Annotated in this window: 56 protein-coding genes, 2 pseudogenes and 1 riboswitch; of the genes and pseudogenes, 7 read left to right on the top strand and 51 right to left on the bottom strand. The window is 38.0% G+C overall.

What is annotated here, in order from left to right; genetic code table 11:
• Positions 1 to 16 precede the first annotated feature (16 nt).
• From ACYQ73_RS22475 to ACYQ73_RS22415, 13 genes are all read right to left on the bottom strand, one after another.
• Complete coding sequence (locus ACYQ73_RS22475; protein WP_460014483.1) at positions 17 to 202, bottom strand: 2-hydroxymuconate tautomerase; 186 nt, start codon at positions 200 to 202, stop codon at positions 17 to 19.
• A gap of 12 nt (positions 203 to 214) precedes the next feature.
• Entirely contained in the window at positions 215 to 985 is a 771-nt protein-coding gene (locus tag ACYQ73_RS22470) for a 2-keto-4-pentenoate hydratase (RefSeq protein ID WP_460014482.1), read from the bottom strand.
• Positions 982 to 1,998 carry a 4-hydroxy-2-oxovalerate aldolase gene (gene dmpG, locus ACYQ73_RS22465; RefSeq protein ID WP_460014481.1) on the bottom strand — a complete coding sequence of 339 codons (1,017 nt, stop codon included), beginning with the start codon at positions 1,996 to 1,998 and terminating at the stop codon, positions 982 to 984. Before dmpG ends, ACYQ73_RS22470 begins: the two co-directional genes overlap by 4 nt.
• Complete coding sequence (locus tag ACYQ73_RS22460) at positions 1,998 to 2,882, bottom strand: acetaldehyde dehydrogenase (acetylating) (protein ID WP_460014480.1); 885 nt, start codon at positions 2,880 to 2,882, stop codon at positions 1,998 to 2,000. The genes dmpG and ACYQ73_RS22460 overlap by 1 nt, the downstream gene beginning before the upstream one ends.
• A 15-nt stretch (positions 2,883 to 2,897) precedes the next feature.
• On the bottom strand, positions 2,898 to 3,677 hold the full coding sequence (locus ACYQ73_RS22455; RefSeq protein WP_460014479.1) for a 2-keto-4-pentenoate hydratase: 780 nt from the start codon (positions 3,675 to 3,677) through the stop codon (positions 2,898 to 2,900).
• Positions 3,678 to 3,691: 14 nt separating this feature from the next.
• Entirely contained in the window at positions 3,692 to 5,161 is a 1,470-nt protein-coding gene (locus ACYQ73_RS22450; RefSeq protein WP_460014499.1) for an aldehyde dehydrogenase, read from the bottom strand.
• Positions 5,162 to 5,237: 76 nt separating this feature from the next.
• Positions 5,238 to 5,699, bottom strand: coding sequence for a RidA family protein (locus ACYQ73_RS22445; protein ID WP_460014478.1), 462 nt, complete (start codon positions 5,697 to 5,699; stop codon positions 5,238 to 5,240).
• On the bottom strand, positions 5,674 to 6,705 hold the full coding sequence (locus ACYQ73_RS22440; protein ID WP_460014477.1) for an amidohydrolase family protein: 1,032 nt from the start codon (positions 6,703 to 6,705) through the stop codon (positions 5,674 to 5,676). Before ACYQ73_RS22440 ends, ACYQ73_RS22445 begins: the two co-directional genes overlap by 26 nt.
• Positions 6,690 to 7,250, bottom strand: coding sequence for a 3-hydroxyanthranilate 3,4-dioxygenase (locus ACYQ73_RS22435; protein WP_460014476.1), 561 nt, complete (start codon positions 7,248 to 7,250; stop codon positions 6,690 to 6,692). Before ACYQ73_RS22435 ends, ACYQ73_RS22440 begins: the two co-directional genes overlap by 16 nt.
• A 26-nt stretch (positions 7,251 to 7,276) precedes the next feature.
• Positions 7,277 to 8,032: an IclR family transcriptional regulator gene (locus tag ACYQ73_RS22430; RefSeq protein ID WP_460014475.1), complete on the bottom strand. Its 756-nt coding sequence runs from the start codon at positions 8,030 to 8,032 to the stop codon at positions 7,277 to 7,279.
• 22 nt (positions 8,033 to 8,054) lie between these two features.
• The gene (locus ACYQ73_RS22425; protein ID WP_460014474.1) at positions 8,055 to 9,533 is read right to left on the bottom strand and encodes a 4-hydroxyphenylacetate 3-hydroxylase family protein; all 1,479 of its coding nucleotides are present in this window, start codon (positions 9,531 to 9,533) and stop codon (positions 8,055 to 8,057) included.
• Between the two features lie 27 nt (positions 9,534 to 9,560).
• Positions 9,561 to 10,031, bottom strand: a complete 471-nt coding sequence (locus tag ACYQ73_RS22420; protein WP_400727429.1) for a flavin reductase family protein — start codon at positions 10,029 to 10,031, stop codon at positions 9,561 to 9,563.
• 482 nt (positions 10,032 to 10,513) lie between these two features.
• A complete protein-coding gene (locus tag ACYQ73_RS22415; RefSeq protein WP_460014473.1) occupies positions 10,514 to 11,254 on the bottom strand; it encodes a tetratricopeptide repeat protein in 741 nt (246 codons plus the stop codon).
• A gap of 427 nt (positions 11,255 to 11,681) precedes the next feature.
• On the opposite strand from ACYQ73_RS22415, the gene ACYQ73_RS22410 reads away from it, so the two are divergent.
• The 3 genes from ACYQ73_RS22410 (at position 11,682) to nspC (ending at position 14,533) form a co-directional block, all read left to right on the top strand.
• Positions 11,682 to 11,888 (top strand): hypothetical protein, encoded by a 207-nt coding sequence (locus ACYQ73_RS22410; protein ID WP_460014472.1) that lies wholly within the window; start codon positions 11,682 to 11,684, stop codon positions 11,886 to 11,888.
• A 279-nt stretch (positions 11,889 to 12,167) separates the two neighbouring features.
• Positions 12,168 to 13,397, top strand: coding sequence for a saccharopine dehydrogenase family protein (locus tag ACYQ73_RS22405; protein WP_460014471.1), 1,230 nt, complete (start codon positions 12,168 to 12,170; stop codon positions 13,395 to 13,397).
• Positions 13,394 to 14,533, top strand: a complete 1,140-nt coding sequence (gene nspC / locus ACYQ73_RS22400) for a carboxynorspermidine decarboxylase (protein WP_460014470.1) — start codon at positions 13,394 to 13,396, stop codon at positions 14,531 to 14,533. The genes ACYQ73_RS22405 and nspC overlap by 4 nt, the downstream gene beginning before the upstream one ends.
• A 43-nt stretch (positions 14,534 to 14,576) precedes the next feature.
• On the opposite strand, the gene ACYQ73_RS22395 is transcribed toward nspC, so the two are convergent.
• The 4 genes from ACYQ73_RS22395 to ACYQ73_RS22380 all read right to left on the bottom strand — a co-directional run bounded on the left by ACYQ73_RS22395 (position 14,577) and on the right by ACYQ73_RS22380 (position 17,913).
• Positions 14,577 to 15,461, bottom strand: coding sequence for an amidase (locus ACYQ73_RS22395; RefSeq protein ID WP_460014469.1), 885 nt, complete (start codon positions 15,459 to 15,461; stop codon positions 14,577 to 14,579).
• Positions 15,462 to 15,504: 43 nt separating this feature from the next.
• Positions 15,505 to 15,593: riboswitch (cyclic di-GMP riboswitch) on the bottom strand.
• A 211-nt stretch (positions 15,594 to 15,804) separates the two neighbouring features.
• Positions 15,805 to 16,011, bottom strand: coding sequence for a DUF6366 family protein (locus tag ACYQ73_RS22390; RefSeq protein ID WP_460014468.1), 207 nt, complete (start codon positions 16,009 to 16,011; stop codon positions 15,805 to 15,807).
• 272 nt (positions 16,012 to 16,283) lie between these two features.
• Positions 16,284 to 16,772 (bottom strand): chemotaxis protein CheW, encoded by a 489-nt coding sequence (locus ACYQ73_RS22385; protein ID WP_053594601.1) that lies wholly within the window; start codon positions 16,770 to 16,772, stop codon positions 16,284 to 16,286.
• Between the two features lie 25 nt (positions 16,773 to 16,797).
• On the bottom strand, positions 16,798 to 17,913 hold the full coding sequence (locus ACYQ73_RS22380) for a M20/M25/M40 family metallo-hydrolase (protein WP_460014467.1): 1,116 nt from the start codon (positions 17,911 to 17,913) through the stop codon (positions 16,798 to 16,800).
• A 259-nt stretch (positions 17,914 to 18,172) separates the two neighbouring features.
• On the opposite strand from ACYQ73_RS22380, the gene ACYQ73_RS22375 reads away from it, so the two are divergent.
• Entirely contained in the window at positions 18,173 to 18,478 is a 306-nt protein-coding gene (locus ACYQ73_RS22375) for a hypothetical protein (protein ID WP_460014466.1), read from the top strand.
• 113 nt (positions 18,479 to 18,591) lie between these two features.
• On the opposite strand, the gene ACYQ73_RS22370 is transcribed toward ACYQ73_RS22375, so the two are convergent.
• The 3 genes from ACYQ73_RS22370 to mce form a co-directional block, all read right to left on the bottom strand.
• On the bottom strand, positions 18,592 to 19,557 hold the full coding sequence (locus ACYQ73_RS22370; protein WP_460014465.1) for a hypothetical protein: 966 nt from the start codon (positions 19,555 to 19,557) through the stop codon (positions 18,592 to 18,594).
• Between the two features lie 265 nt (positions 19,558 to 19,822).
• Positions 19,823 to 21,370, bottom strand: a complete 1,548-nt coding sequence (locus ACYQ73_RS22365; RefSeq protein WP_460014464.1) for an acyl-CoA carboxylase subunit beta — start codon at positions 21,368 to 21,370, stop codon at positions 19,823 to 19,825.
• Between the two features lie 5 nt (positions 21,371 to 21,375).
• Positions 21,376 to 21,789, bottom strand: coding sequence for a methylmalonyl-CoA epimerase (mce, locus tag ACYQ73_RS22360; RefSeq protein WP_132356629.1), 414 nt, complete (start codon positions 21,787 to 21,789; stop codon positions 21,376 to 21,378).
• Between the two features lie 125 nt (positions 21,790 to 21,914).
• On the opposite strand from mce, the gene prli42 reads away from it, so the two are divergent.
• Complete coding sequence (gene prli42 / locus ACYQ73_RS22355; protein WP_460014463.1) at positions 21,915 to 22,010, top strand: stressosome-associated protein Prli42; 96 nt, start codon at positions 21,915 to 21,917, stop codon at positions 22,008 to 22,010.
• A gap of 20 nt (positions 22,011 to 22,030) precedes the next feature.
• Here prli42 and ACYQ73_RS22350 read toward each other — a convergent pair whose 3' ends face one another.
• The 10 genes from ACYQ73_RS22350 to ACYQ73_RS22305 all read right to left on the bottom strand — a co-directional run bounded on the left by ACYQ73_RS22350 (position 22,031) and on the right by ACYQ73_RS22305 (position 35,414).
• On the bottom strand, positions 22,031 to 23,008 hold the full coding sequence (locus ACYQ73_RS22350; RefSeq protein WP_460014462.1) for an aromatic acid exporter family protein: 978 nt from the start codon (positions 23,006 to 23,008) through the stop codon (positions 22,031 to 22,033).
• Positions 23,009 to 23,502: 494 nt separating this feature from the next.
• Entirely contained in the window at positions 23,503 to 23,943 is a 441-nt protein-coding gene (locus tag ACYQ73_RS22345) for a BrxA/BrxB family bacilliredoxin (protein WP_053483738.1), read from the bottom strand.
• A 188-nt stretch (positions 23,944 to 24,131) separates the two neighbouring features.
• Entirely contained in the window at positions 24,132 to 25,229 is a 1,098-nt protein-coding gene (meaB, locus tag ACYQ73_RS22340) for a methylmalonyl Co-A mutase-associated GTPase MeaB (RefSeq protein WP_460014461.1), read from the bottom strand.
• Positions 25,229 to 27,382, bottom strand: a complete 2,154-nt coding sequence (gene scpA, locus ACYQ73_RS22335; protein ID WP_460014460.1) for a methylmalonyl-CoA mutase — start codon at positions 27,380 to 27,382, stop codon at positions 25,229 to 25,231. The genes meaB and scpA overlap by 1 nt, the downstream gene beginning before the upstream one ends.
• Positions 27,379 to 29,070, bottom strand: a complete 1,692-nt coding sequence (locus tag ACYQ73_RS22330) for a methylmalonyl-CoA mutase family protein (RefSeq protein WP_460014459.1) — start codon at positions 29,068 to 29,070, stop codon at positions 27,379 to 27,381. Before ACYQ73_RS22330 ends, scpA begins: the two co-directional genes overlap by 4 nt.
• Positions 29,071 to 29,202: 132 nt before the next feature.
• Positions 29,203 to 30,546 (bottom strand): dihydrolipoamide acetyltransferase family protein, encoded by a 1,344-nt coding sequence (locus ACYQ73_RS22325; protein WP_460014458.1) that lies wholly within the window; start codon positions 30,544 to 30,546, stop codon positions 29,203 to 29,205.
• Between the two features lie 143 nt (positions 30,547 to 30,689).
• Positions 30,690 to 31,673, bottom strand: coding sequence for an alpha-ketoacid dehydrogenase subunit beta (locus ACYQ73_RS22320; protein WP_460014457.1), 984 nt, complete (start codon positions 31,671 to 31,673; stop codon positions 30,690 to 30,692).
• Positions 31,673 to 32,689: a thiamine pyrophosphate-dependent dehydrogenase E1 component subunit alpha gene (locus ACYQ73_RS22315; protein ID WP_460014456.1), complete on the bottom strand. Its 1,017-nt coding sequence runs from the start codon at positions 32,687 to 32,689 to the stop codon at positions 31,673 to 31,675. The genes ACYQ73_RS22320 and ACYQ73_RS22315 overlap by 1 nt, the downstream gene beginning before the upstream one ends.
• 46 nt (positions 32,690 to 32,735) lie before the next feature.
• Positions 32,736 to 34,163: a dihydrolipoyl dehydrogenase gene (lpdA, locus tag ACYQ73_RS22310; protein ID WP_460014455.1), complete on the bottom strand. Its 1,428-nt coding sequence runs from the start codon at positions 34,161 to 34,163 to the stop codon at positions 32,736 to 32,738.
• Positions 34,164 to 34,319: 156 nt separating this feature from the next.
• Positions 34,320 to 35,414: a Leu/Phe/Val dehydrogenase gene (locus ACYQ73_RS22305; protein WP_460014454.1), complete on the bottom strand. Its 1,095-nt coding sequence runs from the start codon at positions 35,412 to 35,414 to the stop codon at positions 34,320 to 34,322.
• Positions 35,415 to 35,911: 497 nt separating this feature from the next.
• Between ACYQ73_RS22305 and ACYQ73_RS22300 the strand changes: the two genes are divergently transcribed.
• Entirely contained in the window at positions 35,912 to 36,148 is a 237-nt protein-coding gene (locus ACYQ73_RS22300) for a DUF2627 domain-containing protein (RefSeq protein ID WP_132356638.1), read from the top strand.
• A gap of 68 nt (positions 36,149 to 36,216) precedes the next feature.
• On the opposite strand, the gene ACYQ73_RS22295 is transcribed toward ACYQ73_RS22300, so the two are convergent.
• The 10 genes and pseudogenes from ACYQ73_RS22295 to ACYQ73_RS22250 all read right to left on the bottom strand — a co-directional run bounded on the left by ACYQ73_RS22295 (position 36,217) and on the right by ACYQ73_RS22250 (position 43,286).
• Complete coding sequence (locus tag ACYQ73_RS22295) at positions 36,217 to 36,942, bottom strand: glycerophosphodiester phosphodiesterase (RefSeq protein ID WP_460014453.1); 726 nt, start codon at positions 36,940 to 36,942, stop codon at positions 36,217 to 36,219.
• Positions 36,935 to 38,506 carry a DUF342 domain-containing protein gene (locus ACYQ73_RS22290; protein WP_460014452.1) on the bottom strand — a complete coding sequence of 524 codons (1,572 nt, stop codon included), beginning with the start codon at positions 38,504 to 38,506 and terminating at the stop codon, positions 36,935 to 36,937. Before ACYQ73_RS22290 ends, ACYQ73_RS22295 begins: the two co-directional genes overlap by 8 nt.
• A gap of 384 nt (positions 38,507 to 38,890) precedes the next feature.
• Complete coding sequence (locus ACYQ73_RS22285; RefSeq protein WP_460014451.1) at positions 38,891 to 39,085, bottom strand: hypothetical protein; 195 nt, start codon at positions 39,083 to 39,085, stop codon at positions 38,891 to 38,893.
• Positions 39,086 to 39,326: 241 nt separating this feature from the next.
• Entirely contained in the window at positions 39,327 to 39,710 is a 384-nt protein-coding gene (locus ACYQ73_RS22280; RefSeq protein ID WP_460014450.1) for a PH domain-containing protein, read from the bottom strand.
• A gap of 355 nt (positions 39,711 to 40,065) precedes the next feature.
• Positions 40,066 to 40,149, bottom strand: a pseudogene (locus tag ACYQ73_RS22275) (sporulation initiation factor Spo0A C-terminal domain-containing protein); the annotation flags it as partial.
• A 109-nt stretch (positions 40,150 to 40,258) separates the two neighbouring features.
• Positions 40,259 to 40,549, bottom strand: a pseudogene (locus tag ACYQ73_RS22270) (DnaA N-terminal domain-containing protein); the annotation flags it as partial.
• Between the two features lie 396 nt (positions 40,550 to 40,945).
• Positions 40,946 to 41,170, bottom strand: coding sequence for a hypothetical protein (locus ACYQ73_RS22265; RefSeq protein WP_460014449.1), 225 nt, complete (start codon positions 41,168 to 41,170; stop codon positions 40,946 to 40,948).
• Between the two features lie 35 nt (positions 41,171 to 41,205).
• Positions 41,206 to 41,562 (bottom strand): hypothetical protein, encoded by a 357-nt coding sequence (locus tag ACYQ73_RS22260; RefSeq protein WP_460014448.1) that lies wholly within the window; start codon positions 41,560 to 41,562, stop codon positions 41,206 to 41,208.
• Positions 41,563 to 41,966: 404 nt separating this feature from the next.
• Positions 41,967 to 42,818 (bottom strand): phosphotransferase enzyme family protein, encoded by an 852-nt coding sequence (locus ACYQ73_RS22255; RefSeq protein ID WP_460014447.1) that lies wholly within the window; start codon positions 42,816 to 42,818, stop codon positions 41,967 to 41,969.
• A gap of 213 nt (positions 42,819 to 43,031) precedes the next feature.
• Positions 43,032 to 43,286, bottom strand: a complete 255-nt coding sequence (locus tag ACYQ73_RS22250; RefSeq protein ID WP_460014446.1) for a hypothetical protein — start codon at positions 43,284 to 43,286, stop codon at positions 43,032 to 43,034.
• Positions 43,287 to 43,802: 516 nt separating this feature from the next.
• Here ACYQ73_RS22250 and ACYQ73_RS22245 point away from each other — a divergent pair.
• Positions 43,803 to 44,498 (top strand): VC0807 family protein, encoded by a 696-nt coding sequence (locus tag ACYQ73_RS22245; RefSeq protein WP_460014445.1) that lies wholly within the window; start codon positions 43,803 to 43,805, stop codon positions 44,496 to 44,498.
• 892 nt (positions 44,499 to 45,390) lie between these two features.
• Here the strand turns inward: ACYQ73_RS22245 and ACYQ73_RS22240 are convergent.
• From ACYQ73_RS22240 to xseA, 11 genes are all read right to left on the bottom strand, one after another.
• Complete coding sequence (locus ACYQ73_RS22240; RefSeq protein ID WP_460014444.1) at positions 45,391 to 45,558, bottom strand: hypothetical protein; 168 nt, start codon at positions 45,556 to 45,558, stop codon at positions 45,391 to 45,393.
• Between the two features lie 279 nt (positions 45,559 to 45,837).
• A complete protein-coding gene (locus tag ACYQ73_RS22235) occupies positions 45,838 to 46,020 on the bottom strand; it encodes a hypothetical protein (RefSeq protein WP_460014443.1) in 183 nt (60 codons plus the stop codon).
• A gap of 1,368 nt (positions 46,021 to 47,388) precedes the next feature.
• Positions 47,389 to 48,180 (bottom strand): sporulation transcription factor Spo0A, encoded by a 792-nt coding sequence (spo0A, locus tag ACYQ73_RS22230; RefSeq protein ID WP_053483724.1) that lies wholly within the window; start codon positions 48,178 to 48,180, stop codon positions 47,389 to 47,391.
• Between the two features lie 340 nt (positions 48,181 to 48,520).
• Positions 48,521 to 49,468: a SpoIVB peptidase S55 domain-containing protein gene (locus ACYQ73_RS22225; RefSeq protein WP_460014442.1), complete on the bottom strand. Its 948-nt coding sequence runs from the start codon at positions 49,466 to 49,468 to the stop codon at positions 48,521 to 48,523.
• A gap of 121 nt (positions 49,469 to 49,589) precedes the next feature.
• The gene (gene recN, locus ACYQ73_RS22220) at positions 49,590 to 51,281 is read right to left on the bottom strand and encodes a DNA repair protein RecN (RefSeq protein ID WP_460014441.1); all 1,692 of its coding nucleotides are present in this window, start codon (positions 51,279 to 51,281) and stop codon (positions 49,590 to 49,592) included.
• Between the two features lie 35 nt (positions 51,282 to 51,316).
• The gene (gene ahrC / locus ACYQ73_RS22215) at positions 51,317 to 51,766 is read right to left on the bottom strand and encodes a transcriptional regulator AhrC/ArgR (protein ID WP_079561797.1); all 450 of its coding nucleotides are present in this window, start codon (positions 51,764 to 51,766) and stop codon (positions 51,317 to 51,319) included.
• A 100-nt stretch (positions 51,767 to 51,866) separates the two neighbouring features.
• A complete protein-coding gene (locus tag ACYQ73_RS22210) occupies positions 51,867 to 52,685 on the bottom strand; it encodes a TlyA family RNA methyltransferase (protein WP_460014440.1) in 819 nt (272 codons plus the stop codon).
• Complete coding sequence (gene dxs / locus ACYQ73_RS22205) at positions 52,685 to 54,586, bottom strand: 1-deoxy-D-xylulose-5-phosphate synthase (RefSeq protein WP_460014439.1); 1,902 nt, start codon at positions 54,584 to 54,586, stop codon at positions 52,685 to 52,687. Before dxs ends, ACYQ73_RS22210 begins: the two co-directional genes overlap by 1 nt.
• Before the next feature lie 164 nt (positions 54,587 to 54,750).
• Entirely contained in the window at positions 54,751 to 55,632 is an 882-nt protein-coding gene (locus tag ACYQ73_RS22200; RefSeq protein WP_460014438.1) for a polyprenyl synthetase family protein, read from the bottom strand.
• Positions 55,633 to 55,635: 3 nt separating this feature from the next.
• Complete coding sequence (gene xseB / locus ACYQ73_RS22195; protein WP_053483717.1) at positions 55,636 to 55,869, bottom strand: exodeoxyribonuclease VII small subunit; 234 nt, start codon at positions 55,867 to 55,869, stop codon at positions 55,636 to 55,638.
• A gap of 2 nt (positions 55,870 to 55,871) precedes the next feature.
• Positions 55,872 to 57,224: an exodeoxyribonuclease VII large subunit gene (gene xseA / locus ACYQ73_RS22190; protein WP_460014437.1), complete on the bottom strand. Its 1,353-nt coding sequence runs from the start codon at positions 57,222 to 57,224 to the stop codon at positions 55,872 to 55,874.
• Between the last annotated feature and the right edge of the window lie 447 nt (positions 57,225 to 57,671).

Here is a 57,671-nt window from a genome sequence, read left to right as displayed (position 1 = left end):
TATTATGTTGCATTTGTTATTGCTCCGCCTTGGTCTTTCCACCTGTTCCCCAATGAATGGGTGGTACTTCTATTAAAATAACGCGTACACTATCCTTTGGAACTTGTGCCGTTTGAACAATGGTAGCTGTTACTTCCTGAATAATTTTTTTCTTTTGCTCCACAGACCGTCCTTCTAACAACTGAATTTGAACAATTGGCATACTTAGCCCTCGCTACTTCACAACTAATGTTAGTTTGCCGAATGTCCCATAGTCTGCTTCTATTTCATCACCGGCTTTGACTGGAATTGCATCTGTTATGCCACCTGTTAAAACTAGTTGACCAGGTAAAATACCTCTACCTTCTTTTGCTAACATCGTTAATAATTCGATGACCGAATAAATTGGATGACCTAGCACCGCTGCTCCTGTACCATGTAATTTTTCTTCTCCATTTTGTTTCAAAATGACTTCTATAGAAGCCCAATCACATGCATAAGGTGAAAACGCTTGCGCACTCAACCAAATTTTCGATGAAGAAGCATTATCAGCTATTACATCAGGTAATGTAAATGAAAAGTTCTTAAAGCGACTATCAATTACTTCAAGTGCTAGAAATACGTTTTCAATCGCATCCCATACTTCTAAAGGTGTTAAATCCGCACCTCGTAGCTCTTTTTTAAAAACAAAGGCTACCTCTGCTTCAACACGTGGATGTATATATTCAGAAGCTGTCATTTCATTTGTCCTAAGATTCATTTGTGAAGTTAAGCGCCCATAAATGGGAGAGTTCACCCCCACTTGTTGCTGTTTAGCAATGCTCGTTAGGCCCATTTTCCAACCGATAAACCGATTGTCAGCTGTCATCGTTTTTTCCATACTAATTTTTTGAATTTCATATGCTTCTTCTACTGTAAGATTTGGTTTTGATTCGGTAATCTTTTCAATTGCCTCTGTTGTTGCTTGTGCTTCCGCTACTCGCTCAGCATATTCAAATAAAGTCACTTTGCACTCCCCACTTTCTGTTGTGCGATCTTCTGTGCTACTTCAATGATTGTATCTTCTTGTCCACCTACAACATTTAATTTGCCTAACTCTACTAAAATATCTCTAGCATCGACGCCCACTTTTTCAGCGGCTATATTTGCGTGAAGTAAAAAGCTCGAATATACGCCAGCATAGCCCATTACTAAACTACCTGCCGTAATATCTTGAGGATGTGGCAAAATATTGGCACGAACATATTCAGCCAAATCGAGCATTTTGTATAAATCTATGCCTATTTCAATACCCATGCGATTTAATACAGCGACCAGTACCTCAGTTTGTGTATTGCCTGCACCTGCACCTAAACAACAGATACTTCCATCGATACGCGTAGCACCTTCTTGAATCGCAACAAGTGTATTGGCAACAGCTAGCGACAAATTATTATGCGCATGAAAACCAATCTCAATGTTTAAATTAGCACGCAATAAACGAATACGATCCTGTACATCAGACGGTAGCATAGCTCCCGCTGAGTCCGTGACATACACAGCATCAGCTCCATATGATTCCATTAACAATGCCTGCTCTAATACTTTTTCAGGTGATGCAGAATGTGACATCATTAAAAAACCAAACGCCTCCATACCTAGTGCTTTCGCTGTTTCAATATGTTGTTTTGATACATCCGCCTCTGTTACATGTGTTGCGACACGAACAACTCGAGCGCCTGCTTCATAAGCCTCTTTCAATTGCTTTATCGTGCCAATTCCAGGGATCAGTAAAACAGTTATTTTAGAATCCCCAGCCACTTCTACTGCCGCTCTAATTAACTGAATATCGTGCTCTTTAGAAAACCCATATTGAAGTGACGAGCCTCCTAAACCATCTCCATGCGTGACTTCAATATACGGTACACCTGCATCACTTAATTGCTTCGTTACATATCGCACTTGCTCAGAAGAAAATTGATGGGCAACTACATGGCTACCATCACGAAGTGCAACTTCTGTTAAATAGATCTTACTCATCACACTTCCACCTCCCTCAAGTGCATTGTTTTTGCAATTTCTTCAGCCACTTTCAACCCAGCGGCCGTCATAATATCTAAATTTCCAGCGTAGATCGGTAAATAATCTCCCAATCCTTCTACTTCAATAAATACTGTAACTCTCTTTCCATCTACAATTGGATCTAATTTCAAACGATAGCCTGGTACATATTCATTTACTTTTGCGACCATATTGTTTACGGATTCTATAATTTCTTCAGCATTAGCTTCATCTTCAAGTAGACATAATACCGTATCACGCATGAGTAAAGGTGGCTCTGCTGGGTTTAAAATAATAATTGCCTTCCCTTTTTTTGCTCCGCCAATCAGCTCGATTGCATTTGATGTTGTTTCTGTAAATTCATCGATATTAGCTCGTGTTCCTGGACCTGCACTTTTTGAAGCAATCGTTGCAACGATTTCAGCGTAAGCAACACTTTGTACACGGCTAATGGCATTGACGATTGGTATCGTCGCCTGGCCCCCACACGTAATCATGTTCACTACAGGCTTTTCAATATGCTCTGTCAAATTCACTGTTGGTACAACAAATGGACCTACAGCCGCTGGGGTCAAATCTATTAATCTTTTGTTTAAACCTTTTAAAGCTTCCACATGTGCAATATGTGCTTTTGCTGATGTTGCATCAAATAAAATATCAGCTAAATGTGGTTGTTCTAGAAATCCTTCAATACCATTGGAAATCGTTTGAAAACCCGCCTCTTGTGCAAGTCTTAAACCATCTGATTCAGGATCAATACCAATAAGTACTGACATTTCTATGTACGGAGATCGTTGAATTTTCATCATTAAATCCGTACCAATATTACCTGATCCAATAATGCCCACTTTAATTTTTGTCATGGTAGCTTCCTCCCTTTACACAAACTCTAGCTCGACTGTACCTAATAGTTCACCAAAGTCTGCTGTAAACTTATCACCCTGTTCAGCATCCAATGCTGCTGATAAAGCACCTGATAATATAACTTCTCCTGCTTCAACACCAATGTTGAAATCTGCTAGACGGTTCACAAGCCATGCGACACAGCTTGCCGGATTACCTAAAACATCTTCTCCCTTACCTTCATTCATAAACTCTCCATTTTTATAAAGCTGCATTTCGATTGCTGGTAAGTCAACATTGAAGACCTCACGTTTCACTTGACCTAGTACATATTTTGCAGAGGAAGCATTATCTGCGATTGTATCTAGCAATTTTATTTGCCAATTGGCGATGCGACTATCCACGATTTCAAGACTAGCTACAATATAATCTGTTGCTTCTAGTACCTCCTCAACAGTCACATTAGGTCCTTTTAAAGGAGACTTGAGTACAAATGCAATCTCACCTTCCACTTTTGGCTTTAAATAAGCAGTTCGTTCAGTTTTTCCTTCTGTAATTTCCATATTCGATAAAAGATGCCCATAATCCGGTTCATCAACGTTTAATAGATTTTGCATTGCTAATGATGTCAAACCAATTTTTTTACCTGTAATTTTATGGCCGTTCAGTAACTTCTCATTTATGATTTCAAGTTGAATGGAGTAAGCATCTTTCAATGAAATATCTTCAGCTGATTGAGTAATTGGCGCAATTCCAATGCGTGTTCTTTCTGCTTCTAATAATTTGCTAGACCATTCAATTAGATTCACTACCATGCTATCACCCCATGTTATAATTTAATTGTTACGTTTGAGACCTCACAGTAGAATTCAAAACTATGTGCGCCACCTTCACGTCCTATTCCGCTGTGCTTCATACCACCAAATGGTGTTCGAAGATCTCTTAAATACCATGTATTTACCCAAACGATTCCTGACTCAATTTGACCTGCAACACGATGTGCACGTCTTAAATCATTTGTCCAAATAGTTGCACCTAAGCCGTAATTTGTATCATTTGCACGTGCAATCACTTCGTCTTCTGTATCAAAAGGCAATACTGTCACAACCGGGCCAAAAATTTCTTCGCGTACACAACGATTGTGGTCTGTTAAACCTGTAATAATTGTCGGCTCAATATAATAGCCTTTATCTCTATTAGCCGGGCGACCACCACCTGTAAGAATATTGCCGCCCTCTTCTCTCGCAATTTGAATGTAACCCATTACTTTTTCATAATGTTCTTTCCCTACAACAGAGCCAATATCTGTCGTTGCATCAAATGGATCCCCTATCTTTAATTCTTTTGTGCGCGCTACAAACTTCTCTACAAATTCTTCATAAATATCACGTTCAACATATATACGAGAACCACAGAGACACACTTGCCCTTGGTTCATAAAGCTCGATTTTAGCGTTGTCGCAAGAACTTCATCTAGGTCCGAATCTTTAAAAATAATATTTGGATTTTTGCCACCTAATTCAAATGAGACTTTTTTCAATGTAGGAGCGGCGGCCCTCATAATAGTAGTACCTGTTTTGGTTTCCCCCGTAAATGTAATAGCATCTACATCAGGGTGTTCCGATAGAAATGCACCTGCTGAATTCCCACCAAAACCGTGAACTAAATTGACAACACCATCTGGTACCCCCGCTTCTTGACACAATTCAACCAAGCGAGTAGCTGTCATTGGTGTAAGCTCAGCCGGTTTCATGACAGCGGTACTACCTGCCGCTAGACAAGGGGCTAATTTCCAAGTTAAAAGTAGTAATGGTAAATTCCAAGGATTTATCATGGCCACAACACCTACTGGTCGTGTCACTGAATAATGTAGTGCCATATTGTCTTGGTTGTAAGATTCATTCCCAAGTGAAGTAACATAATCCGCAAAGAAGTGGAAATTATGTGCCGCACGTTTAATGTCCATTTCTAAAGCTAAATGATACGGCTTGCCTGTATCGGTTGCCTCTAAAGCAGCGAGTTCTTCAACATTTTCTAAAATGAGGTCGCCAATACGTCGTAAAAGTTGAGAACGCTCTTTGACAGTGAATTTTCCCCATGTGCCTTTCAAAGCAGCTTTTGCAGACTGTACTGCTGCATCGACATCTTCTCTAGTCGCTTCTGCTACCCATCCAATGACTTCTTCTGTCGCAGGATTTATATTTTCAAATACTTTTCCATCTGTAGCCTCAATGAACTCACCGTTTATGAAATTACGGCAATTGATACTTTTCGTTTTAATCGTTGCATGTTGCACCACTTTTCTCACTCCCTCAATTATGAAGCGACTTTAAGAAAAAAAGTCTCTTACCTTATTTCTCGAAGTCGCTTTTTGATTATTCAGAAAATTCAACAACCATTTCTATTTCAATTGCTGTATTATTAGGGAGTTGGGCCATTCCAACTGCCGAACGAGCATGCTTACCTCGTTCTCCAAAAACATCCACTAGTAAATCTGATGCACCATTCATAACTTTTGGTTGTTGTATAAAATCAGGCGTAGAATTGACCATCCCTAAAATTTTCACAATACGCTTCACTTTCGATAAATCGCCTAATTCAGATTTCAAGACAGATAACAGGTTAATCATTGATTGGCGACAAGCAGCATAGCCATCCTCTACTGTTAAATCTTCACCTAATTTGCCATGATACTGATCGACACCTTGTCCCGATGTAAAAATTAAATTTCCTGTTCGTACGCAACTAACATAATTTCCAACCGCTTCCCTAGGCTCAGCAAGCTCTATTCCAAGCTCTTGCAATCGTTCTTCAGGCGTTTTTACTTGATTTACCATTTAGAACCTTGCTCCTTTCTACCTTTAAAAATGTCATAGCATTTTCACCTAGAATTGCTTTTCGTACTTCTTCTGATAAGTCCAAGGTTTCATCTATAATTTTCCCAGGGTTAATTTCTCTAAGTAAAAACGGATAGTCAGATCCCATAATAATTTTCCCATGGCCAAAACGTTCAATTAAATAATGTAGATTTTGTGATTCATATACTAATGAATCAAAGTAAAAGTTTTTCGTATAGTGGCTTGGAGGATACTTTGTACGTCTAAGGTTTGGCCAAACGTCCCACCCTTGGTCTAAACGTGGAAGAATGTAAGGGAATGATCCGCCGCCATGTGCAAAACAAACCTTTAAATTCGGATACTTTTCCATTACGCCACTCCACACTAAGCTCGCTGCCGCTAAAGCTGTCTCACTTGGCATGCCGATTGTATATAAAAAGTTATGTCTTGGTGTTCTATCTTGAGCTAAGGTTTCCCAAGGGTGAATAAATAGTGGTATTTCATATTGTTCTGCTGCTTCAAAAAATGGCAGTAAATACTCGCTGTCTAAATTTTCTCCATTTATATTGGTACCAATCTCAATTCCAGCTAGACCCATTTCCTTGCACCGTATTAACTCAACGATTGCTGCTTTTGCATCTTGCAACGGTACAGTTCCTAGGCCGATAAAACGATTGGGATGTTCTTTAACAACCTCTGCAATAAAATCATTTTGGAATTGTGCAAGCTCTACCGCTTGTTCAATAGGTGCCCAATAAGAAAATGTTACAGGTACAGGTGAAATAACCTGCATATCTACACCCTCATTATCCATATCCTCTATGCGCTTTTTCGCATCCCAGACTTGATCGGTCACTTCCCTAAACACTTTACCACTTACCATAATATCCGCTCCACAAGAACATTTTTGCTCTAGGACGGGCCACTTTTCATCATCATACTTAATAGCAAAATTCGGTAAATCTCTTGGATAAATATGTGTATGGAAATCTATTCGCATTGCCATTCACTCACCGTATCAGGCATTACATGTCCACAACTATCACATTGGCGTAATTCCTTAGAAGAGTTGAAGTGATCAATACCTTCTGCAATTTGTTTACCAATGTTTGTTACTTGAATGCGTACACGATACAATTCATGGTCGCATTCACTGCATAGCCATACTAAATCTTCTAACTCGCCCTCTTTGCGCTTTCTCTCCACGACAATTCCATATGTGTCTGCTATACGGTGCGGTGAATGAGGAACGTTCGACGGTAGCATGAACATTTCGCCTTCCTTCACTTCAATTACTTCACGTTTATTTTCATCATTAATAACCTCTACAAAACAAGAACCCTTAATTTGATAGAATAGTTCATCTGATGGGTCAACATGGAATTCACGACGAGCATTTGGACCACCAAGTAACATAATTAAAAACTCAGAGTCTTCCCATAGTACTTTATTATTCACTGGCGGTTTCAGTAAGTTCTTGTTCTCCTCAATGATTTTTAAAAGGTTTTGAGAACGAGCTTGTAATTTACTCACTTGCGTTGAATTTGACATATTTGAATTCCTCCTGTTTTTTAGATTTAATAATTAATTGTCATATAGCCTATTTGTCTCGAAATCATTTCTGCTGAACGGATTACTTCACGAACAATCGCATGTTTTTCCTTACCGTTCATATAACTTTTTTCACCTACTAAGTTAAGAGCCGCCACAACCTCACCATTATAGGTTTTAATAGGTGCTGCAATTCCATAAGTATTCGATTCATTTTCTAAATCGCTAATGGCATAGCCGTTTTTGTATACCACTTCAAGCTCCTTTTTCAAGTCTTCCACAGAAGTGATGGTATTGGCTGTTTGTTTAAACATTCCTTTTTCCATCATCGGTATCATAAATGCCGGATTATACGTTAATAAAACTTTTCCGATGCTTGTTGAATAAGCAGGATAGCGAGTCATCCCGACAAATGTTGGTACTACATCGGCATGTGGAGACATGGCCTTGTATACAAATCGAACTTCCCCATTATCAAACATCCCAATATGAGAAGTACCTTTAAAACGCGCAACCAAATTACTTATAATGGGTCCTGCTTCAAAATTAATATCTTGGGAATACATAACTTTGTTACTCCACTCAAGAATTTTCCAACCCAATCGGTAACGCTTATCACTGCCTTGCAAGAGAATACTTTCTTTACACATTGTTTTTAAGAAATGATGGACTGAACTCGGAGGTAAATTTAGCTTATCTGCAATTTCTTTATTACTCAAAGATGGTTCGTCATCCGAAAATAAATCGATAATGCGTGTGATTTTTTTAACCGATGAAATCAAGTCCTTCACCTCCAAGTTCAATTTAAAGTGTTTGTTTCTCTCTTACGTCTTCTTTCTTAGCAAGAATTGAATCAACTAAATCAAATGAGTACCCTTTCTTAAATTTATTGTAGTAAATAGCACGTTTCCGAATAGGATCCCCTGTATAATAGCGTTCATATTGAAGTGCTCTCATACCAAACCCTTCACCACATAGATCCCAAGCTAGCTTAAAGATTTTCATTCTTAGTTCTGCATCTACACCTTCTCGACCACCATAATGGCGATCGATGCTTGGACGGAGTTCTGAATTTAGGAAATCCGCTTCAGTTGGCATCATTAGTAAACCGCCTGCACCAATTGTTTGCATTACTTCAATTGCTCTTGGATACATTTCTGGCATCATGCCGCGAATTGTTTCTAAGGCATCTGGGTTTAATCGAGCTTCACCGTGCTCTGTAATTGTAAATTCATGCTCTGCTGTTCGAAGCAATGCACGAATGACTTCTACAGATTGCACTAATTCACCGAGGTCACGTTGCACATTTAAAAACTGATCTACACCAATCGAATCAGCAACCTTGCAAGCCACCTCTACAGCAAATGCAAGTTTGATGTATCCTCTAACACCTGACTGATGTGCTGGCTGTTCTGCAATACCTGTCATTGGATACAATAAGTTCGCAGCTTCAACGTTGTTATATAAAAACACCCGATCCCATGGTACTAATACATCTTCAAAAATGAGAAGAGCATCCATTTCCTCATAGCGAGAAGCCAGCGGATGATCGAATGTTGAGCGTGTACCATCTTGAACTGGTTCACGACAAATAATTTTTAATCCTTTCACATCAATTGGTACAGCAAAAGCTAACGCATAACGCTCATCTCCCGATGTAAATCCTGGGTATGAATAGATAATCACTTCATCCGTAAACGCTGCTAATGTTGCTAGCATTTTTGCTCCGCGGACGACTAACCCCTCTGGACGTTCTTCTACTGCACCTAAGTGCGTAAACATATCTGACTGTTGATGTGATGCTTTACTTCGATCATTTTGCGGATTCACAATTGCATGAGTTAAGAACACATCATTATCACGTATATGACGATAATAAGCTTCAATATTTTTAGCCCAATCTTGGTTGTATTCCGCTAAGAACCAAGAATTTTGTGCTAATGAAGTCACTACTGTATTTAAAAAATCTGGCGTTCTGCCCATCAAACCATATGTTTGTCGAGCTACAACTTCAAAAGCCTTACTACGTTTCATGATGTCTTCGTAAGATTTAGCAAATAGAAATGAAGTTGCTACACGCTCACCTGTTTCTTCACATACATGCGTTAAATCTTCTTGGTATTTTAGATCATGTTGTAAATCATACAACTTTGCAATCTCTTGGATTGGTTGATGAAAATAGGGTTCATCGTAAACACTCTCTACTAAACGACCATTTAGCCATACTTCCGGTTTTCTTGACTTTAATGCATCTATATATTGTTGTCCTGTTCTGATTCCCATAACTGAAAATCCTCCTCTCCGAAATAATTATTGTTGTATTAGCTGTTTTGTCGAGCCCATCTTGCCTTCGAAGAATGTAAGCGCTTCCCTTTTAGTGCGTTCAAAATTTATTATTTCTCCTATAAATAACACATGGTCTCCTGCGTCTACTTCTTTCCATGGTTTACATTCGATGAAAGCAGACACACCTTCAATTTTCGGAGCTATACCATCTTTAATCCATGTAATTTCTAGCCCTTCTTGCTTTCGTCCTGCAAATTGCCATGCTATAGACTCTTGTTGATCTGCCAAAATATTAATTGTAAAAGCTTTGTTTTTCATTTGAGATAAAGAATTTGCTTTTTTATCGATAGATACTAGTGCTAGAGCTGGCTCTAACGAAACGGAAGTAAATGAGTTCACTGTAATTCCATTAATACTCGCGCCATCAAACCAAGTAACTACCGTCACTCCTGTAGGAAATTTCCCAAATGTTTGTCTAAGTAATTTTGTATCCATTTACAGCACCCCCTTTCATTTATTATTAGTATCATAACAACTTCTCTTCTCCTTGAAATGCATTATATTTCAAATAGTGAAATCAAACAAAATAACTTTCTGCTTCATACTCATTTTTTCTACAAAAATCAATATTTTTCTATATAGGTAAAATGATAACCATCTACAATTTGATAATTCGCTGATTTATATGATATTTTTCTGCTTGAAATCTCTTTATCTAAAACTTTATTATTATTTTTATTATTCTGAAAATTCTTTATATTTTTTCTTCGTTTATGAGCAAAAAGGAAACACTCCTGTAGAGATGGCTCCACCCATTTAGTTTTTATTATTTAAAGTAATGGCGAAAATGGTCGGTTTTTAATACGGATTCATACTAGATAGATCCCAGGCTGTTCGACCTTTCTTCACTTCTACAATAAAAAAGTAGCACAAACCATAGCTTTGGTTTGTACTACTAATGTTAGTATGTTTTTCTTTTAGAGCATTTGCTTTTTCCATTGCGCTAGCACGTCATTGGATTTCGCAATGTCCACTTTTAATGCCACTTGCTTGGCAGAGCAACGCTTTTTAGCCTTTTCCCATGCTTCTTCTAGAGCAGGTAAATAGCTTAAATTTTTTGTAGCTGCGACTAGCTGTAAAAAAATATTTCCTTGAATGAAATACCAGCGAGGGTTCATGCCATCTAACTGAATGGCTTCTTCAATAAGGCGTAGTGCCAAATACGGACTGCCTTCATTTCGACTCAAAAACTGTGCGAATGCTCCCCAGTAAAGAGCTTTATTTGGCTGCAATTTTATCGCTTCCGCATATTGCACAAGTGCTTTATCATGCTCCTTAGCAAGAGCAAAATATTCAGCCATTGTATAGTAAGCATTCGCTTGCGCCTCGACCGATCCAGCTAATAATTCATCTACTACTTTACCGAATTGCTGATCATCCTCACTACCTATATATGCAGCGAGTACATCACGCTCTGGATAGGAGCCATCTGTTCGTTCAACACTTTGCTTCCCTTTTTCAGCAGAAGGGATAGGCATATTTGCATAACCGTTCGCTTCCAACAATGCGACGTGCTGTTGAATTGTTGGGAAAGGTTCATGTTCTGTAAACGCACTATTAGCTAACAGTGCTTTGGCTAATTGATAGCTTTCTTTCACATGACCATTTAAAAATAATTCATTTATCTGTTGGACTTGCTCATCAAACTGTTTAATCACTATTAAAATCCTCACCTTCACCAAAAGAAAAGTATTATAGGTATTTTACCATCTTTAAATCTAAAACAAACTAAATAGAAATAATTTTTCTATAATTCTTTTAATTCAAGGCTGAATCAATAGCCATATTAAAGGTCAGATCACAATATGGTTCTTCACATAGCGAGGATTGATTTCCATTTCTACTGGGCGTTTTCTCGAGGGCGTTCGATGAGCCGCTTCACTCGCGTTGCTCGGCACGGGGTTCCGCCACTTGGCCTTGCTTTTCCTCCGCTAACTCATGTCTTTCCGCCGCTAACTCATGCATCTGTGACGATAATAATCCTCAGATAAAAAAACATTGGATAAAGTTCTGAATTGTGAGATAATTGAAGTGTATTTTCTTTTTTTTGAGAACATATAAATTATATAGAGGAGGGCTTGTGCTATGAATAGACGATTTCATTTTGTATCGCTTATTATTGGAAATTTGTTAACACTAGGAGCTATTTTCATTTACGCTATGCAAAGTCAAGTAGATGTGGCCCTCAGCACATATGCCCTTGTAATGGGGTTTTTAAGCATATTACTACTGATCTTTTTTTATTTATGGGGGGATGAAAAACAACAAATATCGAATCGATTTTCTAAATAACTCGGGTGGTTTCAAACTACAGTTTTGAAGCAACCCCAGATTTTCCCAAACGCTGACGTTGAACAAAAAGTGATTTTCCCCTTTTCTACATCAGTAGTTTAGGGAACTTTTTTTCACGAAATGCTTCTTTTTTCGTGGCATTCACCTCTGAATACACCGAATTATTGTTGAAAAATAAAAAATTTTGTAGAAAATTTAAAAAGAATCATTGAGTAGTAATTCAATTTTCTGTATAATCAGCTTGTTTGACAATACTTATATGAATTTGGGGGTAGACAATTGGGTAAAGCATTGATTATAGGAGCTGGCGGAGTAGCCAGTGTTGTGGTACACAAGTGTGTTCAAAATTCAGACGTATTTGAGGAGATTTGTATCGCAAGTAGAACTGTTTCAAAATGTGACGCTCTAAAAGAAAAACTAGATGGCGGAAAAACAAAGATTCATACCGCACAGGTAGACGCAGACAACACGGAAGAGGTTATTGAGCTTATTAAAGCCTTCGGACCAGAAGTTGTTATTAATGTAGCACTACCTTATCAAGACTTAACAATTATGGATGCTTGCTTAGCGACGGGTGTACACTATGTGGATACTGCAAACTACGAGCCACCTGAAACGGCAAAATTTGAATATAAATGGCAATGGGCATATAAAGAGAAGTTCGAAAAAGCTGGCTTAACCGCTTTACTTGGTAGCGGTTTTGACCCAGGCGTAACGGGCGTTTTCACAGCTCATGCACAAAAACATGAATTTGATGAAATCCACTACATAGATATTGTGGATGCAAATGCAGGTGATCACGGTTACCATTTCGCTACAAACTTCAACCCAGAAATCAACATTCGTGAAATTACTGCAAATGGTCGTTACTGGAAAGAAGGCGAGTGGGTTGAAACTGCACCACTTGAGAAAAAAGAGGTTTATAACTTACCAGAAATCGGACCAAAAGATATTTACCTTTTATACCATGAAGAACTAGAATCACTTGCTAAAAACATTAAAGGCTTAAAGCAAATCCGTTTCTGGATGACATTCTCTGAAAAATACTTAACTCATTTAAAAGTATTAGAGAATGTTGGTATGACTTCTATCGAGCCTATTGAATTTGAAGGACAAATGATTCAACCAATTCACTTCCTTAAAGCTGTACTGCCTGATCCAGCATCACTTGGACCACGTACAAAAGGAAAAACTAACATCGGTTGTATTATTCGTGGTCTAAAAGATGGTAAGGAAAAAACTTATTATGTCTACAATGTATGTGACCACGAGGAATGCTATAACGAGGTTGGTTCACAGGCAATTTCCTATACAACTGGTGTCCCAGCAATGATTGGTGCAATGCTCGTGATGAACGGTCAATGGCGTAAACCTGGCGTTTGGAATGTCGAAGATTTCAATCCAGATCCATTCATGGATGCACTAAATAAATGGGGTCTACCATGGCAAGAGAGCCATACTCCAGAATTACTTGACCTTGAGTTCGATGTAAAGGAATTAAGTCGATGAAGCCAATTGATTTCTCAAAAGTTCCATCCCCTTCTTACGTAGTGGATGAACGATTATTAACAAAAAATCTAGAACTTTTAAAATCGATTCAAGATCGGACAGGTTGCCGTATTTTACTTGCCTTAAAAGGGTTTTCAATGCATTCCACGTTCCCATTAGTAGGCGAATATTTAGCAGGAATAACGTCTAGCTCATTATTTGAAGCTCAACTCGGCTATGAAAAAATGGGCAAAGAAGTTCATGTCTATGCACCAGCATACGTGGAACATGAAATGGACGAGCTTCTTGGCTACGTTGATCATATTGTGTTTAATTCATTTAACCAATGGAATCAATATAAGGACAAAGTAAAATCTGCTGGTAAAACAATTGAATGCGGTATTCGTATCAATCCTGAGTACTCTGAAATTGAAACAGCACTTTACGACCCTTGCTACACGAATTCTCGTCTTGGCACAACATTAGCCAACTTCGACAAGTCACAGCTTGACGGTATTGACGGCTTACACTTCCATGCAATGTGTGAGCAAAACTCAGATACGTTAGAGCGCATTATACAAGTTGTCGAAGAAAAATTTGGTGATGTTTTACATCAAATGAAATGGTTAAACTTTGGTGGAGGTCACCATATTACACGTGAGGATTATGATGTAGAAAAGCTTGTGAATATCATTAATTACATCCAAGACAAGTATAACCTTCTCGTCTACTTAGAGCCAGGCGAAGCTGTTGCACTTAATACAGGCTATTTAGTAGCAACTGTTCTTGATGTACAGAAAAACGGTATGGACCTAGCAATTTTAGATACATCGGCAACTTGCCATATGCCTGACGTTCTAGAAATGCCATACCGCCCAATGATTATTGGTTCTGGTCAATCAAATGAGCTAGCTTACACATATCGCCTAGGCGGGCTTACTTGTCTTGCTGGTGATGTAATTGGTGATTATTCATTTGAACAGCCTTTACAACCAGGCGATCGTCTAGTATTTACAGATATGGCGCATTACTCAATGGTGAAAAATCATATGTTTAATGGCGTAAATCTTCCATCAATCGTTTCTTATAACGATGAAGAAGGCATTAAAGTCATTCGTGAATTTAAATTCGAAGACTATAGCGGCCGACTTTCATAAGCCAAAAGAAAATCCTCTCCAACTTAAAGCTGGAGAGGATTTTTTACGGCTGCATATTCATCCAACTATCAACATGATGAATGGCAAAACCATTATAACTTTTTTTATTGGCATAATGTTGATGAACTTGTGCTAACTGTTTATTCATATAGGCTTCTCCATCATCATAGAAGGTAATATTATTCCCTTCATCCGAGGCTCCTGTTTCCACACCAATAACAATTGATTTTTTAACTTTTTTTGCATAGTTTATTTCATGTTCAACAATATTTATAATGTCTTTAGCAGCATCTCGATATGCCATTATCGAAACACTTTCCACTTGGTCAATCACCCAATCAGCTAGTAACCCTTGTCCAAATTGGTTTTGGTATGTAATTTCGTCAAACCAAAATGGCATATCCACTTCCAATGGCAAATGTAATCGATCGGTATCCCCTTTCGCTCTAGTAAGAAGCGCTTGATAGGATTCAATCGTTTTCACTTGATTCGAGCTCCACCCACTATTTAAATAGGGCTCTACATCGAGATGGACACCAGAAAATTGCTCTGTTGCTGCTGCATTTTCATTATATGTATGTAGCCAATCAAACAGCTGATCCTGCATTTTATAACCCTCTGTTGAAACCCAACTTGCAGAACCATCCAACGCATATACTTTTATACCTTTTGCCGTTGCTTGATCAATAAAATTTTTGTAATAGTTACTTGCTATATTACTATTAATTTGTAAATATAATTTATTAACTTGTTTGCTTTCTAAAAATGAGAGTACTCCTGATTCATCTTCGACAATTTTTGCCGTATCCCATAACCAAGTAGCCTTATCTTGCATGGCCATTGCGTCTACCTTTCCCATTGTTAATCCTAGCGTACTTACAATTGTTACTATCAAAGCAATGATTGCTCTTAGTGAACGACTTACCATATATTACATCTCCATTCTATTTACCGAGGCTCATAGAACAGAACCTGGCAACCTGACAATCATGCACTACAATAGTGTTTAGACTCATGGCTTTGCGTCCTTCCCTTTCGGTGAAGTTTGCCTTTTGCAGTATTTTTATTACCATACATAATACGATGTTAGAAAGGATATGTCTGTAGGTAAATCGCATAATTTTATGGGTAACTTTCAATTATGAGAATATGAACACAGGTTATTTTTACTATGTTAGAAATAAGTAATGATGATGATAGTGAAGAGGTACGTGTAGCGATTGAAGTTTTATGGAGTGCAAAATTAGAGATATCGATTCCTTTCGATATCTTTAACTGAGAAATAATTTGTATGTAATGTAGCCTATCAATAACACTAAAACTAATACGACCGTCTCTTTCCAACCCAAACCATTTAAATTTCCGCTAGTTCCCCTATTCATTCCATCGTTTAAAGAACCAGTAGGATTGTTTTTTAATTCACTTTGTTTTAAACGCTCTCTTTTTTCTTCGGGTGTTTCCGTTTTCTTTGAATCCATATGATAAATACCTCCTCAAAAACGAATTATTATATGATATATGCATAATTATGTTTTGTCATGCAGCCCATCGGACGTCCCAAGGAAAGCGACCAGTCGGAACGGAAATCAACGACACGTTTTGATGATAAGCTTAATATTGGACATAGGTATTCAGTTTCCTTTTATTATTAGGAAGCCACTTAAAAAGAAAGACAGAATCACACATTTGTAATTCTGTCTAAAATATTATCTAAGAAATGTTGTATTGAATGATTTAATTATACAAAAACTTATGCCTCTACATTTTCTTTTTCATTTTCAAGCATTTTGTGTAAATAATTTATTATTTCACGTATACCTTCTAATGAATTCACAAGTATCTTCGGGTCAACGTATGTGATCATACGATTTTCAAGATTAGCCACAGCTGTAAAGTAGCGTGTTTTTGAATAATTGACAAGTCCCATCTGCTTTAATACCGACTCATCAAAATCAAGAATTTCACGAGCTTCTGTTACAAGTAATCCATAATTCACAACATCCGTGTTCAACACTATAATCCGTGCTGTTGCTGCATTAGAAGAACGATTATAAAGAATACGCTCAAAATCAAGCACAGGGACAAGCTCGCCACGAATTCTTGTGAAGCCTAGAAGATAATTAGGCAAGTGAGGAATCGGTGTTACTTGCTCTAACTTTTCAATCGAAATGGCTTGTTCCACAGGCACTGCATATTCCTCTGTACCACAAGCAAAAACTACTGCCTTTATACTTTCCATACGTTCACATCCTCGATTTTTGCTGTTATTTTTTCGCAGACTCTTTGACGATTTCAACAAGTAAATCCGCTAATTTTTCTAATTCTTCGACTGGGATTTTTTCATTTGTTGTATGAATGTCCTCGTACCCTACAGAAAGATTTACTGTAGGAATGCCAAAGCCCGCAATAACATTAGCATCGGAACCTCCGCCAGAAATACCAAGCTTTGGTGTTCGATCTATGTTGTGTACAGCTGCCATTGCCACTTGAACCACTTTATCTGATTCTGTTACACGGAATCCAGGATACATTAGCTTCACTTCAACTTCAGCCTTTGCACCTAATGAAGCAGCGACTTGCTCAAACGTCTCCTGCATATGCTTCGTTTGGGCATCTAGCTTCGCTTTGTCGATCGAACGAGCCTCTGCTAGAATCGTTACTTCGTCACACACAATATTTGTTGCCTGACCACCCTCAAAGCGACCAATATTTGCTGTTGTTTCTTCATCTAATCGACCTAGCTTCATTTGTGCAATACATTTGGAAGCAACCGTAATCGCTGAAATTCCTTTTTCAGGAGCGACACCAGCATGCGCTGTTTTCCCAATTATTTTAACGGAAATTTTTGCTTGGAATGGAGCCGCTGTTACAATTCCTCCTACTTTGCCATCACTGTCTACAGCAAAGCCGTATTTCGCTTTAATTTTAGAAGGATCTAACTCTTTAGCGCCAACGAGTCCACTTTCCTCGCCAGCTGTAATAATAAATTCAATATCACCATGTTCAATATTTTGTTCTTTTAAGCGTTTAGCCATTTCAAATAATGTGGCGATACCAGCTTTGTCATCAGCACCTAAAATTGTTGTACCATCTGAAACGATGTAGCCGTCTTCACGCAGAGAAGGTTTAATCCCTTTCCCCGGGACAACTGTATCCATATGAGAAGTAAAGTAAATTGGGTCGATATCTAATGAACCCTTTAGCGTAGCAAGTATATTACCTGCTCCATGCCCGTTACGAGTATGTGCATCATCTTGTTCTACTGTAAAACCAAGCGCTATTAATTTGTCGATTAAAACCGGCGCAATCACTTCTTCATGTTTTGTTTCTGAATCGATTTGTACGAGCTCAAAAAACTCTTCTACTAAACGACTTGTCATGTTGTAGGACTCCCTTAGTTTACGTGTTTATCCACGTCATAGTTATCTTCTATATTTTAGCATACTGCTGCGTTTGGTAAAATAAAACGATTACATTGTTTTTCAATTGATGGCTACAATTATCCTCTGCAATTCAGTTCGCAAATTATTGACGGGTAAAAATGCTTTTATAAGCGAACTACCTTTTTGAATACAATTGGAAAATTTATGTTAAAATATTTTATAGATAATTAACGTCAATTTGGGGGAGAGTGGTGACTTGAAGAAAAAAATTATAATTATTGTTTCTATGTTGGTTGTCATTATATTATTGCATTCAACACCAAGTATAGCATTAAGAACACATATATTTTTTATGGGTTATCCAAAAGCCGCAATTTCTTCAGGAATTATTGAAGATAAAAATCATAATGAAGTAGATAAAGAGAAATTTGCCGAATTAAATGCCAAAGCATACAGTCTAACAAATCCTCCAATTGAAAAAGCTACTCAGGGCGAATTAAGAAACTATCTTGTGAGGAAATTTGGATTTTTACATTTTGCAGAATACTTAGGTAATACTTAATAACCTTCCTCAATCAAACGTGGGATTTACAAAAAAAACGCTCAGTAATCTGAGCGTTTTTTTGTCGTTTATATTATTACTAATTTACCGTTACAGGGAATTCTTTTCACAGATTACTTTATATCTACATTTTGAAAGATCGCTTCTTTTTCTTTATGTAGAGACTGCAAATAGTCATCTGCCTTATTATGTTTATCCTGTAGACGCAAGATCGTATTATGTACATCATCTTGTACACGAGAAACCTGCTCTCTTGCGGTAGATATTTTAGAGTGAACAGACCAAGCTGAAAAAATATCATCAAAGAAATAGTCCGCAAATTTTACAAATCCATCTGTTTCAACTGCTAACGATTTCGTTGACATATCTTGTACATCCAGTAGTTCGTTTTGGAAGCGCTGTAATGCAATTTGAGCATTATGAAGATAATTTTCGGACTCATCAAGTGCATCATGCTTTAAATGTGTAGCAATGAGACCCCCACCAAAAAACGTATCCCACGCTGAGTAACCACTTGCAGAATGCAAGGACTCTGCAGCTTGTCCAAGCTTAGTAAGTGCTCCTTCACCAGCTTCTTCTGCTTCCTCTATCTCTATTATAAGTTGTTTCGTTAACATTTCTTCATGCGCTAATTGTTCAAGCCTTTTTGCCTGTTCAGGTTCATGTATTTGGAAGTAGCCTTTCTTTTTAGCATTTAATTGGCTTAAAGCTCCTTGCAACTCTTGTTCATTTATTTGAGTAAGTTTAGTGTTTATTTGCCCTAAATCATCTGTCAGATCAAGTTCCATCTTCTTTGCTTCATTTATTTTTAATTCAAGAATAGCTGCTTCATCAATTTTTTCAGTACGCAGCTCATCTTGTTGCCCTGTCCACGTACGAATCATATTCATAAAAGAAAAACCTTCTAACTTATCGAGTTTCAAACGAATTTGATTGAGTGCTGTAGAATGTTTGTAAATTTCCTGTTGTGCACGCTCGATTTGCTTTTCAATTAAATCCTTTTGTTCACTTAACCTACTAGCAGTTCTTAATTGTGCATGAATCATTTCTTGCTCTTTTTGTAATTGTTTCCATTCCATTTATCTCAACTCCTCTTACATATATGTACGGATGAAACGTGGATATGTTTCAATTATCTGTCATTTTTTCTAATCAATTATGCCTATGCATTATGTTGGTTACTCAGGCGTTTTCAAAAGGAGTGAAGTTCTTAGCCTGAGTTCCTCTATTTCAGCCGATGTTTGAACACTCGCTGAAAGAAGTTAAAACTTTTATTCTCTTACGTTAGTTCAAGTCAAAAAGAAAAGCCTAGTAATCCTCATGGATACTAGGCTTGTACAATTTTTATAGAGGAATGTTTCCGTGCTTTTTCTCTGGACGTGTTTCATGTTTGTTCGATAACATATCTAGCCCTTGAATTAGCTTAATACGTGTATCACGTGGGTCGATAACATCGTCTACCATACCGCGAGATGCTGCCACGTATGGGTTTGCGAATTTTTCTTTATATTCTTCAATTTTCGCTGCACGTGTTGCTTCTGGATCTTCTGATTTTGCAATTTCACGCGCGAAGATAATGTTAGCTGCACCTGCTGCACCCATAACCGCAATTTCTGCGTTAGGCCAAGCAAATACTAAGTCTGCTCCAATTGATTTAGAGTTTAGGGCAACGTACGCACCACCATATGCTTTACGCAGAATCACTGTAATTTTTGGTACAGTTGCTTCTGAGTATGCATAAAGGATTTTTGCTCCGTGACGAATGATACCGCCATGCTCTTGTTTAACGCCTGGGAAGAAACCAGAAACGTCTTCAAATGTGATGATTGGTATATTGTAAGCATCACAAGTACGAATGAAACGAGCAGCTTTGTCTGAAGAGTCAATATCTAACCCACCAGCTAATACTTTAGGTTGGTTACATACAAGACCAACTGATTCACCAGCAATACGCGCAAAACCAACTACTACATTTTTCGCAAATTCTGCATGAACTTCCATAAATGAACCTTCGTCCACTATTTGCTCGACTACTTTACGTACATCATAAGGACGAGTTGTTTCGATCGGTACAGCATCCACGATTTCCGGACGATAGTCATCACCCTCAGGACGTGCCTGACGAGGAGCTTTTTCTTTATTATTTTGTGGTAAGTAGCTTAATAGTTTCTTAATTTGATCAATAGCTTCTTCTTCAGATGGTGCGCGGAAGTGTGCATTACCACTTACAGCGTTATTTACTTTTGAACCACCTAAATCTTCAGCAGAGATTTTTTCACCTGTTACTGTTTCAATAACTTTCGGTCCTGTAATAAACATTTGAGATGTTTTATCAACCATTAGAATGAAGTCTGTAATTGCTGGAGAATATACCGCCCCACCAGCACATGGTCCCATGATAACTGAAATTTGAGGAATTACCCCAGAGTAGATTGCATTACGATAGAAAATATGACCATAACCATCAAGTGAAAGTACACCCTCTTGAATACGAGCGCCACCTGAATCATTAATACCGATAAATGGTGTACCATTTTTTGCAGCTAGATCCATCACTGTTGCCATTTTTTTTGCGTGCATTTCACCAAGTGCTCCACCAAATACTGTGAAATCTTGAGAGAATAAGTATACTGGACGTCCATTAATTTTACCGAAACCAGTTACTACACCATCACCAGGACCTTCCATCTTGTCCATGCCAAAGTCTACTGTACGGTGTGTAATGAATGGGTTGATCTCGAAAAATGTACCTTCGTCTAGTAATAATTCAATACGCTCACGAGCAGTTAATTTGCCTTTATCATGTTGCTTCTCGATGCGCTCATAGCCGCCACCAAGTTCAATTACTGTCTTACGGTCATACAAGTCATTAATTTTGTCGAACATATCCATATTGATCACTTATCCCCTTTTCCACTTTTATCGCATAATTCATATAACACACCGAAAGATGATTTCGGATGCATGAAAGCAACTTCTGCACCACCAGCACCTGGTCCTGGCTCTTCAGATAAAAGACGGACGCCTTTTTCACGAAGCTCAGCCATACGCTCACGAATACCTGTTACACCGAAAGCTACATGGTGAATACCTTCTCCACGTTTTTCGATGTATCCGTGAATAGTACTTTTTTCACTCATCGGTTCTAATAACTCAATTTTCACATTACCCGCATCAATGAATGCAACACGAACCTGTTGAGATTCTACTTCTTCCACTTTCAGCAGCTTTAAGCCTAAAGTTTCTGTATAATATGTAATGCGTTCATTAAGATCGCGGACTGCAATCCCAATATGATCTACTCTCTCCATGGTGACATCTCCTTCTGTTATGGTACATAATCTATTTTACAGACTTTTTCGTCAAAACTCTACTACTTGAGAAATTTTTCAGATTTGCTAAACTATTTATAAGAAAAGAAGGAGCGAACGAGCATATGAGTAATAAAAAATTTCAAAAATTCGTCGTTTATACGATGGTCGTAATCATGGTAATTTCAACTCTAGCATTCGGCTTATCAATGCTAGTGTAATGAAAAGCTAGGCGTCCGCATTACTGCGGGCGCTCTTTCTTTACCTTTAACCCCTTGAAAGATTGCTTAATTTCTAAATATCGATCCATTTCCTCAATAAATTGATAGAGAGCCGCTTGTGCTAAAAATTGCTCATGATTTTTCGGCAAAGGTAATTGGGCGAAATCTAGTTTTACTTGCTCTAACTTCTCCCTAAAATGACTAGCCGTATTTCCTGAATGAACATGCTTACCGAGGTCTTGTAAAAAATCAGCGACGATTACTGCCTCTTGTACTATAACAGGAAGTGCCGTTATTTTTGGAAGAACCCTATCGATAATTTCTAGCTGCTGTTCACGCATATCAAAATACACGTAGTAGTCATTTTCACGCCTCGTAAAATGATTTTCAACATCTTTAAACGCTAGGGATTTTGCACTATTTAATGCTTTAATCGCATCAATAATTTCCTGCCCATCCCACAATGTATCGCCTTCTCTTAAGTAGTTGGCAATTTCTAAAAAAATCTTACTGTAAAGTTCCTCAATTTTAACTCGATAGTAATTTAATTCCTTTTGAATGTCTGGCATATACATATTTATAGCTATTCCCGTACCATAACCAATTGCCATTAATGCGAATTCATTAGAAACTAGTGCCAATGAAAAGCTTTTAGCTGCATAAATATGCATAATAATTACTGCACTAGAGACAAAGCCGTCTGCAACCTTCAATGACACAATTGTTGGTATGAAAACGATCAGCATACCTGCTAATGTAAGCGGATGATAGGAAAATAGCTCAAAGCTCAAAAATGCATAAAGCATACCGATAATACTTGCGACGAATCGTGTATAAGCAGCATGAAGAGATTTCTTCTTCGTTGGCTGTACACATAATATTGTTAGAATACCAGCAGATGCATAAGAAGCTAATTCAAAGTATTGGGCAATGGCGATAGCGATTGCTGCGCCAAATGCCGTTTTTAATGTACGATAGCCGATTGAAAACTTCTTCAAGTCGACTGCCTCCTATCTTTCAGTACTCTAATTTGACATAGGTGTTGAAGGCTATATATCGCTACAAACATAGGCACATCACCATAACGGGGGTTGATTTCCGTTCCGGCCGGGCGCTTTCCTGGGGGCGTCTAGCCTCCACTCCAATCAACTAATATTCATTGAATAGGTTTTAACAAATGTCATCCACAACTTTTGGTGATGAGCGCAATATATAGTTTTAGAAAAACAATGGGTTTTACCACAATAATGCCCAATATTTCTAATCAACACACCTGTTAATTTTATTCATTTCGAACTTTAGGTGAATCATTTAGCCAATATTACAAATATTTCGAATGTCAATTGACTAGTATATTGAATTTAAAAGAAGGTTTTCTATGGAGTCATGCTAATCGGGGATCAACTATCATGGCTAAGCAGTAAGCCTCCGCAGATGTTTTTGTAGCTGCGGGGCTTACTAATAGCTCCTCTTTTAACTCTTATGAATAAAATTAAAGTTCGTCGCAGTATTCCTCAAAGTTTGCTTGTAGGTTTGTTACTACTGACATTGGGTCATGTCCCTCAATTTCATAGCGTCCAACTTCTGCTACTACTTGTCCATCCTTTAATAACACAAATGATGGAGAGGATGGTAAATGATCTTCACCGAAGTGATAACGAGCAGCTGCAGTTGCTTCTTTATCTTGACCAGCAAATACCGTTACAAGATGGTCTGGACGTTTATCGTAATGTACGCATTGTGCTGCTGCTGGACGTGCGATACCGCCTGCACAGCCACATACTGAGTTTACCATGACTAATGTTGTACCTGGACGAGCAAACGCCTCTTCAACAGCTTCTGGCGTGCGAAGCTGCTCATAACCAGCACCCTCAATTTCTGCACGTGCTGTTTTTAAAATTTCTTGCATAAATAAATCGTAATCCATATTCATATAGCGATAAGCTCCTTTCAAGTTCGCGTCATCATCAATCAAGCCCGGCATAATTACGTCCGGAAACTTTCACTTCTTTCATCTGAAAGAAGTGAAACTTACTAGCTTTAGATAGTCGACGCACATACATCTCCTATCATAGCAGTTAGTGACGAATTTGTGCACCTAGTTGCTCATATAAAGGTTCATTATTTCTGTGATTGTTCATCGCTAAACAAACGATCTACACCTTGTGTAACTGTCAACTGTCCATTTAAAATTTGACGTTCTAAAAGTTGTACCTGTGCTTTACGTTCTGGATTACCATAAAACATATCGATTAAATGGTCGGTAATCATCGATTGGAACCAATCTCTCGTCTGATTTTGGCGTCTGATTGACCAGTAATTATTTGCCTCAACGATTTGTCTGAACTCCCCTATTGTACTCCAGACTTTGTCGAGACCACGTTTTTCCCATGAGCTTACCGGCATTGCTGTGGACATCCACCCTGGGGTTGCAGGCTGTAAGAAATGTAGAATTTGCTTATACTCAGATACCGTTTTTTTAGCTAGACGAACATTATCACCATCAGCCTTATGAACAACAATGGCATCCGCTAACTCCATAATGCCCTTTTTCATGCCTTGTAGCTCGTCCCCGGCACCTGTTAAAACTAACAGCAAGAAGAAATCAACCATACCGCGGACATACGTTTCACTTTGTCCAACTCCGACTGTTTCTATTAAAATGACATCGTAGCCAGCCGCTTCACAAATAAGCATCGTCTCACGTGTCTTTTTATGAACACCCCCTAGGGTACCAGCTGATGGAGAGGGGCGAACAAATGCATTAGGCTTTTTCACGAGCTCCTCCATTCGAGTTTTATCGCCTAATATACTTCCTCCCGATAAAGAAGAGCTTGGATCAATCGCAAGGACTGCCACTTTCTTCCCCATCTCACAAAGCATCGTTCCGAAAGCCTCAATAAACGAACTCTTTCCCGCACCAGGAACGCCTGTGATCCCAATACGAACACTATTTCCTGTATGCGGTAGAAGCTCTTGTAAGAGTTCTTGTGCTTGCACTTTATGTGTTGCATTTGAACTTTCAATGAGTGTAATAGCTTTTGACAAGTGTGTACGAGAGCTTGCACGTACTTCTCGTGCAAGCTCCTGTATGTTTACATTGTCTGCTTTTTTCTTTCGGAATTTTTTCGGTGTACCATATTGCATTCCGTCGTGAGTTGCCTCTACGCCGTCCATAACAAATAGCGCACTTTCAGGCATTCCTTTGTTTTTGTCCATTATTCAGACACTTCCTCATAACCTAAACGTTTATAAATCTCTTCAATAATCTTTTGCGCCGATACAGGAATAACTGTACCAGGTCCAAAAATCGCTACTGCGCCAGCTTCATAAAGGAATTCATAATCTTGTGCTGGAATAACGCCTCCAACAATAATAATGATATCTTCTCGGCCTAGTTTTTCTAACTCTGCTACTAATTCAGGAACTAGCGTTTTATGACCAGCAGCTAATGAAGATACACCAATGACATGAACATCGTTTTCCACAGCCATTTGAGCTGCTTCAGCAGGTGTCATAAATAGTGGTGAAATATCTACGTCAAAGCCTAAGTCAGCATACCCAGTTGCCACAACCTTCGCACCACGGTCATGTCCATCTTGTCCCATTTTCGCTACTAAAATACGTGGGCGACGCCCTTCGTTTTCAAGGAATTCCTCTGTCATTTGTTTCATTTCAGCAATTTGCTCTTCATCTGAGAAGTTTGCTGAGTAAACGCCAGAGATTGAACGAATTACTGCCTTATGGCGACCTGAAACAACTTCGATTGCATCAGAAATTTCACCTAAAGAAGCACGAACACGCGCCGCATCGACAGCTATTGCTAATAAGTTTTCTTCACCATCTTGCGCCGCTTTCGTTAATCGAGCTAGATGTTTTTGTACTTCTGCTTCATCACGAGCTGCTTTCATTGCTTCTAAACGTTCAATTTGCTTTTGACGAACTAATGTATTATCAATATCAAGAATGTCGATAGGTTCTTCTTTTTCTAAACGATATTTGTTTACACCAACGATCGTTTCTGTTTTAGAGTCGATTTTCGCTTGACGTTTTGCCGCAGCTTCCTCTACTTTCATTTTCGGAAGACCTGTTTCGATCGCTTTTGCCATACCGCCAAGTTCTTCGATTTCTTCAATTAATGTCCACGCAGATTTTGTAATTTCATCTGTTAATTTCTCCACATAGTACGAACCGCCCCACGGATCAATGACCTTCGTCATCGCCGTTTCTTCTTGTAGGAACAGCTGTGTATTACGTGCAATACGTGCAGAGAAATCAGTTGGTAGAGCAATCGCTTCGTCGAGTGCATTTGTATGCAGAGATTGCGTATGCCCCATTGAAGATGCATTAGCTTCAATTAATGTACGTGCCACATTGTTAAATGGATCTTGCTCTGTTAAAGACCAACCAGATGTTTGTGAGTGTGTACGAAGTGCTAATGTCTTAGGGTTTTTCGGATTAAATGTTGACATCATTTGCGCCCAAATTCGGCGTGCAGCACGCATTTTTGCAACTTCCATGTAATAGTTCATACCGATTGCCCAGAAGAATGATAAACGCGGTGCAAAGGCATCAATATCGATTCCAGCTTTTAGCCCTGTACGCACATATTCAAGACCATCTGCTAGTGTATAAGCAAGCTCGATGTCATTTGTTGCTCCCGCTTCTTGAATATGGTAACCAGAGATCGAAATGGAGTTAAATTTCGGCATATATTTCGCTGTATATTCAAAAATGTCTGCAATAATTTTCATCGACATTGCTGGTGGATAAATATATGTGTTACGAACCATGTATTCTTTTAAAATATCGTTTTGAATCGTACCCGCTAATTGCTCTGGTGTAACGCCTTGCTCTTCAGCAGCAACGATATAGAATGCAAGAACTGGTAATACAGCACCATTCATTGTCATAGAAACTGACATTTGATCCAAAGGAATTTGGTCAAATAAAATTTTCATATCTTCTACAGAGTCAATCGCTACTCCAGCTTTACCAACATCCCCCGTTACACGTGGATGATCTGAGTCATAGCCACGGTGAGTGGCTAAGTCAAAAGCAACGGAAAGACCTTTTTGACCCATTGCTAGATTACGTTTGTAGAATGCATTTGATTCTTCAGCTGTTGAGAAACCAGCATATTGGCGAACAGTCCAAGGACGAGCTACATACATAGTAGGGTATGGACCGCGTGTGTTTGGCGCAATACCAGCTACATCATTTAAATGTTTTGCCTCTTTAATATCTTCTTTAGTGTATACATCTTTTATTTCGATCCCTTCATTTGTCATGAATTTTTCTTCTGACGCTTGAGGAGCTTCTGCTGCTAAAACTTTTTCGATTTCAACCGCACTAAAATTTGGCTTGCTCATCGTTGGACCTCCTTCATGCTAGCGAACACTGAGTTTAATTTTTCGATGATGTTCTGTCCTGCGAAAATAAAGCCGTTTAAGCCATTTGCTAACCAAGCTTCTTCTTCGTCTTTAAATTTACCTGCAACGTCAACAATTACGTTTGCTGGTTTGCCAGCTAAAATGGCTGGTACTAATTCTTTTGTATCGTCATCATTACCTGCAATGACCACGTATGTTGCTTCTGTAGCGTTTAACCAAGCTAATGCTTCTTCAGCTGCAGCAATTGGTTCACTTTTTTCTGGTACTAGACCTACCGTATTTAAGAAACCTGATACGAAATCAGCACGTGGTTTTGAACTTTTTAGTGTACCTAATGCTAAGATTCCTGTTTTCACATTTGCTGCTGTCATTCCCGCACGTAATTGCTCAAAAGGTTTAGCCATGCGTTTAATTTCTGCAAACGCTGGGTTTGTTGCGCTTTCAAGCACATCTGCTGGATTGGCATAAATATTTGTACCGATCAATGATTGCTTACGCGTTTGTACTGCTTTGATACGAGCTTGATAGGATTTTTCTAGTTCCTGCGCAAGCTTTCCAGATGCAGTATAAGCATCGATGCCTCCAGCCGCTTCAATTTCTAAGAATAATGCCCAAGCTTCTTTCACAAAATCTGCTGTTAATGACTCAATAAAGTAAGAGCCACCAGCTGGGTCTATAACTTTTAAAACATTTGTTTCTTCTTTTAAGATTAACGATACATTACGTGCAATACGAACCGATTGATCGGTTGGTTTCGTTATTGCATCATGAGGGTGAACTGTAAAGACATCCGCACCACCAATTAAGCCAGAAAGAGCTTCATTCGCAGAACGTAATAAGTTTACATAAACATCCAGCTTTGAGAAGCTTCTTAACGATGTTTCGGCGATAGTTGGAACTTTTACGCAATTAGATACTCCATAAGCGGATGAGAGCGCTTTCCAAAGTACTTTAAAAGCACGGAGTTTTGCAATCTCTGTAAAGAACTGTGTATCCACTGCAAAGAATACATAAAATTTCTTCGCGAACGCATCAAAGCTTTCTTCTTGATTTGCGTATTTTGCGGCTAATGCTAGTGCATATGCTAACTCTTGCACAGCATTTGCTCCTTCATTATGATAAGCCGTCGTGTCCGCACCGACTGAGCGCACGCTCGGGTATTCATTTAAAGAGATCGGGTCTTTCGATACGATGAAACCTTTTACAGTTTCTCGCTGATTAACTGCTATTTTGTCGAACACTGCTAATAATGGGTCATTTGAATTTTCAACCGTAATTTTAAACGAATATTCAGAGAAATAAGTCGCTAATTGTGCCAATACTTCTTCAGTCCATTCAAATTTCATACGGCTATCAATTGTTACTACTTCATTGCCTCGAGCTAAGCTATCATCAAGCTGCGCAAAAAATGCCTCGCTTGTATCAGCATATATTTGCTGTGCCACTCGAAATGCTTCGTTATTTTGTAGGGAACGGATTGTAGCAACTTGTTTATCAAGTTCTTCACCAAGTTTTGCTACTAAACTTTCTTGGGTGTAAAGAGGTTCTAATGTAATACCTTCACTCGTTTTCGTTAAAAGAGACTCGAATGGTTTCCCTTTTAAAGCCTTGATTGCTGCATCTTGCCATTCTGAATAGGACGGCTTTTCAAATTCAATATTTTTCATGTTGTTTGACATGCGGACGCTTAATCAGCTTCCCCCCTTAGTAGTTTCTATTTGTTATTCTACATGACAAATTGCGACTCGAAAAGGAAAAAAAAATCGGAAACCGTTATATAACAGGTTTCCGAGGAGTCATCAGTAGACTGACGTTGAAGATTTATTTGTATTTTCGAGTATTTCTTTTACTCTATTTAGGAATTTACCACAGACAAGTCCATCAAGAACGCGATGATCTAAAGATAAACATAAATTCACAATATCTCGTGCAGCGAAGATTCCGCCAGGTAAAACAACCGGTTTTTTTACAATACTTTCCACTTGAAGAATGGCCGCTTGCGGGTAATTAATGATGCCCATCGACTGTACAGAGCCGAATGCACCCGTATTATTAACCGTAAATGTACCACCTTGTATATCATCCATCGATAGTTTTCCGGCACGAACTTTCACTGCAAGCTCATGAATTTCCTTGGCAATTCCTTTAATTGATTTTTCATCAGCGTGTTTTATAACAGGAACAAATAGTGCATCATCTGTTGCGACCGCAATGGAAATATTTATGTCATGCTTTTGAATAATTTTGTCTTCTGCCCACATGGAATTCATCATCGGGAATTCCTTTAGAGCTTGAGCAACTGCTTTTACGAAGAAAGCAAAATACGTAATATTAAAGCCTTCTTTTTGCTTAAACCCTGTCTTGATGTCATCACGATATGCTACTAAATCTGTAACATCTACTTCCATCATCATCCATGCATGTGGCACTTCATGAACGCTCCGTACCATATTATTGGCGATAGCACGGCGCACCTTCGTTACTGGTATTTCAATATCGCCTGCTTGAATTGGTTGTACAGATTTGACTGGTTTAGAATTCTCCTGTGATGTAAATGCTGCAACAGGTGCTGACTGTGGAACGGCTATATCGACAGCAGGCGGTGCTTCCTCCATAGCAGTTGGCACATTTCCTACTTCAATCAGTTTCATAAGATCTTTTCTTGTAATACGTCCCCCTTCACCTGTACCCGTGATTTGATCAAGAGCAATTTCATACTCTTGCGCAAGTCGAAGAACAGCTGGTGAATAACGCACTTTATCTTGTCGAACTGTTTTTTGCGTTGCTCTTGTAGCTGTAGTTGGCTGCTGAGTCTCCTGTTTCTTTTGTACACCTGCATTTAAAATTGCCGTACTAACCGCTGATTTTTTCGGAGGAGGAGGAGGAGGTAACTCACTGTCACCTGTTATTTCAACGGAACAAACGACTGCACCAACTGGTAACGTTTGCCCTTCCTCTGCAAGTAGTTCTGTAATGACTCCTTCAAAAGAAGACGGGATTTCTGCATTTACTTTATCTGTTACAACTTCTGCTAATGGATCATATTTTTTTACCGTATCACCTGGCTTAACAAGCCATTTTTCAATCGTACCTTCTGTTACACTTTCACCGAGCTGTGGCATTGTAATATTTTGAATAGCCATTATCTATTCCTCCCATCAATTATGCCTAGGTGTAATTATCTCTATCGAATTACTATCATCTGTTGATCCGTCCGTGATTAATATTTCTTTTCACTCGTTGAAAAAACTCCCAATACACCTATTCAGAAATAGGCTCTTCTATATTAGAATGCTGCAAGTTCTCGCATCGCACGCTCTACTTTATCAGGGTTGATCATAAAATATTTTTCCATCGTTGGTGCATACGGCATAGCTGGAACATCTGGTCCTGCAAGTCGCTGAATTGGTGCATCGAGCTCAAATAAACAATGCTCTGCAATAATTGCTGCAACCTCACTCATAATACTACCTTCTTTATTATCCTCTGTAACAAGTAAAACTTTACCTGTTTTACTGGCTGCCTCAATGATTGCTTCTTTATCAAGTGGATATACCGTGCGTAGGTCAAGAATATGCACTGAAATACCATCTGCTGCTAGGCGCTCTGCCGCCTGTAATGCAAAATGGACAGCTAAACCATACGTAATGACAGTAACATCTTCCCCTTCACGCTTAACATCTGCCTTACCAATCGGCAATGTATAATCGTCTACAGGGACTTCACCTTTAATGAGTCGATATGCACGCTTATGCTCAAAAAACAGTACTGGATCCTCATCACGGATTGCTGCTTTTAGCAAGCCTTTTGCATCATACGGTGTTGATGGTATAACAATTTTCAAGCCTGGTGTTCCGGCAAAAAGTGCCTCTACAGACTGCGAATGATAAAGCGCTCCGTGAATACCGCCACCAAATGGTGCGCGTATAACCATTGGGCAAGACCAGTCATTATTTGAACGATAGCGGATTTTTGCTGCTTCAGAAACAATTTGATTAACGGCAGGCATGATGAAATCAGCGAATTGCATCTCGGCAATCGGGCGCATCCCATACATCGCAGCACCAATACCAACACCTGCAATCGCACTCTCAGCAAGAGGCGTGTCAAGTACACGATGTTCACCAAATTGCTCGTATAGACCCGCTGTTGCTTTGAAAACCCCACCTTTGCGACCAACGTCCTCTCCTAAAATGAAAACACGCTCATCACGTTCCATCTCTTCCTTCATCGCTAATGTAATCGCATCAATATAAGACATCACTGCCATTACACATCACCCCCGTCCACTGGTGCATACACGTATTTCAAAGCATGCTCTGGCGTTGCATACGGAGCAGCTTCTGCATAATCTGTTGCTTCATTCACCTCTGCCATGACACGTTCTTCTATTTCAGCACGTAGTTTTTCTGTCATAACTCCTGCATCCGTTAGGTACTTTTCAAACAACAGAATTGGATCCTTTGCCTTTCCTTCTGCTATATCCTCTGCAGTTCGATATTGACGATCATCATCATCCGAAGAGTGAGCCGTTAAGCGATACGTCACTGTTTCAATTAAACTTGGACCTTCACCATTACGTGCGCGATCAGCTGCTTCTTTCACAACTTTATAGACTTGTAACGGACATTTTCCATCAACAGTAACACCCGGCATACCATAGCCAATACCACGATCTGATACTTTTGCACAGCCTAATTGACGTTCTACAGGCACAGAGATTGCATATTGATTATTTTCAACCATTATAATTACTGGCAGCTTATGCACTCCTGCGAAGTTCGCACCTTCATGGAAATCCCCTTGGTTAGAAGAGCCTTCACCAAGCGTAACAAAAGTAATAAAATCTTCTTTTTGTAGACGACCTGCTAGAGCTACTCCCACCGCGTGTGGAACTTGTGTAGTAACTGGCGAAGAGCCTGTTAGAATACGATTTTTCTTATGTCCAAAGTGACCTGGCATTTGACGCCCACCCGAGTTTGGATCCTCTGCTTTAGCAAATGCGGATAACATCAATTCTCTTGGTGTCATGCCCAAATGTAAAACAACTCCCATATCTCGATAATAAGGTGCAATATAATCTCTATTATGATCAAGAGCAAAGGCTGCCCCTACTTGTGCTGCCTCCTGTCCCTGACAAGAAATAACAAATGGAATTTTACCAGAACGGTTTAATAACCACATACGTTCATCTAGTCTTCTCGCCATTAACATCGTTTCGAACATTGCAAGTACATCTTCTTTTGATAAACCTAAATCCTCATGCTTAATTTGAACACCTTGCATACGAACACCCCTTCCCGACGTTTCACTTTCGCTACCAAAAGAGAAATTAAAAATGAATTGCGCGATTTTCCACTGCTAACGCTGATTCCGCTAGTACCTCATTTAGTGACGGATGTGGATGAATGGCCTGACTAATTTCCCAAGGCGTTGCATCCAATAATTTAGCAAGTGATGCTTCTCCAATTAAATCTGTCACATGTGGTCCTACCATATGAATACCTAAAATATCATTCGTTTCTTCATCGGCAATCATTTTCACAAAGCCATCTGTCTCTCCATTAACTAGCGCTTTTCCAATCGCCTTGAATGGAAACTTACCGACTTTTAATGAATAACCTCGCTCTCGAGCAGCCCTCTCTGTTAAACCAATACTTGCAACCTCAGGGTAAGAATAAACGCATTTTGGTATATTTAGAACATCAAGCGTCTCTGTTTTCCCCATCGCAATATGCTCAATCGCAGATACCCCTTCATGTGAAGCAACATGAGCTAATTGTAAGCCACCGATAACATCCCCTATGGCATACATATGTGATTCCTTCGTTTGATACGAATCATTGACTTTGATAAACCCATTTTCAACTTCTATATCAGTATTTTCTAATCCAATACCTTGTGTATTTGCCTCACGTCCAACACAAAGCAATACTTTATCAGCCTCAAATAATTCATCCTTATCATCGACTTTCGCAGAAATGAAAACGTTATCATTTTCAATTTTAAAGGTCTCCGCAACTAAGCGGGCGTTAGTCACAATGCGGACGCCTCTTTTTTCAAGTTGCTTTGTTACTTCTTTTACAATGTCCGTATCCTCGGCAGGTAAAATGGATGGCCCATATTCAATGACCGTTACGTAAACCCCAAAATCACAAAGCATAGAGGCCCATTCAATTCCAATTACTCCCCCGCCAACAATTAATAAAGACTTTGGCAGATTTTCCATTTCCAGTGCATGATCAGAGTTCATCACATATTTACCATCAACCGTTAGTCCGGCCATTCCTCTTGGCTTTGATCCGGTGGCAATGACCACATTTGTTGGAACTAGCATTTCATTTTCATCGCCATTATTCATTTCAACTGAAATAGTGCCAGGCATTGGTGAGAAAATGGAAGGTCCTAAAATTCGCCCTGTCCCCTGATAAACGTCTATTTTGCCCTTTTTCATCAGTGTATTCACACCTTGGCCCAATTGCTCAACAATCGCTTGCTTTCTTGCCTGCACTTTGTCGAATTGTAATGTAACACCTTCAATATCAACACCGTATTCAGCAGCTGTTTTATTTGCCATACGATACACTTCTGCACTTCTAAGTAAAGCCTTACTCGGTATACAGCCTTTATGCAAGCATGTTCCACCTAGGCGCTCACGTTCAACAATAGCTGTTTTTAAGCCCAGCTGTGCAGCTCGAATTGCTGCAACATAGCCACCTGTACCTCCGCCTAAAATGACAACATCATAATTTTGAGCCATATGGATTCCCCCTTATGAAAAAAATGCTAAAGCATCTTGTTCCTTTGGTACGTAAGATAAATGATCTGTCCTTGCAGTTTTAATTCATTTAAACTATTAAGCTACTATAAAGTTAGAAGAAGTCGACAATGCGACTTCTTTAAACTTAAACGGTATTTAACGACCGTGTAAAATATTTTTTTCATTTTTTAAGAATTGGCTACGAGACTTCGATACTCGAGCGATACGTTCTTCTGCTAAACGATTAGCTGCAACATATGTCGGTATACCATCACGTTTAGAAATCTCGAAGATTTTTTCGATACTATCATAAATGCCTTCAACACGCTTCATCGCACGCTCACGGTTATATCCATATAATTCATCAGCTACATTTATTACTCCACCTGCATTAATCACATAATCAGGTGCGTACACTATCCCTAATTCATGTAAATAATCGCCATGGCGAGAATCTTGTAGCTGGTTATTAGCAGAACCTGCGACAACCTTTGCTTTTAGTTGCGGAATCGTTTCATCATTTATAATCGCTCCTAATGCACAAGGTGAGAAAATATCAACTTCCTGTGAATAGATTTCCTCTGGTGCCACAGCAGTCGCACCAAAATCATTGACAACTCGATCAATTGCCGCTTGATTAATATCTGTAACAACAAGTTTTGCACCTTCATTATGTAAATATTCGCAAAGCTTGTAGGCTACATTGCCCAGACCTTGTACAGAAATAGTACGCCCCTCTAGTGAATCCGATCCAAAAGCTTCTTTTGCCGATGCTTTTATACCACGGTATACCCCGTAAGCAGTTACTGGAGAAGGGTTTCCTGATGAACCAAAAGCCGGAGATATTCCCGTTACATAATTTGTTTCCTCATGCATTAAGTCCATATCTGTCACTGTTGTACCAACGTCTTCTGCCGTAATATAGCGACCATTAAGCCCTTGGATGAAACGTCCTAGTGCACGGAACATTTCTTCATTTTTATCTTTAAATGGGTCACCGATAATAACCGTTTTTCCTCCGCCTAGGTTTAAACCAGCTGCAGCATTTTTATAAGTCATCCCTCGTGCTAAACGTAATGCATCCTCGATCGCATTTTCTTCCGATGCATATGTCCACATACGTGCCCCGCCTAGTGCTGGCCCAAGTGTTGTGTCATGGATAGCGATAATCGCTTTTAACCCTGATGCTTCATCTTGGCAAAATACCAATTGTTCATAATCATACTTTTCCATATACTTGAAGATTTCCATGAAAACTCGCCCCTTTGCTTTAGAAAGTGCATCCCCAAATGCTCATTCCATTTCAGTATAATAAGTGTATCAATTATGCCTCGGCATAATTGCGTCTGGAATCGGCTTTGTGCCTAGGCCTGCTCGACGCAGGTCAGTTAGCCGTTATCACATGGATGCGATGATTTTAGGCTAACATCCTATATTGAATTCCTTTCCGATTCCGTGACATCCGCCGGAGGCTTTAAATTCTTACAGCTGGTATTTGGACACCAGCTGAAAGAATTTAAAATTGTTTAACAATGGATAATATTGCTCCATTTATTTTTACAATACTCACAATTTCACAATTTATCAACTATTATTACACTTTCTTGTTTAAGTAAGAATTTTCTAAACATTCAGTTACAACTAATCTATTATAACTTTACTAGTTGTTGGGTACATCAGTTACATAGCTTCCTTGACATTCCATTATCCACAGGTACAATTAAAATTAGGAATAAGGGGGGACATGCATGGCTCGTTTAGCTGCATTTATTGTAATGCTTATTCCAGGTCTTATGGCTGCAGGTGGCATTAAATTTATGCGTGATACATTATTTGGTAAGCTCATCTCACCTTTCCCATTTTTATGGCTACAATTCGTCGTTGGCATTATTCTTTTTGTTATAGGCTTTGGCTTTTTCGCAGGATTCTTACTCCACCGCGATCGAAAAAATGGAAAAGTGGCTCCGCGCTTCCAAAAAAAATAAAAATAGCTATCCTTTTAAGTCCAAAAGACTTATTGGATAGCTATTTTTATCTTCATTCAGCAGAATGATTAATGTTGCTGTTTCGCAATTACTTTATCAGGAAAATCAGTAATCCAACCTATTACAGAAGGATGCGGATTCAATAAAAATGTTTCATCCCCATCAATTGCATAAAAACGACATGCTTTTTTACTCGCTACACAGGCCTCTAAATATCTTGGTTTATAATACCTTTTATGCATATGAACACTGTCAATGGCTTTATAATCACTAAGCAAATCCCATTTTAATTTTTTAGTTGCTATAAGTGCTGTTTCATAGTCCGGCTTATATTGTTTCACAATCTCCAGAAGCTCATAGTGAAACGATGAAAAATGACTGCCAACTGGCAAAGTAAGCCCATGAAGCATTTGTATAAGTGCGCTTTTATTATCAAGGATAGTAGATTTTAATTCGATATTAAGGGGTAGCTGTTGTGAATTTGCCCAAGTTAAAACTACATCAAACGTCGGGATTTTATAAGTTGAAAATAATCGCCTCCAGGGCTTCCCAAGTTTAAAGCTTACTAGCTCCTCTATCGTACATTCGTTCACATGCTTATTGATGCCAACCAATCTTGACAGCTGTGGATCATGATAGACAACAGGTATACCTTCTTTTGAAAGCTGGATATCTAATTCAATCCCATCTGCCCCTAGCTCTAAAGCCTTTTCAAAAGCCTTCAAAGTATTTTCAAGTGTATACGCTGAAGCCCCACGATGTGCAAATACAGGAATGAACGATTCCCTAGACATTTAACTCACCATATTCAATAAGAAATTTACCATTTGTCATCTTACTTAATAAGGAAGATTTTTTGCCAATTTGAATATAGGTACCAGGATGAGCTTCCTTCGTCACAATAATTTCTTCTTTTCCAGCATGACGCATTTCATCCATTATTAGCTTTACATCACGATCAATTGTCACTGCATCCGCTTTCAATTTTGTTAAGCTTTGTTTTGTTTCCTCAAATGTTGCTATTTGTTCCTTTGACATTTGGTTAAGGAAAGGCAGTAAGCTTTTAATTTTCCCTTCGTGCTCAGAGATTTCTGATTGCAGCGACTTAAGCTGTGCAGCCCTCTCTTGCATAATAGCGTATCTTTCCTGTTTATTTACGCTTTCAATGATTAAGTCCGTTCGACGCTCTAAACGATTTCCTGAGATGGCAGTAACGATTGTATTTTTAGCTACTGCACGGCCCCCAATAATTTTCCCTTTTCGTTCGTCCACAAAAATTGAATGCGCAGAGAGCTGTGATCCTAATGAATAAAATCCTATATGAATGCTGTCAGCTGCAACTAGATTTGCTTCATTGACATGCTTAACGAAAATATTACCGCCTGCCTCTACAATAGTTGAGCCTAAACCAAAAATCCCTCCACGAATATAAACGTCACCTTCAATGGATTTAATAAGTTTGGCACCGCTTACACCTTCAGCACCCTCGATGGAAATATCTCCAGTAGCAATGACTATATAGCCTGATGTAACTGTTCCTTTAATGCTTAAAGAACCATTAAATTCGAGATTCCCTGTTTCAACGCCAACGTCTCCATTAATCGGTAAATGTCTATTAACACCGATCATGCCTTTGACATCTTCTAATACACCAGCTATTTTAGAACGGATGACAGTTTTCCCATCCTCTTCCACTTCATAAGCTGATTTTTTATCGTATCGTATAGGAAAATCACGACCTGGTACAGCAGCCATAATTTCACCTAGTACATTTTTTCCTGGTTTACCTAATGTCGCAGGGATTTTTTCACCTAGCCAAGAACCTTCTGAAATTTCAGAAATAAAATTCATGTCATAATAATCAGCTTTCCCATCTTCGCGAATTACTGGCTTTCTCTCTGGTTTAGGTAAGTATGTAATTTGTGCATCTGTTCCTGCTACAGGTGGTGTTCCTTGTGCAATTAAAAATGCTTTTCCTGGATCAATTTTAGAAATATCAAAATCTAATATTCCATGAACAATTCCTTCGCTCTCGATTGTTTCCAGAATTTGCTGAGTTAATTTCTCTTTATTCTTTAGTATATAATCGTGTGTTTCATATACAAATATAGAGGCAGACATTTTATCTCGTGCAATTTCTGCTTCAACATTTGGAAGCCAGCGTCCAATTTCAACAGGGCTTGTGCTTTCTGTTGCTAAGACATTTTTTAATATTGAAAAATTTGACAATTTAAGTCGGGGATGACTACGTAAAATACTATCAAATTCTTTTAATGGATAACCGGCACTGTATGTAAGCATATAGACCTTACCATTTTCTTCGGTTATTTCGAATTTATCATTTCGAACTAGAATCAAGTTACTTCCTCCTTCCCTCTAACTGTAAGTATATACAATCTATTTACATTTGTTTAGAGACAATTGTCACTACCAAGAAAGATTTTACCCATACTTTGTAAGTAATGCATTCATATATCCTTTTAATTTTTATAACAAAATTAGTCTATTTGTACTACTAAAAGGTATGTTTTTACTCAAATATAAAAATTCCCCTTCATGAATTGAATAAATCTCACTGTTAATAATCAGGAAATTCACAAAATCTTTAATAAATTGAAATAATACATAATGTATCTGTCTTAATTTTCATAAACATACATTAGGCCTTCAATACTAAGTGAATATATCTTGTAAACCATTTATCAACTACTAATATAGGCTTCGAATAGAGTTGAAATATGGCTACAAGTCATTCTCTAAAATAGCCTCAATGCGAATATGAGCGCCGAGCTGATCGAAATTTTGGAGCTGTTCACGTGTCATATAGTACACACTAATGCTTCCATTAATCCCAAGCCACACCTCAAATAAATTTTCTTCTATCTGCGTTATTTCTAACGAGTTATTTTCGTCAAGCTGTAAGTTTACACTTTTCATATGTTATCACCCCATATAATTATATACGTTCAAGCAAAGATAAACGACCAACAGTATTGTTGACCGATCAACTATGCCTCGGCATAATTGCGTCTGGAATCGGCTTTGTGCTTAGGCCTGCAAATGTTTTTTGCGCGAAAGCGTAGTGCTAACGTAGCGACAGCAGCAAATGTTGGTCTCTCAGTCATATGTTGTTGCTGACGCTTCGCTTTCGCTACACAAATGGTGAAAGAAGGTAATATTATACCTTTCCTAATACATATTCCGCTAGCACACTTTGAATTTTATAAATGTTAGTTGATTTATTAAAGTTTTTCTGAATCGGTAATTCACTACCTGAAACCCAAATTTTCAACTCTGCATCTAAATCAAACGTTCCCGCAGTTTCAACTGAAAAATGAAGAATACTCTTATATGGAATTGAATGATATTGCGTTTTCTTCCCAGTTACTCCTTGTTTATCGATTAAGATAAGTCTTTTATCCGTAAAAATAAAAGTGTCTCTTATAATTTTATAGGCATGCTTAATTGTTTCATGAGGTGTTAATAAATCTTTAACTTCTTCCCGTAATTTTTCTAGATTTACTTCACTTGCATTACCTATTATCCCATCAAATAAGCCCATTTTAATTCCTCCTCCAAATGTCCATCCTTCATTTAAAATATGAGATTATTTTTCCATACATTCAATACGCTGCAGTTAATCTTTAAAACTGAGTGCATTAGCATAAAACGTCAGGTTAGGCGAATTAAAAAAGTAAGCACTTTTAGATTTTTACAGAACAGTCCAACATATACGTTTAATTTCGATTTTTAGACATTAAAAATACGCCCTCTCAAACAGTGGGCGCAAACTGTCTAAAAAGGCGTTATTTAGCTACTTATTTAAATTAGATTTACCGGTCAATCTCCAAACGCTACAGCTTCGATAGACCGATTAGTACGCTATCATGTCGATGCGAATCTTGTCCGCGATTTTAAATGATGACCGTATAACCAAACATCGACAAAATCGATTCATAATTGCCACGATTCCATGCGACTTCAATGGCGTGACGAATCGCACAAACCTTGGGATAAATTGACTTTCATAGAATTGAGAAAACCATAATTAGTTACTATAATTTTAGTAATCCTTAAGTTATTCAGTGCCCACTGCTTTTTTACTTAGTTAATCCGCGCCGGCAGATCGAAATCGTCTGAATCGTGTTTTTTTTGAACAACAAACTCAATAAGCAAATCTTCGCCTGTAAGCGCCCCTACTATACCTGTAATCAAATGACTATAATGATTCTCAAGCCAATCTCGAGCAAACGAATTTGGCGCAGCAATCGCCACAGTTGAACTACTACCATTGTAAGACAGTAACTTTGTAGACTTAAACCACGTTTCGAAGCTTGGTTTAGAAATTTTTTGTTTAACTTGAGCCAGGACATTATTCCATAATTCTTCTAAATGTTCCAAACTACTAATCTCCTGTACTGTGCTCTTTAAATAAAGAATCTCATCTGGCATTTGGCCTTCGTCAGCTTTTTGCTTTATAGGTTCTTCAAACATTTTTTGGCTGTTAATAACCATATTTTTCTTTCCGAGTTCTTTGACTAAGAAATAAAAGTTCTTTTCCACGTTATCAAAACGTTTGTCCACTTTGTCAAAGCGTTGATTCATGTCTTGCTTCATTTCAGCCATTTCGGCTTTCAATTCTTGTAGCATTTCGATTATTGTTTTTTCAGTCTCGTTTGTCATTTTGACTACTCCTTAATTTATGTATGATACCCTATTATTTCTCATCAATTATTCCTCGGCATAATTGCGTCCGAATCAGCTTTGTCTAGGCTCTTTATTTAACTAAAGCCTCTGTTAGTTGAATAAGTAAATCTGTTTTGCGTAGGAATCCCAATCTTTATGATCAGTATTTATTTCAATTGTAGGAATGATTGAATTTTCAGCTTGACTCCTATACTCTTGTTGTTCTAATAATATTTCACACGCTAATTTCATTTCTTCCATGGTTTTCCCTTCCCATTCATTGAGATTTCTACTACTTATTCTTTGCTCTAAATTCTCCGGTGATACAGTTAACAAAGTACATCTTGCTCCCATTTCAAATAACTGGGCTTCTAATTTCTTGATTTTTCTGATATTGAACGAGAAAATGCTACTCGATGATTTAAATGAAACCTTTCCAATATAAAGAATAAGCCTTTTGAACGTTGGGTTTGTCCAATTCCTCTTGCCCAATTATTTAACATTTTCAGCATCGTGACTCTTTCCCTTAAGACTTGTAAGTGTTCATCTCGACTTAAGGACTTTAATTCACCATTTACTTTGTGTAATACTTGCGAATAATGCTCACTGAGAACTACGACACTACGTTCGGCATCATCACTTGCGTGAAGTTGTTTCAACGCTTTTAAGACTGATGTTTTTCCAGCATTCGAGTAGCCTTCTAAGATTATCCCTCTAAAATTACTCATTTTTTTCCCCTAATTAATGTTATTTTTATCTAAATAAGTTCTGTAGAATTATTTACGCTTGTTCAACTAAACTGCGCCGTTAGTAATAGAAGTGACTGCTCTAGTTAAGCAATCAACCCTATTAGCTTAATACGAAGGTGAATAAAATTCTTTCCGTATCAGTGTCAATTACATACCTCAACATCAAGGTAATTAAACAAAATTATGAAATCTACAACACGTAATGGCAAGGTCTCTATTTTCAGTGTCTAATTCTTTTGCTTGTATATATTTTTGCTTTAACTGTTGTTCGTTTACCCTTAAATAACCGTCGATTTCAATAATTAATATTATCACGACTGAATGCTATGGTTCCCCGCAACATGATTAAATGCGTTTTTTTCTTAACTCAGGACAAAGAACTTCTAGAAGGTTCTAATATATTTAATAATTTTATAAAAATAAAGAATGTGCTCTTTAGTTGATTGAATATCGACTTTCAATAAACTTAAAATTCCTTTAACATACCAAAGTTCTAACGTTTGGTAGAACTCATTCAAATTAACTGAAACTGCATATTCTGCTAAAAATACTTGAGTGTATGTATCAAATGCCTCTAAATTCTGAGGTAAATATGACGCAAAAATGGCTACTAAATCAAAATATCTAGGTCCTTTCCGTGCCTCACTAAAATCGATGAAGCAAACATTTCGTTCTGTAGTTAATAAAATATTCCATGCACCTAAATCGCCATGAATCCAATTCGTCTGATTATGATCCAACACTTTTAATTTTTCAATTGATGGGCAAAGTTCATCATATATTTTTGGGAAGTTTTCATGTAAAAGTTCTTTTGTATCTATCCATAATCCATCTAATGCGAAACGATTATGACGCGCTGGTTCATAATGAAAATCCCTTAAATATTGTTGTAACATCTGATAAATATTTAAAACCTTCTGTAAAGGTGCTTTTTCATTTACTGAAGGTACGTAAACCTGTATTTGAAATAAACTCTTATCTATTTGAGTAAATGGCTCATCAAACTTTGAAGTTAAAATTTCACTCACAATGTTTTTATTTTTTGTTCTAATATGTTGTATAAGTTTGTACTCAAAGTAAGCCTGCTCTTTCGAATCAACGGATTTCAAAATATATTTTTTTGAAGTATTTGTATGCAATAAATAGGTTGAAGCTGTTTTTCCATTAGTCAATAGAGTTTTATTTGTAATTGTAGGTATACCGAATTCCTTTACTATTTCTAAAAAATAATCCATAATTTATCACTCCTCTTCGCAAATAAAAGTTTAGAATACAAAAAGCCACGAAAGCTTATTTAACAGTAGTTCGTAGCCATTCAAATGCACATTATCTATACGTTTTTTATAAACCGCACTTACTTATGATACAGTTCACCGAAACTAATATTAAATTCGTTATAAAAATGGAATTCCTTATTGGACTAGCCTGCCCCGTTAGCTGAATAAAGATTATCCATTAATTTTATAGAGGAAAACTTTTAAGATGTTACTACTTTGTTCCTTCTCTATCCCTTCATCTTCGTCACTAACCTCTTCAAATGGAAAGCCATCATGATAAGGAAAACTTAGAAATTCTTCAATGATTCGTTCGAGGTTATCAATAATTTCAATTTCACAACCGAACGGTAGCTTAAAATCATAATCTAATATTAAATTGAATCTTAATTGTGCAGCCTGCCGATCGAACCATACATAAAAAAGCATATCCAGTTGATTAGTAGATATTTTAATTTGTCTACGTATGTTGGAAATAACCTTACCAAAAAATCCACAAAATCCTTAACTCTCAACTGTGCACCTAATTCATTGCTAATAGAACTTTCCCACGTGTTGTTTGCTATTTCTCGATCTATGTCATCTTCACAATCTCCAATAAATAAAGGGTCAACCACAATCTCTTCAAGGTCTTGGAAAAATTTAATTTTATTCATATTGGCTCATTGTCTAAATAACTTTAATAAATTCTATTTTAGTATGATGCTATTAAAAATAATATATAAAATCATCTTCTTCTATAGATTTCTTAGTTGAGAGATGATTCCCCATTGGATATTTATGTTAATATCATAATAACAGCTGTGAAGAAATGCCTTAAACAAACGATGTATTTTAGTTTTTAAAAAATGTCTTAGCTTGTTGAACATTTAGAAAAAATTATGTAGTTTAAACCTCTACAAGTATATAGGATACAAAGCTGAAGAGAGAGAGATGGGGGGGAATATGGTGAAAAAAAAACAATCAAACAAAAAGCTTATTTTATTAGATTTGATTTTTTATGCAGCATTACCATATATTATATGGAATTTTGGTAGGGAACCATTTGGTGATTACTTATCAATGCTGATTTCAACTATTCCGGGAATTGTTTATACCATTTACCGTTTTATTTTAAATAAGCAGTTTAACATAACAGGTTTATTCATTTTAGGGTCATTAGCACTAGGCACGACGGTGGATCTCCTATCAGGGTCAGCAGAGCAAATGATTTGGAATGGTGTATATTTTAGTCTTTTTTATTCATTTTTTTATATTGTTGCACTAGTGATTAAGCGTCCTTTTTCTTTATACTTTGCTGTTGATTTTGCATATTTACAAGGTTATGAACGGAAGGTCAGTAGAGCATTATTTTATCAAAAAGGAATCTTTAAATGGTTTCAATTTATTCAAGTTATCTTCATTATCAGAGGACTTTTTATGGCAGGTTTAACCGTATTCCTGCTTAAAAACTTTAGGATTGATAGCTATGGTGAAATGTTGATATATAAGCAAATCTTAGGTTGGATTTTCTCAGGTTTAATTATGGGGATGTTCTTTTATATAAATATCCCCGTACAGAATTTTTTCGCTAAGCAGCAAAGGCAATTACAAGACAAAAATAATATAACTAGCCAACAATCAAACGTGATCGTTGAATAGTCCTCCTTTTCTTTTCAACCTAACGACTGCCTTTGGGTAGATAATTTGTATTTCGACCAAACTATGTCACACCAAGGAAACTATCGGGACAATGCGCCACAAGAATCATTTTTGGGCATTTTTAAGCTGAAACAAATATCGAGAAAAACATTAAAAACGAGAAATTAAAAGTTATATGATGTATTACAATCATTATCAGGGGCAATGGCATTAAAAAAATGCTACCGCCCGCAAAATACAGACAGCAGCTTCAACATGTTGCCTAGCTTTTTTAAAAATAGCCTTTACAAAGGGTATCTCCGATGAACTCGTATAGTTTACGCCCCCCCGAGAGTTATCCCTACAAGCGTTGGAGAGTGGGTATTGTGAATACTCGCTCTTATTTCGTTGCTTTAAATCTTAATATTTTGCCTTTATCAAGCTATTTATTACGCTTAATTGATATCATGCTGTGATTTGCCTTCTACAAGCCTAATAACCTCTCTTTTTTAATTCTTTATATAATTCACCCATTCTGCTGTTCAATCGATTATAACCCCTTCAGAACATCTAAATTGTTTAGTGGACTGTGCCTCTAGATATGTGCGGTTATTTCTACACTTGTATGACCCAACAATCGAGAAAGTGTCGCTAAATCACCACCATTGATCAAATAGTGTTTGGTAAAGCTATTTCACAGTAAATGCGGTGAAATTTCTAAGCGGCTCTAATCCCTCTACTTCCACCTTCGTTCCATGTTTTCTTTGACAGCTTTTATATCGTAGGGAATCGAATATAAATCAACATAATATTTCATTAACTGCGCTTTAAATAGATATGTCAAAACGTATACACTAGTAAAAGTTGCGAAGATTGAAGGTGGAAACGCATAAATCAAGTATTTGTCACGGTGTTAAAAAAGCGTTCCTGCTTGTGCCAGTAACTTGATACGGTCGAATACTCCATACTCATATTCAACTTTACTTGCAGTCCAAACGACCTTGTTGTTCTCCATTTTTACTAATCCTTTATCGAGTAGAAGTCGCATTTCAGACGGTGAAACGCCAACTTTGTCTATCACGCTTATAACCTCGTCCAAAATCAACGTGTAATTATTCTCACGCAACAAGTTTCGCAGCTCATCGTCAGCCATTACAAAATGAATGTGCGTTGCTACGATGTCGACCCGTTACCAAACTAATCACACGATCGACTTCGGCTAAGAAATGCGTAACATAAATGAAACGCTCCAACGGACTTGCACCACTTATGTAGGCAATAGCATAAGTCGTCTTACCTGCTCCCATCACCGAGTCAATTACCGTTAGGTTTTATTCCGTAAAAATTGTCCAATTCCCTCTTAAGTTGCGTTCATAATAAGTTCCATCTCTGATGCTGCGTAAATTACGTTGTTGGCCGTTAAAGGTTCGCCCATGAATACGTATAAGGCGCCTTCACCTTCGCTGTAATATACGTCTGTTTTACGCCCAGTCCGTTCGAGTAGTTTGCGTTGGATATTAACGATACCTGCTGCGATTTCCATTCCGTTCAACCCTCCTTATTCCGTTTGACCTAGCGTCGAAACGCTTTAGGGATAAATACGTCGACTTGCGATATAAAACCGTTTTTAGCCACGTTTATAAAGGCAAATAAAGGCGTTATGCTTCCTTATTCCTTATACCCGAGCTTAATCCCGTTTTCGGACAAGATATCCGCAAAAACATTTAAATATTTTCTTCGATGGATCCACGCTATCTTAACATTGATATAGCCGTTTTAAGCCGTTTAGGATAAATACTATTACTTGCGTACCATGGCGGTCATTTAAAGGCAAATCGATGTATTGTTAGTTTGTTCGTCAAGGCTCACTTCTGAAAAATCTTCCGCATTCCACTATCTAGTCAGGTTAGTGCAAGAAGGAATAATAGAAAATATAACGTTTAATTAAGTTTAGAAAATTAAATAATTGGAAGTGGTCATCTAAAATGCAAGAAATATTAAAAAGTTTTATGAACGATCGCTGGTGGTTGATTTCAACAAGTATGTCAGAATCCTTAACTAAAAAGTTAGAGAAAAAACTTTCACTAAAACACATTCTCTACGGAAAATAAGCTGTAGCAGTGGCTAGAAGAAAAGATAATGATGATGTTATTTTTTGGATTAAAATAAATATGCTGTAGTTCATTTAACATATTCAAAAGAAACTTCAAGTGATTTCCTTATTACATTACTATTTACATTGAGTAAGTTAGAAGAATACTGTAAGACTGTTTCAAAATTTCATTCATCAAACGGAGGATATTAGTTAAAACTTAATCCAATAATTCTCCTATTCTAGCCCCAATATCGAAGTTTAATCGCGCAATTACCCAGTCGAGGTACAGATCGAATTTCGAAACGTCGAAAGAACGGAAAAACTGTTTTAGTTCATCTTCGAGCACAACTTTGATTTTTCGCTCCGGTTTAACATTCTTTAAATCTTTCAAAGGATTGCAGCGGATAAGTTGTTCTAAATACAAATGCGAATAGCATGCTTTTATGTTACCTATATAATTAGCTATTGTCGTTTTATTAACTGGCTTGCCAAAATAGCTACGCCATTCCGGGTATTTTACAGGCGTTTCATCAGCACTTACCTCGAACTTCCCTCTTTCTTCGATTGAAGTTTTCCAAGAGTTTAAGTGTCTTATGATCTAAACATTTTATGCGAGAGACCTTTTGAGGAAAATCCAAATAACGGTTAATTTCAGTTAAAAATGGGCTTATAGACATAAAAAATACGCCCCCTCAAACAGTCGGCGTAAACTGTCTAAAAAGGCGTTATAAAAAACGTAGTATAATTGCTATAAATAATAAGTTTATCGGTCATTCTCCGTTAAGCCTGTCGTCCCAAACGTAGTCACATCAACGTTTAACTCGCCATCATGTCGATGCGAATCTTGTCTGCAATCATGGCGATGAATTCGCTATTTGTCGGCTTCGACTTTAAATGATGTACCGTATAACCAAACATCGACGAAATCGATTCATAATTGCCACGGTTCCACGCGACTTCAATGGCATGACGAATCGCACGTTCAACTCGTGATGGCGTTGTATTGAATTTTTTAGCAATTTCTGGATATAAAATTTTCGTCACAGAGCCTAATAACTCGATATCTTCGAACACCATCTGAATAGCTTCTCGCAAATAAGAGTAACCTTTAATATGAGCAGGAACGCCGATTTCTTTAATAATGGCTGTAATCGTGCTATCTAATTGATGTTGATTTAATTTTTGAGGTGCCGCTGGTTGTAAAACACTTGTCTTTTTAGGAAGTGTAGCCTTCTGTCCAGCACAATGTAAGATCTTTTGAACCAATTGATCAAATTCAAATGGCTTTAGCATGAAATAGGATGCACCTAAGTCTACAGCCTGTTTCATCACGTCTTCTTGGCCAAAAGCAGTTAACATTATAACTTGAATGGATGACATTCGTTCATTTTGATACATCGACTCTAAAACAGCTAACCCATCAAGATGCGGCATGATTATATCTAGAAGTAAAATATCCGGTGTGAATTCCTCTAGCATTTGTAAACATACTTTCCCATTTGAAGCAGTTGCAATTATTTCAATTTCAGGATGCCCTTGGAAATACTGCTCCATCGTTTTTAATAACTCACGATTATCATCTGCAATCGCTACTTTAACCTTTGTCATTTAAATTCCTCCTTTTGAACTGTGCTTTGAATTACCCCAAAGCGTCACCTATCCCCTAATGCAATTTTTGCACACTTTGGAATTTTCGACATTTTTGTTTTAAAAACCTTTTCAATTTCCAAAAATGAGTATGTAGTCCGATACTTTCTTTTTATATCGACAAGTTATGATAAATACATGCAAAGCTCCGAATACTTATATCATTTATTTTAGTGAAAAAATGGAGATAAAACTACAGTTTTTTTAAAGTGTCGCTAATCGCTTCATAAATAAACGAAATACTTGATGAACAAGATATTTTCATGAAAGAATGGAGCTACCTTTTGGGTAGCTCCTTCGTTTAAGATGATTTTTTTAACATTTCTGATACTGTAAGCGCTGCTCCCTTTTTTGGCTCCTCCACAAACATATGTGTAACCGCACCTACAAAACGACCGTCTTGAATGATAGGACTGCCACTCATCCCCTGCAAAATACCACCGGTTTTTTCAATGAGCTTTTTGTCAGTTACTATGAATTCAAGGCGTTCATTTTCAACCTTGGTAATTTCAATTGAAAAAGTTTCCACCTTACTGCCCTCAATCGCCGTGTAGATTTCAGCCTTCCCTGTTTTTATATCCTTTTCATGCATAATTTCAATTGCTTTAGGCAAACTTTGTTGATAACCGTCTTCCCAACGGCCAAAAATTCCATAAACTGTATTTTTGTCTATACTCCCTAATCGATCACGATGTTTTTCAATGGAGGATATTTTATAACCAGGTTGACCGGGTATGCTTTTACGAATTTGTTGAATCGAAGCTAAAAAAATGGAGCCAGCATGGAAAATAGGGGCTTCTTGTAACGTTGAATCAACGATTTGGTGGCCTAATGCACCGTAATTTTTTGTCTCTGGATCAATGTATGTCAATGTTCCTACTCCATCTGTTTCATCTTTTAGAAAGGAAATAACATGTTCTGCTTCTTGCTCCTGTAAATCAAGTGTCACTTCTTTTCCTTCACTTTTTATCGTCCATTTCTGTTGTCCTTGCCGAGCAACAGCTTTTTTGGCATCTACAAGCGTTTTTACTGTAATATCATTTATTTTTTCAATTACAGCGCCTCCTTTCATCCACTGATTGGAAGCTAACAGCACATCATGTGCTACAAATACATGTGATAGCTGAAGTTGAATACCAATTGCTTCGCCCATCGGTATTAGCTTTTTTGCGGCAAAAGCCTTTACTGGCATGAATAATAAAACAATGAGCATAGGCAAAATGACAAATTGACGCCAACGACGATACATACGACACCTCCTTTTTATTTTTGTCTTTTTACTATGTGTTTTTGTGGCGTTCTTATAAGCGGTAAATATTTGCGCAAAAAGAAATAATCCAGAAACAACGAGCAGTTTCTGGATTATTTTGCTATCTCATTTGTTTTTTTCGTGCATTAGCCATTTTTAAGAGCTCTGTTGCGTGCTGCAAAGTTAAATCTGTAATTTCTGCTCCAGACATCATGCGACTGATTTCTTCAATACGAGCTTCCGTATTTATTTCCAATAAAGATGTAAATGTTCGATCACGTTCGACTTCTTTTTTAATAAAATAATGATGATCGGCCATCGCAGCCACTTGCGGTAAATGCGAAATACATAAAACTTGAGAATTAACGGATATTGCAGCAATTTTTTCTGCGATTGCTTGTGCTACACGACCACTTACACCTGTATCTACCTCATCAAAAATAATAGATGTTATGCCATTAGAGGAAGAAAAAATCGTCTTTAACGCAAGCATCATACGCGATAATTCTCCGCCAGAAGCAATTTTCGGTAAAGATTTTGGCGGCTCGCCTACATTCGTAGAAATATAAAAAATTACTTGGTCTTTACCATTCGCATCAAAGTAAGGCAATTCATCAAAATTAACAATGAATTTTGCTTTTTCCATATGTAATTCACGTAGTTCGGCCATAATAGCTTCACTTAAATTATGTGCAGCGTCCTTTCGAACAGCAGAAAGTTCTGCAGCAAGTTCATTTAGTACTGCTTCCATTTCCAATACTTTTCGTTCTTTTACTTGTAAAATTTCGTCTCGATTTAAAAGCTCATTTAACTCTGTTTTAATTTTATCGTAATACGCTAATATCTCTTCAACTGTTGAACCATATTTGCGCTTCAAATTTTGTATTAAGGCTAAACGTTGCTCAACCTCATTTAATCGAGCTGGATCAAATTCTAATTCATCCAATACATTTTTGACCTGGTAAGCAGCATCCTGTAACGCATAAAATGCAGTCGTGACAGATTCTGATGCTTCTTTAAATTGCTCGTCAACTGTCGCAGCATCCTCTAGGGCACCCATTGCATTGCCAATCCAGTCAAGGCCTTTTGAATCACCTTGAATAGCTTCATATGCGGCACTCGAGCGTTCGAAAATCTTATTGAAATTCATTAAACGGCGACGTTCATCCAGTAGCTCATCTTCCTCACCAAGTTTTAAATTGGCATCCTCCAACTCTTTCATTTGGAATTGGTACAAATCAATACGTTGCGCCATTAACTGTTCATCGATCGAAATCGAAGCTAATTCTTTTTTTAGTGAACGGTATTCTTCATATTGAGAACTGTACAAATCTTGAATAGGTGTCAGTTGTTCCTCAGCAAAATGGTCAAGCAAATAGATATGCTGTTTCTCATCCATAAGTTCTTGATTTTCATGCTGACCATGAATATCGATAAGACTAGCACCAATATCACGTAGTACAGATAATGGCACAAGTTTACCGTTAACTCGACAAACACTTTTTCCAGAATCATTTAAATCGCGGCGTAAAATAATAGTATCTTCTTCAATTTCAATGCCTGCCTCTTCAAGTTTCTTATAAACAGGATGCTCAGAACTTGAAATTTGAAATAAACCACCTAATTCAGCCTTTTTAGCTCCATGACGAATAAATTCGGAATTCCCTCGGCCGCCAGCAAGTAAATGCACGGCATCGATAATAATTGATTTTCCTGCACCCGTTTCACCTGTTAAAACTGTTAAACCATCTGAAAAACTAACTGTTAAATCCTCAATGATGGCAAAGTTTCGAATACTAAGCTCTCTTAACACAAATTGTCACCTCTGTATCAAATTACCCTGCTATTTTATAGCATTTCTAATAAGCGATTTTTTGTATTTTCACGCTCATCTTCGTTACGACAAATAATCAAAATAGTATCGTCTCCAGAAATAGTACCTAAAATTTCAGGCCAATCTAAATGGTCAAGTAGTGATGCAATAGCATTGGCATTACCAGGAAGAGCCTTCATTACTAAAAAGTGTGATGCACCATCAATGCTGACAAAAGCATCAGCTAACGCACGGTGTAATTTTTGTATAGGATTGAAACGTTGGTCTGCGGGCAAGCTATATTTATAGCGTCCATCCTGTAAAGGTACTTTTACAAGATGAAGCTCTTTAATATCACGTGATACTGTTGCTTGTGTCACATTATAGCCTGCATCCTTTAAAAAATCGACTAAATCATCTTGTGTTTCAATTTCATGATTGGCAATAATATCTCGAATTCGTATATGCCTCTGTCCTTTATTCATGTCGATCACCTCTTATAAATAGTTGAATATTTGTATATTTACACTACCATTTTAAACATAAAAGCACAAGAAAAAACACGGCTCTGTAAACGAGCACGTGTTATTTTAGTGCACTATGCGCTTCTTCAACGAGTGCATTAAAAGTTGTATATGCAGGAATTTCTTCTTGACCTACAGGATTCACTAAATGGAATAAAAATTCAATATTTCCCTCGCCTCCTGTAATTGGCGAGAACGAAGCATCCTTAACGACAAAGCCAACCTCTGTCGCCATTGCAGCAGTTTTTTCTAAAACTTCTAAATGTACTTTTTTATCACGAACAATGCCTTTTTTACCGACATTCTCTTTCCCCGCTTCAAACTGAGGCTTCACTAGTGCCATTACATCGCCACCTGGCATTAGCAATGTTTTTAAGACCGGTAAAATAAGCGATAATGAAATAAAGCTAACATCAATTGTAGCAAAGTCTGGCAAGCCCTCTGTTAAATCTGGTGCTGTCGTATAACGGAAATTTGTTTTTTCCATTACAGTTACACGTTCATCAGAACGGATTTTCCATGCTAGTTGGTTAGAACCAACATCTAATGCATAGCAATGTCTTGCACCATGCTGTAATGCGCAATCTGTAAAACCTCCTGTAGAGGAGCCAATATCAAGCATTAGCTTCCCCTCTACAGACATATCAAAAATTTGTAGCGCCTTCTCAAGTTTCAAGCCGCCACGACTAACATATTTTAAATCAGAGCCTTTTACTTGTAGTGGTGCATCTATAGCAATTTTTTCCCCCGCCTTATCAATGCGAGTTTCATTAGAAAAAACAAGCCCTGCCATAATAGAGCGCTTTGCCTTTTCTCGCGTTTCGCATAGCCCACGCTCTACAAGTAAAATGTCTACACGTTCTTTTGGTTGTTTTGTCATTATTTATTCAAACCTACTTGCTGTTTTTGTTGAAGTAACACATGCAAACGTGCCACTGTATCCTCAGCCGTCATATGAATTTCAGCGAGAAGCTGATCTACATTACCATGCTCAATAAAATGATCAGGGATCCCCATACGATCGATTATTGCACTTAAATAGCCATGGTCATGGGCAAATTCTAATACACCACTACCAAAACCACCTTGTAGGACCGCCTCTTCAATCGTCAATATTGGTTTACGGCTTGTTAATATACGGTGAAGCATATCCTCATCCATCGGTTTAATGAAACGAGCATTGACTACTTCTATCTCTACACCTTGCTGCGCTAAAATATTGGCCGCTTCCATTGCCATAGGAATCGTCGTACCAAAGGTTAAAATCGTTGCATCCTTACCTTCACGTAACACTTCCCAGCTACCAATTGGTAACGCCATAAGCTCATCATCTAACCGAACTCCTATACCATTGCCTCGAGGATAGCGTAATGCAATTGGACCGCCATCATAGTCTATGGCTGTTTTCACCATATGCTGACCTTCATTTTCATCTTTTGGCATCATAATTGTCATATTTGGTATTTGACGAAGGAATGCAATATCAAATACGCCTTGATGTGTTTCACCGTCTGCACCAACTAATCCTGCACGGTCAATTCCAATAAAGACATTTAAATTTGGACGTGCAATATCATGTAGTACTTGGTCATAGGCACGTTGAAGGAATGTTGAGTAAATGGCTAAAAACGGCTTCATGTTTTGTGTCGCTAAACCTGCCGCCATCGTTGCTGCATGTTGTTCAGCAATCCCTACATCAAAGAAACGTTCTGGGAAATCCTTTTGGATTCCTTGTAATTTTGAACCCACTGGCATTGCAGGAGTAATAGTGACAACGCGTTTATCCTCATGAGCAATTTTGCGGACAGTCTCAGCTATCAAGCTACTCCATGCTGGACCTTTCGCCTCAGACTTTACAAAGGCACCGTTTTCAATTTTATATGGACCCGTCCCATGCCAATTACCAATTGTATCATCTTCAGCAGGTTTATAACCTTTGCCTTTTTTCGTAATGACATGAACGAGCACTGGGCCTTTCACTTTTTTAGCTTGTGATAATGTTGTCTCAAGAGCATCGAAATCATGTCCATCAATCGGACCAAGATATTTAAAGCCTAGCTCCTCAAAGAACACACCTGATACCACTAAATATTTTAAGCTATCCTTTAAGCGCTCAGCAGTTGTAGCAAGCTTACCACCTAACACTGGAATCTTATTAATGAGCGATTCCAATTCTTCTTTTGCTTTTGAATATTCTTTGGCTGTACGAAGACGTCCTAATACATTGTGTAACGCTCCGACGTTTGGAGCGATTGACATTTCATTATCGTTTAAAATGACAATCATATTTGTTTTAGCATGGCCGATATGGTTTAATGCCTCCAGTGCCATACCGCCAGTTAAAGCTCCATCACCAATAATTGGTATCACGAAGTTCTTTTCTTTTTTGATATCTCGTGCTGCTGCCATACCCATGGCTCCTGACAAAGATGTCGAGCTATGACCTGTCTCCCACTCATCATGTTCACTCTCCACACGCTTTGGGAAACCACAAAGCCCTTTGAACTGACGTAATGTATCAAATTGATTTGCACGACCTGTCAAAATTTTATGCACGTAAGCTTGGTGGCCAACATCCCATAAAAACTTATCTTGTGGACTGTCAAACATTTTATGGAGCATAATTGTTAGCTCCACAACACCTAGGTTCGGTCCGATATGACCACCTGTGACAGAACATTTTTCGATTAAGAAGGTACGAATTTCTTGTGCAAGTCGCTCAAGGCCCTTCTTATCTAAGCTTTTTAAAAAGGCTGGACTAGTTATCTTATTTAAATCCACCTTTCTCACACACCTTTTCAATAAATTATTCACCGTAATCGTGTTTCCACTATTATAACAGTGTTATTAATATGCTAAAAGTACGAACACTTTATTGTTTGCACATTGGCAAACGCCCTCACCTATTCTAGCATATTATGTGCCTTTAACGCCTCGTTTTCCCCCTAGTTTTTACGATGTACAATATAGGCTGCAAACTCACGCAATAAGCTGGCATCTACTTCCAATTTATCTAGTGCGTTAATGGCATGCTGATAATGCTCAGCAAGCTTTTCTTTTGCCCCATCTAAAGATAATAGAGCTGGGTAAGTGCTTTTATCACTTGCTACATCTTTACCTGCAGTTTTACCTAGTTCTTCTGTAGTACCCTCAATATCTAAAATATCATCTTGAATTTGGAAGGCCAGACCGATATGATGCGCATATTCCTTTAAAGTTTCGCGTTCTTCTTGCATTACATCAGCTAACACTGCTCCCGCTTCAATACTAAATCGTAATAGAGCGCCCGTTTTATTAATATGGACATGCTCAAGCTCAGCTATGTTTAGCTGACGCTTCTCACCTTCCATATCGAGTACTTGACCCCCAACCATACCTTCTGCACCAGCTGCTTTACTTAACAGATTGACTAATTCAATGCGTTTTTCAGCTGATACATCCATGCGTGCTAAAATGCCAAACGCCAGTGTATTCAATGCATCGCCTGCAAGTGTCGCTAATGCTTCACCATAAACTTTATGATTTGTTGGCTTTCCTCTACGGAAATCATCATTATCCATACTTGGTAAATCATCATGGATTAACGAATACGTATGGATGACTTCAACTACAGATCCTACCGTTAAACCATCCTTCAAATCCTTATTGTATAGTTCAAGAACAGCCAATACGAAAAGAGGGCGAATACGTTTACCTCCAGCTTTTAATGAATAAAGCATTGATTCCTTTAAATTGGCTGGTGCATCAATTTTCTCGACTAGTGCAAACATTTCAGCTTCAACTTGTGGTATGTTGCTTTCAATAAACTGTTTTAATTGCTCGTTCATTTCTTAATTCTCTCCCTTTAGCGGATCAAATGCCGTAGTCTCACCTGTCTCTTGGACAATAGAAATTAACTGCTCCTCAGCATGTTGCAGCTTGCTATGGCAAAATTGTGATAGCTCCATACCTTGTTTATATAAATCAATCGCGTTTTCTAGAGGCACATCACCTTGCTCTAACTGACGGACAATTTCCTCAAGTGCCGTCATTGCATCTGCGAAAGTTTGTTGTTTCTCTGCCACAATTATTCCCCCTCATTTTTCGGCAAGATCTTTACCACATCAGCAATAACCTTTCCATCATGGAAGGAAAGTGTTAATTGATCCTGTGGCTTTACATCAACTGATGATTTTAACATTTGATTATCTTTATAAGCTACCGTGAAGCCCCTTGTTAAAATGGCAAGCGGATTCAATGCCTCTAAAGTTCTGACAGTTGCCTCAAATTGTTGTTTTTGTTTCGTTACATAATGAGTTGCAGCACGAGTTAATTGTTGGACGTGAGTTTCTAGCTCTCGTTGATGGAAAGCTAATGCCTTTTTTGGCGAGTGCTGCTCTACCGCACTATGTAATTGTTGAAACTGTGCTGTTTTCTTCATCAAATCGACCTGCATTGCTTTTTGTAATCCCGATTCAAGTTGTGCTAGCCTTTCCGTAAATGGTCGATATAGGCGTTCTGGCATTGACAATGGATAAGACTGTTGGAGCTTATTTAGACGCTGACGTTCTGCCATAAGTTGCGCTCTTACGATTTGATGCAGTTGTGATTTTTGTGTAAGCACCCGTTGAAATAAATCTTGTTGATCAGGCACAGCCATTTCAGCCGCTGCCGTTGGTGTCGGAGCGCGCAAATCAGCTACATAATCCGCGATAGTCGTATCGGTTTCATGACCTACTGCACTAATAATAGGGATACGGCTTCCAAAAATCGCTCGTGCAACAGTTTCCTCATTAAATGCCCATAAATCCTCAATCGATCCACCGCCACGCCCAACAATCAGTACATCACAACTCGCATCGATATTTGCGCGCTCAATGTTTTGAACAATATTCGGCGCTGCTTGTGCTCCCTGTACAAGGGTTGGATAAATAAAAACTTCTGCAAGTGGATAGCGTCTCTTTAATGTTGTACAGATATCTCGAATGGCGGCACCTGTTGTCGACGTTAAAACACCGATTTTTTCTGGAAACCTCGGAATTGGTTGTTTCCACTCAGGTTTAAAAAGCCCTTCTTGTTGTAACTGCTCTTTCAGCTGGTTAAAGGCAACAAACAAGCTACCTATTCCATCTGGTTGCATTTCCTGTACATATAATTGATATGTACCGTAGCCTTCATAAACGTTTACATCTCCACGGATAAATACTTGCATACCTTCCTTTGGTTCAAACGCTAATTTTGTGGCTGCAGTTTTAAACATAGTAGCTGCAATTCGTGCTCCATCATCCTTTAATGTAAAGTAAATATGCCCTGATTGATGAATCTTGACATTGGATAGCTCTCCCTTTACATAGACTTCACGTAAATGCGGATCAGCATCAAATTTCCGTTTAATATATTTTGTTAATGCTTTTACAGTTAAATAAGAAGCAGATGACATTTTCCCGGCTCCTTTACTAAAATCAAGTTTTTCACAAAACTACACCTATCATAACATTTTTTATTGCGCCTGACGTGCCAAAATGCAGTTTCGTTAGAAAAAACGACTGTCTTTCATAGTATTGAAAACCTTACTATAACATTTCTATATAATTGTTACCTCAATAAAGCTTCCATAAAATGATATGACTGCTTGTGCAAAATGGATCAGATTTACAAATTCTGAAATTTCACTATAACTTTCCTGCAAAGCGAGGGGTTGATTTCCGTTCCTACTGGGCGCTTTGTTGCTGTCGCTTCGCTTTCGCACAGTTAAAACATTTGTTGCTGTCGCTACGCTTTCGCACAGTTAAAACATTTGTTGCTGTCGCTTCGCTTTCGCACAGTTAAAACATTTGTTGCTGTCGCTTCGCTTTCGCACAGAGCAAAGCTTCCTGGGGGCGTCTGG

It is taken from the genome of Lysinibacillus sp. CTST325 (assembly GCF_054665055.1).
Note: the sequence above shows the minus strand (reverse complement) of the source record. Positions and strands in the feature narration are given on the sequence as shown.

What these genes read in the sequence shown, in the direction of transcription:
- ACYQ73_RS22395 (WP_460014469.1), bottom strand. Translation starts at nt 15,461, where the DNA reads ATGGTAAGTCGTTCACTAAGAGCAATCATTGCTTTGATAGTAACAATT.
- scpA (WP_460014460.1), bottom strand. Translation starts at nt 27,382, where the DNA reads ATGAGCAAGCCAAATTTTAGTGCGGTTGAAATCGAAAAAGTTTTAGCA.
- ACYQ73_RS22455 (WP_460014479.1), bottom strand. Translation starts at nt 3,677, where the DNA reads ATGGTAGTGAATCTAATTGAATGGTCTAGCAAATTATTAGAAGCAGAA.
- ACYQ73_RS22420 (WP_400727429.1), bottom strand. Translation starts at nt 10,031, where the DNA reads ATGGATACAAAATTACTTAGACAAACATTTGGGAAATTTCCTACAGGA.
- xseA (WP_460014437.1), bottom strand. Translation starts at nt 57,224, where the DNA reads ATGTCATCTGCTTCTTATTTAACTGTAAAAGCATTAACAAAATATATT.
- meaB (WP_460014461.1), bottom strand. Translation starts at nt 25,229, where the DNA reads ATGGACAAAAACAAAGGAATGCCTGAAAGTGCGCTATTTGTTATGGAC.
- lpdA (WP_460014455.1), bottom strand. Translation starts at nt 34,163, where the DNA reads ATGGCTCAAAATTATGATGTTGTCATTTTAGGCGGAGGTACAGGTGGC.
- ACYQ73_RS22210 (WP_460014440.1), bottom strand. Translation starts at nt 52,685, where the DNA reads ATGACAAAACAACCAAAAGAACGTGTAGACATTTTACTTGTAGAGCGT.
- ACYQ73_RS22250 (WP_460014446.1), bottom strand. Translation starts at nt 43,286, where the DNA reads ATGCTTTTTTATGTATGGTTCGATCGGCAGGCTGCACAATTAAGATTC.
- ACYQ73_RS22475 (WP_460014483.1), bottom strand. Translation starts at nt 202, where the DNA reads ATGCCAATTGTTCAAATTCAGTTGTTAGAAGGACGGTCTGTGGAGCAA.
- nspC (WP_460014470.1), top strand. Translation starts at nt 13,394, where the DNA reads ATGAAGCCAATTGATTTCTCAAAAGTTCCATCCCCTTCTTACGTAGTG.
- ACYQ73_RS22320 (WP_460014457.1), bottom strand. Translation starts at nt 31,673, where the DNA reads ATGGCAGTGATGTCTTATATTGATGCGATTACATTAGCGATGAAGGAA.
- ACYQ73_RS22285 (WP_460014451.1), bottom strand. Translation starts at nt 39,085, where the DNA reads ATGAAAAGTGTAAACTTACAGCTTGACGAAAATAACTCGTTAGAAATA.
- ACYQ73_RS22370 (WP_460014465.1), bottom strand. Translation starts at nt 19,557, where the DNA reads ATGGAATGGAAACAATTACAAAAAGAGCAAGAAATGATTCATGCACAA.
- ACYQ73_RS22315 (WP_460014456.1), bottom strand. Translation starts at nt 32,689, where the DNA reads ATGCAAGGTGTTCAAATTAAGCATGAGGATTTAGGTTTATCAAAAGAA.
- dmpG (WP_460014481.1), bottom strand. Translation starts at nt 1,998, where the DNA reads ATGAGTAAGATCTATTTAACAGAAGTTGCACTTCGTGATGGTAGCCAT.
- ACYQ73_RS22305 (WP_460014454.1), bottom strand. Translation starts at nt 35,414, where the DNA reads ATGGAAATCTTCAAGTATATGGAAAAGTATGATTATGAACAATTGGTA.
- ACYQ73_RS22380 (WP_460014467.1), bottom strand. Translation starts at nt 17,913, where the DNA reads ATGACAAGTCGTTTAGTAGAAGAGTTTTTTGAGCTCGTACAAATCGAT.
- ACYQ73_RS22295 (WP_460014453.1), bottom strand. Translation starts at nt 36,942, where the DNA reads ATGTCTAGGGAATCGTTCATTCCTGTATTTGCACATCGTGGGGCTTCA.
- ACYQ73_RS22235 (WP_460014443.1), bottom strand. Translation starts at nt 46,020, where the DNA reads ATGGAAATCGCAGCAGGTATCGTTAATATCCAACGCAAACTACTCGAA.
- ACYQ73_RS22225 (WP_460014442.1), bottom strand. Translation starts at nt 49,468, where the DNA reads ATGTATCGTCGTTGGCGTCAATTTGTCATTTTGCCTATGCTCATTGTT.
- ACYQ73_RS22255 (WP_460014447.1), bottom strand. Translation starts at nt 42,818, where the DNA reads ATGGATTATTTTTTAGAAATAGTAAAGGAATTCGGTATACCTACAATT.
- ACYQ73_RS22300 (WP_132356638.1), top strand. Translation starts at nt 35,912, where the DNA reads ATGGCTCGTTTAGCTGCATTTATTGTAATGCTTATTCCAGGTCTTATG.
- ACYQ73_RS22460 (WP_460014480.1), bottom strand. Translation starts at nt 2,882, where the DNA reads ATGACAAAAATTAAAGTGGGCATTATTGGATCAGGTAATATTGGTACG.
- ahrC (WP_079561797.1), bottom strand. Translation starts at nt 51,766, where the DNA reads ATGAATAAAGGACAGAGGCATATACGAATTCGAGATATTATTGCCAAT.
- spo0A (WP_053483724.1), bottom strand. Translation starts at nt 48,180, where the DNA reads ATGACAAAGGTTAAAGTAGCGATTGCAGATGATAATCGTGAGTTATTA.
- ACYQ73_RS22365 (WP_460014464.1), bottom strand. Translation starts at nt 21,370, where the DNA reads ATGGATATGTTCGACAAAATTAATGACTTGTATGACCGTAAGACAGTA.
- ACYQ73_RS22200 (WP_460014438.1), bottom strand. Translation starts at nt 55,632, where the DNA reads ATGAACGAGCAATTAAAACAGTTTATTGAAAGCAACATACCACAAGTT.
- ACYQ73_RS22440 (WP_460014477.1), bottom strand. Translation starts at nt 6,705, where the DNA reads ATGGCAATGCGAATAGATTTCCATACACATATTTATCCAAGAGATTTA.
- ACYQ73_RS22280 (WP_460014450.1), bottom strand. Translation starts at nt 39,710, where the DNA reads ATGGGCTTATTTGATGGGATAATAGGTAATGCAAGTGAAGTAAATCTA.
- ACYQ73_RS22390 (WP_460014468.1), bottom strand. Translation starts at nt 16,011, where the DNA reads ATGGATTCAAAGAAAACGGAAACACCCGAAGAAAAAAGAGAGCGTTTA.
- ACYQ73_RS22325 (WP_460014458.1), bottom strand. Translation starts at nt 30,546, where the DNA reads ATGGCTATTCAAAATATTACAATGCCACAGCTCGGTGAAAGTGTAACA.
- ACYQ73_RS22410 (WP_460014472.1), top strand. Translation starts at nt 11,682, where the DNA reads ATGAATAGACGATTTCATTTTGTATCGCTTATTATTGGAAATTTGTTA.
- ACYQ73_RS22385 (WP_053594601.1), bottom strand. Translation starts at nt 16,772, where the DNA reads ATGGAAAGTATAAAGGCAGTAGTTTTTGCTTGTGGTACAGAGGAATAT.
- ACYQ73_RS22245 (WP_460014445.1), top strand. Translation starts at nt 43,803, where the DNA reads ATGGTGAAAAAAAAACAATCAAACAAAAAGCTTATTTTATTAGATTTG.
- ACYQ73_RS22330 (WP_460014459.1), bottom strand. Translation starts at nt 29,070, where the DNA reads ATGAAAAATATTGAATTTGAAAAGCCGTCCTATTCAGAATGGCAAGAT.
- ACYQ73_RS22425 (WP_460014474.1), bottom strand. Translation starts at nt 9,533, where the DNA reads ATGGGAATCAGAACAGGACAACAATATATAGATGCATTAAAGTCAAGA.
- ACYQ73_RS22445 (WP_460014478.1), bottom strand. Translation starts at nt 5,699, where the DNA reads ATGGTAAATCAAGTAAAAACGCCTGAAGAACGATTGCAAGAGCTTGGA.
- prli42 (WP_460014463.1), top strand. Translation starts at nt 21,915, where the DNA reads ATGAGTAATAAAAAATTTCAAAAATTCGTCGTTTATACGATGGTCGTA.
- ACYQ73_RS22435 (WP_460014476.1), bottom strand. Translation starts at nt 7,250, where the DNA reads ATGTCAAATTCAACGCAAGTGAGTAAATTACAAGCTCGTTCTCAAAAC.
- mce (WP_132356629.1), bottom strand. Translation starts at nt 21,789, where the DNA reads ATGGAGAGAGTAGATCATATTGGGATTGCAGTCCGCGATCTTAATGAA.
- ACYQ73_RS22260 (WP_460014448.1), bottom strand. Translation starts at nt 41,562, where the DNA reads ATGAGTAATTTTAGAGGGATAATCTTAGAAGGCTACTCGAATGCTGGA.
- ACYQ73_RS22345 (WP_053483738.1), bottom strand. Translation starts at nt 23,943, where the DNA reads ATGAATATGGATTACGATTTATTTATGCAAGAAATTTTAAAAACAGCA.